This window comes from Streptomyces olindensis, from assembly GCF_040645895.1.
Lineage (GTDB): Bacteria > Actinomycetota > Actinomycetes > Streptomycetales > Streptomycetaceae > Streptomyces > Streptomyces olindensis.
Genome location: NZ_JBEYZD010000012.1, coordinates 113,778 through 161,405 on the forward strand (window position 1 = coordinate 113,778; position 47,628 = coordinate 161,405).

Consider the following 47,628-nt stretch of genomic DNA (forward strand, 5'->3'; position numbering starts at 1 on the left):
CCTCGATCGTGCCGCTGCCCTCGCCGGCCAGGTTCCAGTAGACGTGGCTGGTGAGGTTGACGACGGTGGCCTTGTCCGTGGTGGCCTCGTAGTCGATGCGCCAGTCGCCGTGCTTGGTGAGGGTGTACGTGACCTTCGTCTTCAGGGTGCCCGGGTAGCCCATCTCCCCGTCGACGCTCGTGTAGTACAGGTACAGGCCGACGTCGGAGCCCTTGGTGAACGGCTCGATGTCCCAGACGCGCTTGTCGAAGCCCTTGGCACCGCCGTGCAGGCTCTGCTCGCCGTCGTTGACGGAGAGCTGGTAGTTCTTGCCGTCGAGCGTGAACTTGCCCTGGCCTATGCGGTTGCCGTACCGGCCGATCAGGGCGCCGAAGTACGGGCTCTTGGCGACGTAGTCCTCGATGTTGTCGAAGCCCGCGGAGACGTTGGCGTAGCGGCCGCGACGGTCGGGGATCTCCAGGGACTGGACGATGCCGCCGTAGGAGAGGACCTTCAGGCGGGTGCCGCCGTTCTCCAGCGACCAGCTGTAGATCTTGGTGCCGTCGGCGAGCTTGCCGAAGAGCGTCTTCACCGGCTTCCTGCCTCCCGTGGCGTGCGCCGTGCCGCCGAGCGTGGTGGCGGCCATCCCCGCCGCCGCGGCTCCCGCGATGACCGTGCGTCTGTTCAGTTCCATGTGCGGCTCCACCTCATTGGGAAACTGCTTGTGAAAGGACCGGGCCCCGCCTTCCGGCGGGGCCCGGTCTGTTCTACGAACCGACCTTGCGCTTGTTCCACACGTCGAACCCGACCGCCGCCAGCAGCACCATGCCCTTGATGACCTGCTGCCAGTCGGTGCCGATGCCGACGAGGTTCATACCGTTGTTCAGCACGCCCAGGACCAGGCCACCGATGATCGCGCCGAGGACGGTGCCGACACCGCCGCTCATCGACGCGCCGCCGATGAACGAGGCCGCGATCGCCTCCAGCTCGAAGTTGAGGCCGGCCTTGGGAGAGGCCGCGTTGAAGCGGGCGGCGAAGACCAGACCCGCCAGGGCCGCGAGCATGCCCATGTTCAGGAAGACCAGGAAGGTGACCTTCTTGTCCTTCACACCCGACAGCTTGGCCGCCGGGAGGTTGCCGCCGATCGCGTAGATGTGGCGGCCGATGATCGCGTTGCGCATCACGTAGCCGAAGCCGACGAGCAGCACGCCCAGGATGAGCAGCACGATCGGGGCGCCCTTGTAGCTCGCCAGCAGCATCGTCAGCGTGAGGATGGCGGCGCCGATCGCGACCAGCTTCAGCAGGAACAGCTTGGCGGGCGGGACGTCCAGGTTGAACTCCTGCTGCCGCTTGCGGTCACGGACCTCCTGGAAGATCACGAAGGCGATCATCGCGAAGCCCAGCAGCAGGGTCAGGTTGTGGTAGTTGGTCTTCGGGCCGACCTCCGGCAGGAAGCCGTTGGCGACCTTCTGCAGCCCCTCCGGGAACGGGCCGAGCGTCTGGCCCTCCAGGAAGATCTCCGTCAGACCACGGAAGATCAGCATGCCCGCCAGGGTCACGATGAACGACGGTATGCCGCCGTAGGCGATGAAGAACCCTTGGATGGCACCCGCGGCCGCGCCCACCGCCAGGCACAGCACCACGGCGAGCGGCCATGGCATGTCCTGTTTGACCATGAACACGGCGGCCATCGAGCCGACGAACGCCGTCAGCGAGCCGACCGACAGATCGATGTGGCCCGCGATGATGACCAGCATCATGCCGATCGCGAGGATCAGGATGTAGCTGTTCTGCAGCACCAGGTTGGAGACGTTGCGCGGCAGCAGCAGGTCGCCGTCGGTCCACACGGCGAACAGGACCACGATCAGGCCCAGCGCGATCAGCATGCCGTACTGCCGCATGTTGCGGCGCATGCCGTCCATCACCAGCTGCAACAGTCCGTCGCCGGTGGCCGCCCCTCCCTTGCCGGGCGGCGCGGGGGCCGGCGTCTTGGCGGTCACGTCCGTGCTCATCGGGATACCTCTTTGTCCTTCGTCATCTGACGCATCAGCGATTCCTGGGAGGCCTCGGCCCTCGAGAACTCACCCGTCAGCCGCCCCGCGGCCATCGTGTAGATGCGGTCGCACATGCCGAGCAGCTCGGGCAGCTCGGAGGAGATGAAGACGACCGCCTTGCCCTGGGCGGCCAGCTGGTCGATGACCGTGTAGATCTCGTACTTGGCGCCGACGTCGATACCGCGCGTCGGCTCGTCCAGGATCAGCACGTCCGGACCCGAGAAGATCCACTTGCTGAGGACGACCTTCTGCTGGTTGCCGCCGGACAGCTTGCCCACCGGCTCGAAGACGGTCGGCGCCTTGATGTTCATGGACTTGCGGAAGCCCTCGGCGACCTGCCGCTCCTCGTGCTCGTCGACCACACCGCGCTTGGCGACCTTGCCCAGGGCGCTCAGCGAGATGTTCCGGTTGATGGTGTCGATGAGGTTCAGGCCGTAGTGCTTGCGGTCCTCGGTGACGTACGCGATGCCGTGCTTGACCGCCTCGGGGACGGTCTTGGTACGGATCTCCTTGCCGTCCTTGAGGACGGTGCCGCCCGCGTACCGGCCGTAGGTGCGCCCGAAGACGCTCATCGCGAGTTCGGTGCGGCCGGCGCCCATCAAGCCCGCGATGCCGACGATCTCCCCGCGCCGCACGTGCAGCGACACGTCGTCGCACACCTTGCGCTGCTGGTCGATCGGGTGGTGCACGGTCCAGCCCCGGATCTCCAGGGCCGGGGCGGCGCCCTCCTCGGGCTCGTGCGGCGACCGCTCCGGGAAGCGGTTCTCCAGGTCGCGGCCGACCATGCCGCTGATGATCCGGTCCTCGGTGGTCTCCGGGGCCTTCACGTCGAGGGTCTCGATGGTCTGGCCGTCGCGGAGGATCGTCACCGAGTCGGCGACCTTGCGGATCTCGTTGAGCTTGTGGGAGATGATGATCGAGGTGATGCCCTGCTTCTTCAGCTCCAGGATCAGGTCCAGGAGCTTGCCGCTGTCCTCGTCGTTGAGCGCCGCGGTGGGCTCGTCGAGGATGAGCAGCTTCACCTTCTTCGACAGGGCCTTGGCGATCTCCACGAGCTGCTGCTTGCCCACGCCGATGTCGGCGACGCGGGTGTCCGGGTGGTCGGAGAGACCGACCCGGCGCAGCAGTTCGCTGGCGTGGCGCAGGGTCTCGGTCCAGCTGATGATCCCGCGCGTGGCGTGCTCGTTGCCGAGGAAGATGTTCTCCGCGAGGGAGAGGTACGGCACCAGGGCCAGCTCCTGATGGATGATCACGATGCCGCGCTCTTCGCTGGCCCGGATGTCCTTGAACTGGCAGACCTCTCCCTCGAAGAGGATGTCGCCCTCGTACGTGCCGTGCGGGTGGACGCCGGAGAGGACCTTCATGAGGGTCGACTTGCCGGCGCCGTTCTCCCCGCAGATGGCGTGGACCTCGCCCTGCCGGACGGTCAGCGTGACGTCCGACAGCGCCTTGACGCCGGGAAAGGTCTTGACGATCGAGCGCATTTCCAGGACGGGTCCCGCCATGGTCGTGCCTTCCAATCAGTGGTGAGTCGGGTGGGCGGCGGGACTACTTGACGTCGCTCTCCTTGAGGAAGCCGGAGTCGATGAGCTCCTTCTGGTAGTTGCTCTTGTCGACGGCGACCGGCTCCAGCAGGTAGGCCGGGACGACCTTCGCGCCGTTGTCGTAGGTCTTGGTGTCGTTGACCTCGGGCTTCTTGTCCTTCAGCAGCGCGTCGACCATGTTCGCGGACACCTTGGCGAGCTCGCGGAGGTCCTTGAAGACGCTCATCGACTGCTGGCCGGCGATGATCGACTTCACCGAGGCGACCTCGGCGTCCTGTCCCGTGACGATCGGCAGCGGCTTGGCCTTGGAGCCGTAGTCGTCGGACTTCAGCGCGGACAGGATGCCGATGGAGATGCCGTCGTAGGGGGAGAGGACGGCGTCGACGCGCTCGCGCTTGTAGGCCGACGTCAGGATGTCGTCCATGCGCTTCTGGGCGGTGCCGCCGTCCCAGCGCAGGGTCGTGACCTGGTTGAGCTTGGTCTGGCCGGAGCGGACGACGAGCTGCTTCTTGTCGATGTAGGGCTGCAGGACCTTCATCGCGCCGCCGAAGAAGTAGCGGGTGTTGTTGTCGTCGTTGGAGCCGGCGAACAGCTCGATGTTGAACGGGCCCTTCTTGGAGCCGTCCTTCAGGCCGAGTTTCTCGACGATGTAGGAGCCCTGGAGTTCGCCGACCTTCTCGTTGTCGAAGGAGGCGTAGTAGTCGACGTTCGGCGAGCCGAGGATCAGGCGGTCGTAGGAGATGACCGGGATGTTGGCGTCCTTGGCCTGCTGGAGCACGTTGTTCATCGACTTGTTGTCGATCGCGGCGATGATCAGCGCCTTGACGCCCTGCGTGATCAGGTTCTCGACCTGGGAGACCTGCTGGTCCGGGTCGTCCTCGCCGTAGACCAGCTTGGTCTTGTAGCCCTTGGACTCCAGCTCCCTGACGACGTTGTTGCCGTCGGCGATCCAGCGCTCGGAGGACTTCGTCGGCATCGCGATGCCGATGGTCCCGCCCTTGGCGTCCCCCTCGCTCTCCTTGCTGCCGCCCTCGCTGTTCTGGCCGCAGGCGGACAGGGTCAGGGCGAGGGACGCGGCTCCGGCTATGGCGGCGAGAGCGGCTCTGCGATTACGCATGATCATCATCCTTGATGTGTGTGCAGGGCTCGGTCTGGGAGGCGCGAAGTCGCTCCGGGTGGTCGTGCCGGAAAGACCGAGAAGAGATGTGTCGGATTGTGGTCGGCTGTGTCTTCTTTTGTGAAGGCGAGTAGCCGGAACGTTATGACGAGATTTCGAACCGTTGCAGATCGCCCGGCAGTCGCGAGCCGAGCGGCGCCATGTCGCCGTCCGCCCCGTGGCGCGCCAGGAGATCCAGGGCGAGCCGGCCGCGCCGCACGCGTTCCTTGGCGGTGGCCAGGGTCAGCTCCCGCATGTGGTGCCCGTACGGGTAGATCCCGGGCGCCTTGGAGAGGCCGAACTTCAGATAGAGCGGTGCGCCGCGTCTGATCAACTCGGCGACCTCGTACATCCGGACGTAGCCGCCGAGGTCGTCGGGGGCCTCGATGTACATGTCCATAGGAGCGCCGGACACCCGGCGGATCTCGGTGAGGTGATCGAGCGTCAGATCGCTCGGCACGTTGACCGAGTCGGCGCCGAGGCGCTCGTACACGGCGTACGCCGCCGGGTTGACGGGACCGATGAGCGCGCTCACCTTGAGCGTCGTGTCGGCCGGGATGATGCCGGCCGCGCGGGCCCGGTGCAGCGTCCACAGCACGCCCTCGTCGGCGACGAGCAGGCACTTGACGCCCAACTCCGTGGCTCTGACGGCGTCTTCGACACAGCCGGCGACGGCGTCGTGGCCGCGGGCGCGCAGTCCGGCCCCCCGCGAGTCGGTGCGGGTGGACCCGCCGATGTCCCACGTGCCGCGCGGGCCGGTGAACAGGCAGAGCTCGATGTCGCGTTCGGCCGTCGCCTCCACCATCTCGGTGATCTCGGCGTCGGTCAGCATCCACACGCCGCTGCCCTGGCTGATCCGGTGGATCGGCACGTCCAGCCGCGAGGCCTCCTTCAGGACCACCGCCAGTGCCTCGGGGCCCTCGCAGGAGGGGATCTCGGTGCGCCAGCGGCCGCCGCCGGGGAAGGAGTGCGGGGAGGCGTCGGCGGGGTCGAGGGCGGGCGCGTTCAGGCCGAGTGTGGTGAGCGCCTGCTCACCGGGCCTGCGGGCTGCCGTGGTGGAAGCGTCGGTCACAGGAATGTCCTTCGGTTCGATATTTCGGACGAGGTTCGCGGCTCTGGGTGGGGCAGGGCCCTGTCGGGGGGCAGGGCTGGGTGTACGCCGGTACGGGAGCCGTCAGGTTGCCCCCGTACCGGCGTACGTCTAGGGGCGGAGCAGCACCTTGCCCACCTTCGGATCGCCTGCTCCCACCAGATCGATGGCCTGCGAGAACTCGGCGAGCGGCAGCTCGTGCGTCACCAGCGGCAGCGGGTCGAGCAGACCGGCGGCGAACACCCGCACCGTGTGCGCCCAGGCGTCCGGCGGCGCACCGAAGACGGTGTGCACCTCCAGCTGCCGTACGACGAGGTCGGTCGGGTCGAGACCTTCGGCACCCGGCGCCGGGATCCCGGTCAGGACCAGCCGCCCGCCGCGCCGGAGCAGGGCGGCGGAGATCCGCGCGGCATCCGCGGACCCGGCCGTCTCGATCACCACGTCGAAGTCGTCCGGGAGGTCTTGGTCCTTCGTCCGGAAGTCCGTCGCGCCGTACTGCCGCGACAGCGCCTCACGGTCCCGGCGGGTGCCGACGACCAGCAGCTCGGCCGGCGAGTTCGCCTTGAGGAACTGCACGGCGAACATGCCGAGCGTGCCCGTGCCGACCACGGCGACCCGCTCGCCCGGCTGGGCGTTCCCCTTCAGCGCCGCCGCCGCGATACAGGCGGCGGGCTCCAGCAGGGCCGCGGCGGTGAGGTCGCAGTCGTCCGGGAGGGCGTGCAGCAGACGCGCCGGGAGGGTCAGCGTGGCCGCCATCGCGCCCGGCTGGGTGAACCCGGTCTCCTCGTACCCGGCCGTGCACAGGGTCGTCTCGCCCGCGTGGCAGCGGTCGCAGACCTGGCAGTTGCGGAAGCCCTCACCGACGACCTTGCGGCCGACGAGGGACTCGGGCACACCGGCACCCACCGCCTCCACCGTCCCGGACCACTCGTGGCCCGGGGTGAGCGGGTAACGCACGTACCCCTCGGGGCGGTTGCCCTGGTAGACCTCGCGGTCGCTGCCGCAGATCCCCGAGGCGTGCACGCGCACCAGGGCCTCGCCGGCCTCGGGCCGCCGTGGCTCGTGCGGGACGAGGCGGTGCTCGCCCGGCGCGTCGATCACTACCGCGGTGCTCACGTCGCTCCCCCGAGTTTCGAAGGTTTCGGATGCCGGCTGAGGGTTTCCCGGTGCCGGACGGTCACTGGGAGCCCTTGGGCTTGCGCTGCTCCCAGCCTTCCGCCCACAGGTCGAAGCGGGCCTGCTGCTGCGGGAACTCCGCGGCGGCGTCGACGTCCAGCTCCACGCCGAGACCCGGGGCGTCCGAGAGGTGGAAGCAGCCGTCCTCCGGGTTCACCTGCGGGGCGCCCTTGACGACCTTCTTGATCTCCGCGTCCGCGAAGTCGTTGAAGTGCTCAAGGATCTTGAAGTTCGGGGAGGTGAAGCCGACCTGGAGGGACGCGGCGGTCAGCACCGAGCCGCCCACGTTGTGGGGCGCCACCAGCATGTAGTGGGTCTCGGCGGTCGCGGCGAGCTTCCTGGTCTCCCAGATGCCACCGATATGGCCGACGTCCGGCTGGATGATGTCCACGGCCTGGCTCTCGAACAGCTCGCGGAACTCGATCCGGTCGTGGATGCGCTCGCCCGTGGCGACCGGCATGTCGACCTTCGCCGCGACCTTCTCCAGCGCCTTGAGGTTCTCCGGCGGGACCGGCTCCTCCAGCCACGCCGGCTTGAACGGCGCCAGCTCCTTGGCCAGGCGCACGGCCGTGGCGGGGGAGAAGCGGCCGTGCATCTCCAGCATCAGCTCGGCCTCGGGGCCGATGGCGTCCCGGACGGCCTCGATCAGGGAGACGGCGTACAGGGTCTGCTCGTGGTCCAGCTCGAAGTGGCCGGTGCCGAAGGGGTCGATCTTGAGCGCCCGGTAACCGCGCTCCATGACCCCCTGAGCGGCCTTGTGGTAGGCCTCCGGGGTGCGCTCGGTGGTGTACCAGCCGTTGGCGTACGCCTTCACCTTGTCGGTGACCTTGCCGCCCAGCAGCTGCCAGACGGGGACGCCCAGGGCCTTGCCCTTGATGTCCCAGCAGGCCATCTCGATCACGGCGATGCCGGACATCACGATCTCGCCCGCACGGCCGTAGTCGCCGTACTTCATCCGCTTGACGAGGTCCTCGACAGCGAACGGGTCGGAGCCGAGAATGTGGTTGGCCTCGGCCTCCTTCAGGTAACCGAGAAGGGCGTCGGTGTGTCCCAGCATCCGGGTCTCGCCGACTCCGGTGATCCCCTCGTCGGTGTGCACCTGGACGTACGTCAGGTTGCGCCACGGCGTCCCGACCACGTGTGTGCTGATTCCGGTGATGCGCACGGCGGTAGTCCCTCGCAGGTTCGTCGGCTCAGTTTCCGTCAGTCATTCAGTTCGACGTGTTCGATATTTCGGCACACGTTCGAAATGCTGGCGTGACAGTAAGGACGCGGCGGTGGGGGTGTCAATGGGTCGCGCGCATAACGGTTTCGACAGTTTCGAAACCACGGGCGGGGTGTGTCCCTACAGAACCTTCACAGCTGGATCTAGGAACGTGACCGGCGCGGAACTTAATCTTCCCGCGTCATGGACTACTGCGACCCGTGCCGACGGCACCTGAACGGCGCCCTCGCCTGCCCGGGGTGCGGCACCTCAGCCGAAGCGCTGCGCTGGCGTGAGCCGGAGTACCACGCTGTGCCACACGGGAGCGGGGGCGTGACCGACGGGGCGGGTGGGTTCCACGGGGCGGAGGAGGGCTCCGGCTCTCACGGGGACTACAGCACCGACGAGGATTACGGCACCGACGGGTCCGATGAGCCCGATGAGCCTGACGAGGGCGACGAGGGCGAAAACCGGGAGCACTTGGGGCGTGCCGCGCGGCGGCGTGGGCGGGGGCGCGGGCCGGTCACGGAGGGTCCGGGCCCGGGCGGGGCGAGCCGGCGGGACCGGAAGGCCGCGGCGCACCGCCGGCGCCGACGCCGGACGCTGTTCATCGCGGCCGGGTTCGTGCTGGCCGCGGGCGGGCTGAGCCTCGCCGAACTCGGCATGGACGCGCCGAAGTCGACACCGAAGCCGGCGGCGGCCGGTGGTGAGTCGGCGGACGGGGACGCGTCCGTGGAGGCGGGGGAGCCGGGCCGCTCGTCGGGCGAGGCCGCGCGGGCTGACGGGGCGTCTGGGTCCCCCTCCCCGGGGGCTTCTGACTCGCCGTCGGCTTCGGCGTCCCCGAAGGACGGGAAGTCGAAGTCCCCGACGGAGGAGGAGACTCCGGGCGATGCGGAGTCGGCCACGGCGGGCACGTCCCCGAGCCGGCCGACGTCGGCTCCCACGGCCGCACCTCCGGCACCGGCACCGACTCCGACGCCGGGCCGCACCACACCACCCCCCGAGCCGGAACCGTCCCCGTCGGAAACCTGCAACCGCTTCCTGTGGTGGTGCACGTAGCGCGTGACGCCGGGTTGTGGGTCGGGGCCGCGCCGGGGGGTGTCCGTCCTCGGAACGGCGCGATCGACTTGCGTGCCGACTGACTGTTCGTTGACGCGCCAACCGCTGCGGGCGGACACCCCCCGACACGTCCCCTTGCGTGGTCCGGCGGCTGCGGGTGCGTAGGGGCTGGCGGGCCGCCCGTCCCGCCTAGCTGCGGGCAATCGTGCCGCTAAGGGCGGCACGGGTGGGCGCAGCGGCACCCCGCAACGCCGGGCTGCGGACCCACCCGGCACCAGCACCAACGCCGAGCACCTGAAAACGCCCCCGCCCCGCCCTACCCCAGCATCCCCCGCAACGCATCCCGCAGCGCCAGCCTCTCCCCCTCCGACAGCCCGGCCAACGGCTCCCGCGCGAACCGCAGCGACTCCCGCAGGCTCCGCGCCACCCGCCGCCCCTCCTGCGTCGCCGCCGCCACCTTCACCCGCCGGTCCGCGGGGTCCGGACGCCGCTCCACCAGCCCGCGCGCCTCCAGCCGGTCCACGATCCCGGTCACGTTCGACGGCTCGCACTTCAGCCGCTGCGCGAGCCTCCGCATCGGCAGCGGCTCCAGGCACAGCAGGCTCAGCAGCCGCGCCTGCGCCCCCGTGAGGGCGTGCTCCGCCGCCGCCGACTCGTAGTCCTCGTGGAACCGCGCCACGACCTCTCCGATCAGCTCGACGACCTCGAGCGTCAGGGGATCGGGGCGGCGGTTCGTCCTGCTCTGGGGAGTCGGTGTGGTGGAGACCATGCGATCGAGGGTACCCGGTTATTTGACAACCTGAAATTTTCAGGAGCATGGTTGTTTCAGGTACTGAAACATTCGCAACCACCACGTGAGGACAGGCGCACCATGACCGACACCCCCACCCTCCCCGCCGTCAGCCGCGAATGGCACCTGCTCAGCCGCCCGGTCGGCTGGCCGAAGCCCGAGGACTTCGCCCTGGTCGAGGCGGAGGTGCCGCAGCCCGGTGAGGGGCAGGTCCTCGTCCGGAACAAGTACCTCTCCGTGGACCCGTACATGCGCGGCCGGATGAGTGCCGCCAAGTCCTACGTCGCCCCGTTCGAGCTGGGCAAGGTCATGCAGGGCGGTGCCGTCGGCGAGGTCGTGGCCTCCAACGCGGAGGGGCTGTCCGTCGGGGACCACGTGCTGCACTTCTTCGGGTGGCGGGAGTACGCCGTCGTCGGCGCCAAGAACGCCGTGAAGGTGGACCCGGAGGCCGCGCCGCTGTCGACGTACCTCGGTGTCCTGGGCATGACCGGCCTCACCGCCTACGCGGGCCTGCTGCGCACCGCCGCCTTCAAGGAGGGCGACGCGGTCTTCGTCTCCGGTGCCGCCGGGGCCGTGGGCGGCCAGGTCGGCCAGATCGCCCGGCTGAAGGGTGCCTCGCGGGTCATCGGATCCGCCGGGTCGGAGGAGAAGGTGAAGCTCCTCGTGGAGGAGTACGGCTTCGACGCCGCCTTCAACTACAAGGACGGCCCCGTGAGCGAGCAGCTGCGCGCCGCCGCTCCCGACGGGATCGACGTCTACTTCGACAACGTCGGCGGTGACCACCTGGAGGCGGCCATCGGATCCCTCAACCAGGGCGGCCGGATCGCCGTCTGCGGGATGATCTCCGTCTACAACAACACCGAGCCCGCCCCGGGCCCGAAGAACCTCGCCCGCCTCATCCAGACCCGCGGCCGCATCGAGGGCTTCCTGGTCGGGGACCACTACGACCTCCAGTCGCAGTTCGTGCAGGAGGTCGCCCCCTGGGTCGCCTCCGGCGAGCTGAAGTACCGGGAGACCGTCGTCGAGGGCATCGAGAACAACCTGGAGGCCTTCCTGGGCGTGCTGCGCGGCGACAACACCGGGAAGATGATCGTCAAGCTGTGACGGCTCCCGACACCCTTTGCTGGACTTCCGGCATGCGGTAGTTTCTTTCCGAATCTGTCCCGGCCCGGGCGCGAGCCGCGGCGGACGACCGAAGGAACACAACCGCATGCCGATCCAGCAGTCCGACGTCCTGTACACCGCCGTCGCCACCGCCGAGAACGGGCGCGACGGGCGGGTGGCCACCGATGACGGCCGGCTCGACGTCGTCGTCAACCCGCCCCAGGCGATGGGCGGGAGCGGCGCCGGCACCAACCCCGAGCAGCTGTTCGCCGCCGGGTACAGCGCCTGCTTCCAGGGCGCCCTCGGTGTCGTCGCCCGACAGGAGGGTGCCGACCTCACCGGTTCGACCGTGACCGCGAAGGTCGGCCTCGGGAAGAACGGGGACGGGTTCGGGATCATCGTCGAGATCTCGGCCGACATACCGAAGGTGGACCGGGGCACCGCGCGGTCGCTGATCGAGAAGGCCCACCAGGTGTGCCCGTACTCGAAGGCGACGCGCGGGAACATCACCGTGACGCTCGTCTGACGACAGTCGTTGTCTGCGCGGAGGCCGCATCCTTGGACGTGGGATGCGGCCTCCGTCCGTGCCCGGGGTCAGCGGGCCAGCGCCGCCTTGTGCACCGCCCGCGCCAGGCGGTCGTTCTCCGGGGCCGCGCCGCCGGGGAAGGCGAACCGGCGCCGCGTGTATCCGTACGCGAGGCCGCTCCACGGGTCCGCGAAGGCCTGCGAGCCGCTCGCGCCGCTGTGCCCGATCGTCCCGGCCCCGAGGAACGGGTGCCACGTGTCAGCCGTGGTCTGGAAGCCGAGGCCGAACGACTTGTGGGCCCGGGCCACCAGGTCGTAGCCGACCGAGTGGAACTGGCCGAACTCCGCCACGGTGTCCGGCTTCAGCAGCGGCGCCTGCTCGCCCACCTCGCTGATCGCCGCCGCATACATCCCCGCCAGGCCCCGCGCCGACGCCACCCCGCCCACCGACGCCGGGCCCTTCGCGCGCACCAGCGGCATGTTGGGCAGCGAGGCCAGGTCGGTCGGCTCGGACGCGTGCCCGTTGAAGGCGATCGAGGCGAGGGTGTGCGGGCCCGTCGGGGCGGCGTCGAGGAGGGCCTGCTCGTCGGGGGTCGGGGCCAGCGGCTGGGTGGTGCGGAAGCGCGGCTCCTGGGGCGCGGGCAGACCGAGGAAGAAGTCCAGGCCGTACGGGGCCCTGATCCGCTCCTGGTACACCTCCTGGAGCGTGCGGCCGGTGGCGCGGCGCACGACCTCGCCGGCCAGGGCGCCGCTGACCAGGGCGTGGTAGCCGAACGCCGTGCCGGGCCGCCAGAACGGCCGCTGGTCGGCGAGGCGTTCGGCGAGCTGGCGGTCGTCGGCCAGCTCCGCGAGCGTGAAGCCGCCGTCCGTGCCGACCACCCCGGCCCGGTGCGCGAGCAGCTCGCGCAGGGTCAGGGCGCCCTTGCCCTCGGCCGCGAACTCCGGCCAGTAGTACGTCACCTTGCGGTCCAGTTCCAGCGTGCCGTCCTGGACGAGGAGGGCGACGACCAGGGCGGCGGCGCCCTTGGTGGACGAGAACACGCCGTAGAGGGCGTCCGCGTCGGTCCCCGCCCACAGGTCGACGACCTTGCGGCCGTGCACGTAGGCGCACAGCTGGCCCTCGTAGTCGGGGCGTTCCCCGGCCACGCACGCGGCGAACTCCTCACGTACGTCCTCGAAGCCGTCCGCCACGGTGCCGTGGATCTCCTGCGTCATCCGCTCTCCTCAACTGAACCGCTGTGTGCCACTGTGAACAATGCCCGTGCCACCTGCGGGAATTCCCCCTTCGGATGGTCCCGGAAGAGGGGTTCGGTGCCGAACAGGACCGTGCGCCCGCCGCTCACCACCGAGGCCTGCCCCGCGGCCTCGGCGGGGCCGCCGGTGCCGTCCCGGAGCGGGCGCCAGTGTCCGGAAACCAGCGGGTTCCCGGCCGCGTACGACTGCTCCACGCGCACACCGGGACCGAGACGGGTGAACCAGAGAGGGGCGTAGACGAACCCGTGGGGCGCCGCGTCGCGGGTGAGCGCGCCCGAGTTCACCGTGCGGACGACTCCGTTGGCCGCGTCGTCGCCCGCGACCGGCTCGACGGACAGCCGCCCCGCCGCCGCGTTCAGGGCCGCTCCCGTCGCACCCCGGCCCACCAGGCCGTGGCCGTCGAGGAAGGTGTCCAGGGCGGTGCGGGCGGAGGCCGACAGGGCGGCGCGGTTCAAGCCGGTGGAGACGAACAGCACGTCCGCGGCGGACCAGTCGAAGCCCGCGTTCAGGACCGCCGTCGAGACCGGCGTGACGTCGAAGCCCATCTCCCGCAGCGCGAACAGCTCACCCGGTGTGACGGCGGCGGCGACCCGGACGCGGCGCAGGGGAGTCGTGCCGGTCGCCCGCGTGGCCGTGAAGGCGACGTCGTGGGCGCGGGCGGCGGTGCGCGCGGCGCGCCGGGCCGACGCCGGGACGACCACGCTGCCGTCCGCCGCCCGGCGTACCGGAACCCCCTCGCGGAGGAGGGAGTTGAGCGCGGCGACCTCGCGCGGGTCGGTCAGGCGCAGACGGAGGTCGCCGTACGCGGGCACGTGGGCGACGGGGGCCGCCTCCGTGACCGGGCGCAGGGGCGCGCCCCGCAGGCTGCCCGACGGCACCCGCTCGACCGTGGCGCCCCACAGGCGTCCCAGGCTCCAGCCGGAGATGTCGTACATCTCCGAGACCCGGTCGCTGATGTCCCGGCCGTCGGCCAGCAGCACGTTCGCCATGCCGCGTTTCGGCTGGTGCAGGTCGACGACGTACGAGCCCTCGGGGTAGGTCCGTCCGGCGAGACGGAAGGGGCGGGTGGCGCGGGTGACGCGGACGTCGTTGGCGAGGAGGTGGTCGACCAGGCGGGCGGCGGCCGGCGCCGAGCGCTGGGTGCGTGAGGTGCCGGGCGGGATGACGTAGGCGCGCGGGAAGGTGGTCGTGTAGACGTCCTCCGGGCCGATGCCGGGGACGCCGGGGACCGTCTCGGGCGACACCGGAACCTGCGGGGCACCGGCCGCGCCGCGTCGGAAGACCTCGATCTGGTCGGCGACGAGTCCGGCACGGTGCTCGCGGACGTGGTCCAGGGTGGCGCGGATCGCCGCTCCCGCCACGGCCGTGTTGACCGCCGAGCGGCGGCGCAGCTCCGGGACGGGCAGCTCCTCGTACTCCTCGTTGTTCACCGGCAGCGGGATCTCGACCGTGTGGGCGGCCACCGTGCCGTGGAAGGCCGCGTACTGCGGGGTGAAGATGGGCGGCCAGTCGTCCCAGCCCTCCTCCTGGTCGCGGAACGGGATCTGGGCCGGCTCCACGCCGTCCTTCCCGGGCGTGAAGCCGAGGGCGTTGACGGCCGACTCCATGCCGAGGGCGTTGGCGTAGGAGTTCTTCAGGAAGAGGTCGTACTCGTAGTTCTCGCCGTGCGGGGGAGTGGTCGGCTCGATGAGCGTGCCGTTGACGTAGCCGTGCAGGTCCAGCAGGACGGCCGGCTGCTTGTCCAGCTCGATCCGCCGCATGACGCGCGTCTCGGGCTGGGACGCGGTGACGAAGTCCCGGTTCAGGTCGAAGCCGTTGGCGTTGGCGCGGGTGCCGGCGATACGGCCGTCCGGATTGGCCGTGATGTTGAAGTACAGGCGGCTGTGCGCGAGGAGGTCGCGGGTGCCGGCGTCCTTGGCGGTCGCGAGCCGCTCGACGATCCTCAGGGCGGCGTCCGTGCCCTCCCACTCGTTGCCGTGGATGTTGCTGTTGACGAAGACCGGCGTCTTGTAGTCCCGCCTGATCTCGCGGGACTCGGCGGCCGTCGCGGGGGCGTTCTCGATCAGGTCGCGCATCCGTTCCTGGGCGCGGGCCTCGCGGGCGGTCTCCGGGGCGGTGACGGTGACGAGGTAGAGGCGGTGGCCGCCGGCCGAGCGGCCCGTCACCTCCACGCTCACCCGGTCCCCGAGGCGTTGCAGCGCGTTCAGCTTCGGGGCGATCCCGTGGTACGGGGTGAGGCCCAGCTTCAGGGACTTGTCGCCGGGGTTCACCGGGTCCGGGGAGAGGGTCTGACGGCGGGGGTAGCCGCGGGTGTCCGCGGCGGCGGAGGTCCCTTCGGGAGCGGCCAGGGCCCGCCGGGCGGCGCTCGCCGGAGCCTGGGCCGCCCGGCCGTCCAGGGCGGCGCCCTCGCGGGTGACGGGCTTCGGGTCCGCGCCGGCGGCGCCGGGGGCGAGCAGGAGCGAACCCGCCGTGGCGAGGGTGAGGGTGACGATCAGCGCAGGTCTCGCAGGAACGGTTCTCGTGGTGCGCACGCAGTACCTCCCGAGGGGCTTCCTGAGATCGGTACGGCGAGGTGTACCGGTTCGACTCAACGGCAACAAGGGCGCGTTGGTGTCACCGGTGACCCGGATGGCTCTGCGGAGCACGCCCCGCCTGACCTGGGCGGCCTGTGACAGCGGTGTGACCGGAGCGCGTCAAGAGCGCGACACCGGCCCCGATAGGGTCGTCCCATGCGCGATCTCGGGGTGGGTTTCCGGTACCTGCTGAAGGGCCAGCGATGGGTGGCCCGGCACGGCAGGCAGTACGGCTTCGGGCTGCTCCCGGGCCTGATCACCCTCGTCCTGTACGCGGCGGCGCTCGTCGCGCTGGCCCTGTGGGGCGAGGACGCCGTGGCCTGGGCGACGCCGTTCGCCGACGACTGGTCGAGCCCGTGGCTCGGGCTGTTCCGCGGCTTCCTGACGGCCGTGCTGTTCGCCCTCGCCCTGCTCCTGTCCGTCGTGACGTTCACCGCGGTGACGCTGCTGGTCGGGCAGCCCTTCTACGAGAACCTCTCCGAGAAGGTCGACCGGGACGTGTCCCCGGACGGGCACGCCCCCGAGTCGGGGCTGCCGCTCTGGCGCGAGTTGTGGATCTCCGCCCGGGACAGCCTCCGGATCGTCGTGCGGGCCGCCCTGTGGGGCGTGCTGCTGTTCGCCTGCGGGTTCGTCCCGGTCGTCGGCCAGACGGTCGTCCCGGTGATCGGGTGCTTCGTCACCGGGTTCTTCCTCACCGAGGAACTGACCGCCGTCGCCCTCCAGCGCCGCGGCGTCGAACTGCGCACCCGGCTCGGCCTGCTCCGCTCCCGCAAGACCCTGGTCTGGGGCTTCGGTACGCCGCTGGCCGTGGCCTTCCTGGTGCCGTTCGTCGCGGTGTTCCTGATGCCGGGCGCGGTCGCGGGCGCCACCCTCATGGCGCGTGAACTCCTCGGCGAGGAGACCCGGGAGGACGGCGAGGAGGGCGACCGGGCCGTCACGACTCTTCCGCAGCCACCCTCAGGATCGTCCTGACCTGGGCGATGATGTCCAGCCGGTTCCGCACGAACTCCGGGTCGGTGACCTCGGTGGTGTTCCCGGCGCCGAACTGGAGCACCGGCGTGTGCACGTGCCCGCCCGGCAGGACGTCGTGCAGCCCCAGCCGGTCGCGCAGCAGGGTCGCCCGGTAGGCGATCTCGTTGGAGAGGTAGTCACCGCCGCCGCCCTGGCGGGCGGTGGAACCGGGGGTGGGCCCGCCGGGGCGTACGACGGGCTCGGTGCCGCCCGCCGGGATCTCGGTGACGCTCGTGTTGTCGTAGACGGGGAAACGGCCGGTGTCGGCGGCGACGATCGGCCCGTACGGCAGGGTGGTCGTCGTCCACTGGGGCTGCGAGGCCGGGTCGGTGACCGGGATCGTCTCGGTGCGGCCGATGTTCTCGTTGTCCCCGAAGCCGCCCCGCCAGGCCCCGTTGGTCCGCTCGATGTCGAACCGGCCGACCCGGCCCTGGCTCACGGTGGTGAACAGGTCGATGTCCTCGAGGTGGGGCCGGAGGGCCCGCTCCACCGTCCCGTCCGTGAAGTCCCGCCAGCGCACCGGGAAGACGGCCGTCTCGATCCGGGCCGGGCCGTCCGCCGTCTCGACGACCGTGCCGTCGAGGGCGAGCGCGGTGGCGCCCGACGGGTTGGAGATGCGGATGTCCCGGTCCAGGGTGAACGGGTCGAAACCGGTGAGCAGGATCCGCTTTTGGCCCTTGCCGTGCGGATAGCCGATGGCCGTCTGGCCGCGCGAGGTGCGCTCCAGCTCGTCCAGCAGCGCGGCCCGTTGCCCGTCCGTCAGCCCGAACTGCGGCTCCCAGGTGCGTACTTCCCGGGTCAGGCCCAGCCGCGCCCAGTACAGCGGCCGGTCGTCGTCCCGGCTCAGGTCCCCGCCCGCCGGGCCGCGCCCCTGCGCCCGGTCCACGGCCCGCCGCCACAACTGTGACCCCTCGCGGGTGACGGCCCGGCGGGCCTGCCCGTAGGAGCGGGCCGAATCGAGCGCCCGGGCCAGCCGCGGGGCCACGGCGTCGAAGCCGGAGCGGCGCAGGATCTCCTGTGGGGCGGCCCGGTCGAGCCGCTGCTCCTCGACGGTGGGGGAGGGGGCCGCCTCGGCGGCGCTCGCGGACGGGGGGACGGTGAGGCCGGTCAGCAGCGCGAGGCCGAGGACGCCGAGGCGAACGCGTATGGAGTTCAAGGGGGTTGAGCCCTTCCGTCACGGTGGGGGTGGCGTGGTGCCGGACGGCGGAAGTATCGCGTGAGGGCGGTGGTCCACGCCATGGGGCTCAGGACCCTTCACGCGGGAATCCGCGCCGTCGCCTCCCGGAGCGCGCCGAGGAAGGCCGCGGTGGCGGGCGTCAGGGGCCGCCCCCGCACGGTCGCCGCGTACACCGCCCGGACCGCCGCACCCTCGTCGAGCACCCGCAGCAGCCTGATGTCCGGGCGTGCCGACGCGGCGGCGAGCGCCGGCACCAGCGTCACCCCGAGCCCGGCGGCGACATAGCCCTGCTTGGCGGTCCACTCGCCGACGACGTGGGCGATCCGCGGACGGAAACCCTGGCGCAGGGCCGCGGTCAGCAGAGTGTCCTCGGGGCGGGCGCTGCCGGAGATCCAGTCGGCGTCGGCGAACCTGCCGAGCGGCACCGGGCCGTCCTGCCCGGCGAGGGGGTGGTCCGCCGCCACGGCGACGTACAGCGGCTCGTCGAGGAGGTGGTGGAGCGCGTACGACTCCAGCGGCGCGCGGCCGGTCGTCGACACCACCGCGAGGTCCAGGTGACCGGCCGTCAGCCGGTCCAGCAGAGCCGGGGTGAAGCCCTCCTCGCGACAGACGCGGACCCCGGGCCGGCGGGCGCGGAACAGGGCCAGGGCGTGCGGCACCAGGGCCGCGTCGGCGGTGGCGAAGGCGCCGAACCGGAGCCGTCCGCCGGCCGCCTCGCGCAGGGCGCCGAGTTCGCGCCGGGCGTCGTGCAGCGCGGCGACGACCGTCTCGGCGTGCGGCACCAGGAGCCGTCCGGCCTCCGTCAGCCGGACCCCGCGCGGCAGCCGGTCGAAGAGCGGCCCGCCGCCCAACGCGGCCTCCAGTGCGGCGACTTGCCGGGACACCGCGGACTGCGTCCAGCCGAGCGCCCGGGCGGCCACCGTGAACGAGCCGTGCCGGGCGACCTCCAGGAACACCCGAAGCCAGACGGTGGACAGGTCGGGCACCTCGTCATGCGGGGTCGGCATGGGTGCCATGCTAGACATTCGCTTGTCGCATCGCGGAGTGCCGCCTAGCTTCGACGGCATGCAGATCAGCCTGGACAACCCCGCCTCCGCGCCCCAGCCCCTCAGCCCGTACTACTCCCAGGTCGCCCGTCTCGAACAGGCCGACGGCAGCGCCCTGTTGTTCGTCTCCGGGCAGATCGCCGAGGGCGCCACCCTCGCCGAGCAGACCGAGGGCGTCTTCGAGACCCTCACCGCGCTGCTGGCGGCCCACGGCGCCACCCTGGCCGACGTGGTCAACATCCGCACCTACCTGACCGACATCTCACGGTTGGAGGAGTACGGCACCGTACGGCGGCGGTTCCTCACCGGCACCCCGCCGACCAGCATGACCTTCGAGGCGTCCCGCCTCTTCCGCCCCGAGGCCCTGATCGAGGTCGAGGTCGTGGCCGCCGTACCGGCCCGCTAGCCGTCGCCCGGTTCCGGGCTCTCGCCCAGCAGGGTCAGGAAGTCGCGGAACGCGGACGCCATGTCCACCGACTCCGGGTCCAGCAGCCACTGGTACTGCAGGCCGTCCAGGACCGCCACCAGCAGGGGCGCGGCCCGCTCGGGCGTGAGGCCGCTCGGCAGGCGGTCGCCGTACTCGGCGCGCAGCACCCCGGCCATGCCGGCGCGCACCCGGACGTAGCGCTCCGTGAAGTACGCCCGGGCCGGATGCTCCTCCGTGACGCTCTCGCCGAGCAGCGCCGAGAACGTCTGGACGATGGCCGGCCGCATCGCGTTGTACTCCACCAGCGAGGCCAGCAGGTCCAGGCGCAGCCGCCCGGCGGGCAGGGCGTCCCAGCGGTCCCGCTCCTGGAGCACCGCGACCAGCAGTGCCTCCTTCGTCGGGAAGTGGTGCAGCAGCCCCTGCTGGGTCAGCCCGACCCGCTCGGCGACCGCGGCCAGGCTCGCTCCCCGGTAACCGCGCTCGGCGATCACCTCCAGAGCGGCCCGCACGATCTCCGCACGCCGTTCCTCGCTCCTCGTCCTGGCCCTCATGGCGTCACGGTACGACATGCCGAACGATGCGATATCACGAGCAGATAACGAAACCTACCGCTTCACAGGCAGCCGGTGCACGATGGTGACATTCAGTGGCTTTCGACGTGGAGGTGCCGACGTGGCGGAGACAGCGGAGGAACGGCGCGAGGCGGCCGTCGAGGCGGCCCTCGGCAAGCTCGACCTGGACGCCAAGGCGCGGCTGCTGGCCGGCCAGGACATGTGGAGCCTGCCCGCGCTGCCGGAGGCGGGCCTGCCGTCCCTGGTCATGTCCGACGGCCCGATCGGCGTCCGCGGAGTGCACTGGAGCGCCGACGACCCGTCCGTCGCCCTGCCCTCACCGACCGCCCTCGCCGCCACCTGGGACCCCGCCCTCGCGCACCGGGCCGGGGTGCTGCTCGCCCAGGAGGCCCGCCGCAAGGGCGTCCACGTCCTGCTCGCCCCCACGGTCAACCTGCACCGCTCCCCGCTCGGCGGCCGCCACTTCGAGGCCTACAGCGAGGACCCGTACCTGACCGGGCGGATCGGCGCCGAGTACGTCCGCGGCGTCCAGTCCGGCGGCGTCGGCACCACCGTCAAGCACTTCGTCGCCAACGACGCCGAGACCGACCGCTTCACGGTGAACAACGTCGTCGGCGAACGCGCCCTGCGCGAGCTGTACCTGGCGCCCTTCGAGCACATCGTCGAGAACGCCCACCCGTGGGGCATCATGACCGCCTACAACACGGTCAACGGCACGACCATGACCGAACACCACCACCTGGTCAACGAAGTGCTGCGCGGCGAATGGGGCTTCGACGGCGTCAACGTCTCCGACTGGCTGGCCGCGCGCTCCACCACCGGCGCCCTCGCCGGCGGCCTGGACATCGCGATGCCCGGACCGCGCACCGTGTACGGCGAGGCCCTCGCCCGGGCCGTACGGGACGGCGAGGCCGACGAGGCCCAGGTCGACGAGGCGGTCCGCCGCGTCCTGCGCCTCGCCGCCCGGGTCGGCATCCTGGAGGGCGCCGACCCGGTCGTCACCGACCTGCCCGAGCCCGTCGACGGCACGGCCCTCGCCCGCGAGATCGCCCGCCGCTCCTTCGTCCTCGTCCGCAACGAGAACGGCGTGCTGCCGCTGCGGCCCGGCCGGGTCGCGCTGATCGGCTCCGCCGCCCGCGACGCCCGCGTCCTCGGCGGCGGCTCCGCCACCGTCTTCCCCGCCCGGACCGTCTCCCCGCTCGACGGCCTCACCGCCGCCCTCCCCGAGGGCAGCCTCAGCTACGCCGTCGGAGCCGACCCGAGCACCGAACTCGCCATCGCCGACCGGGGATTCGAGCTGCACGCCGTCTGCCGGGACGCCGCCGGCCAGGTCATCGGCACCCGCAGCGCGCCCAACGGCCAGATCCAGTGGGTGGGCTCCGACCTCCCGGACGGCGTCACGCACGAAGCCCTCCACACCGTCGAACTCACCGGCACCTTCACCCCGCGCGAGAGCGGCCCGCACACCTTCGGCATCAAGGGCATGGGCGCCTTCACCCTCACCATCGGCGGCACCACGTACTACGACGACGTCCAGCGCCCCGCCAAGGACGACCCCTTCGTCAGCTTCTTCGGCGCGCCCGAGCCCCGCGCCGAGGTGGAGCTCACCGCGGGCGAACCGGTCGACGTCCGCCTCGCCCACGCCGTCCACTTCCCCGACGACGCCGCCCTGAAGGCCGTCGCCTTCTGCCTCGCCCACCAGGAACCCCGGCGCGACCCCGACGAACTGATCGCCGAGGCCGCCGCCGCGGCCCGCGCCGCCGACACGGCCGTCGTCGTGGTCGCGACCACCGAACGCGTCGAGTCGGAGGGCTTCGACCGCACGGACCTGCGCCTGCCCGGCCGCCAGGACGACCTGGTCCGGGCCGTCGCCGCCGCCAACCCGAACACCGTCGTGGTCGTCAACTCCGGCTCCCCGGTGGAACTGCCGTGGCGCGACGACGTCGCCGCCGTGCTCCTCACCTGGTTCCCCGGCCAGGAGGGCGGCGCGGCCCTCGCGGACGTGCTCACCGGCGCCCACGAACCCGGCGGCCGGCTGCCCACCACCTGGGGCTCCCTGGCCGACGCCCCGATCACCCGGGTCGTCCCGGAGAACGGCGAACTCCCCTACGACGAGAACGTCTTCATCGGCTACCGCGCCTGGGAGAAGCACGGCCGCACCCCCGCCTACCCCTTCGGCCACGGCCTCGGCTACACCGACTGGACCTACGAGTCGGTCGAGGTGGCAGGGACCGCCGAAGGGGCCACCGTGACGGTCCGCCTCCGCAACACCGGCGACCGTCCGGGCCGCGAGGTCGTCCAGCTCTACCTCGCCCCGGGCGAGCCCGGCCCCACCCGCCCGGCCCGCGGGCTGGCCGGCTTCGCGGGCGTCGAGGCCGCACCCGGCGAGAGCGTCGAGGCGACCGTCGAACTGCCGCGCCGCGCCTTCGAGATCTGGGACGAAGCGACCGGCTCGTGGTCGTTTGTGAAGGGTTCGTACGAGATCCAGGTCGGGCGCTCGATCACGGACCGCAGGATCACCGCGACGATTAACGTCTGAGACGGGACGAGTTCCCCACCGAGCAGCCCCGGTCCGGGACCTGACCTCCGGACCGGGGCTCATGGCCTCCCGGCGGGCCTATCGCGCGCCGAACCCGTACACCGTCTCCGAGCGGAACACCTCGCCCGGCCGCAGCACGGTCGTCGGGAACTCCGGCCGGTTCGGGGAGTCCGGGAAGTGCTGCGTCTCCAGCGCGACGCCGTCACCGGGCGCGAAGGGCTCGCTCAGGTGGTCGGCGGTGTACAGCTGGAGGCCGGGCTCGGTCGTCGCCACCGTCAGCACCCGCCCGGACGCCGGGTGGTGCAGCTCGGCGACCTCCACCGGACGGTCCGTCACACCCTTGTCGAGCACGAAGTTGTGGTCGTAGCCGGACCCGATCTTGCGGGGCTCGCGGAAGTCGAAGCGCGTGCCCGTCACGTCGTCCAGGGCGCCCGTCGGGATCAGGTCCGCGTCGACCGGCGTGTACCGGGAGGCCGCGAGGCGCAGTTCGTGCCCGCCCGCGCCACCCGCACCGCCCAGGTCGAAGTAGCTGTGGTTCGTCAGGTTCACCACGGTCGGCGCGTCCGTCACCGCCTCGTACGCGATCCGCAGCGCCCCGCTCTCCAGCAGCGTGTACGTCGCCGTGACCGCGAGCCGCCCCGGGAACCCCTCCTCGCCGTGCGGACTGACCCGCGTCAGCCGCACCCCGTGCTCGACCGGGGCCGCGTCCCACACCCGCTTGTCGAACCCGCGGGCTCCGCCGTGCAGCGCGTTCGGCCCGTTGTTCGTTTCGAGCGCGTAGGTCCGCCCGTCCAGCGGGAACCGGCCCCCGGCGATCCGGTTGGCGTACCGCCCGACCAGGGCGCCGAGGTACGGCTCCGGATGGGCGAGATAGCCGTCCAGATCCGGGAACCCCAGCACCACGTCCCCGGCCCGCCCCTCCCGGTCCGGCACCTCCACGGACTGCACGATCCCGCCGTACGTCAGCACCCGCACCCGTACGCCCGCCCGCTCCAGGGTCCAGCGGTGCACCGGAGTCCCGTCGGAAAGTGTGCCGAAGAGTTCGTTCATGTGCGGAACTCTAGGTCAGGGGTTCCTCGCCGTGACCGTGCGGTACGCGATCTCCGCCAACCGGGCCTGTCCGTTCACGCTCGGGTGGAAGTAGTCCCAGCGGCTCAACTGGGCCGTGCCGAAGCGGTAGTCGTACACCGCGCCGCCGTCGTAGCGGCACCGCTCGTCCTGGGCGCAGACCTCCTTCAGGACCTTGTTGTAGTCCTCCACCCGCTTCCGCACCGTGTCCCGCCGCAGCGTCGCCGCCGTGTCCTGGGCGTTCGCGTCGCCCAGCATCGACGGGCAGATGCCCAGCTGCCACACCTGCCTCGCCATCGGGCTGGTGCGGCCCTCGGACCACAGCCGCTTCAGGTCCGGCACGCTCGCCACGAACACCTGCGCCTTGGGCAGGGCCTTGCGCAGAGAGCGCAGCGAGTCCTCGAAGTCGGCGCGGAAGGCGGAGACCGGGGTCATCGCCGAGGGGGTGGACCGGCAGGCGTCGTTCGCCCCGACCAGCACCGTCACCAACTGCGGCTTCCGCCGCACCGCCCGGGCCATCTGACCGGGCAGGTCGGCCATCCGCGCCCCCGACACCGCGTAGTTCCAGCTCCGCTCGGCGGCCCCGGCCCGGCCCAGCAGCCGCACCGCCAGCGAGTCGACCTCGGGGCTGGTGCCGGTCGCCCAGGACGCCTCCGGGCAGTCCGACAGCACGTCACAGGCGTCGAAGGCACGCGTGATGGAATCGCCGACGGCGGCGACGGAACTCGGGCTGCGGTCCCACAGGGGCGTGGGACTGGGGGACGGCTTGGCCGCGTCGGACGGGGCGGGGGAGTCGCCCCCCACGGCGTCACACCCGGCCACACCCACCACCGCGGCCACGACCAGGGCAAGCACGACCCGCGTGCGGTGGTTTCGCTTCCGCATCCCTGGTCCATCCCCTCGCCGCACCGTGCCTGTCTCCCCAACCAATAACAACGCACGAGGGTTCCCGACCGATCAGGTGCAACGGCTCACACCCGTACAAGCGTCCCCCTGGGTGAATGGCGGGAGTTTCCCGGCACCGGGACCGACCGTACGTCACACTCCTTGCGCCCCCGCACGGTAGCCTCGCCATCAACGTGACCCGCCCGGTCACCGCCGTTCCGCCCGTTTCCAAGATGGTCACGCTCAGCCCGGAGGTTCCGGTGACGACACGTGGAGTTCTGTACGTGCACTCCGCGCCGCGCGCGCTGTGCCCGCACGTCGAGTGGGCCGTCGCCGGGGTGCTCGGCACGCGCGTCAGCCTGGACTGGATCCGGCAGCCCGCCGCCCCCGGCACCTGGCGCTCGGAGTTCTCCTGGCAGGGCCAGGCGGGCACGGCGTCCAAGCTCGCCTCCGCGCTGCGCGGCTGGCACCTCCTGCGCTTCGAGGTCACCGCGGAACCCTGCCCCACCGCCGAGGGCGAACGCTACAGCTGCACCCCCGACCTGGGCATCTTCCACGCCGTCACCGGCATCCACGGCGACATCCTCATCCCCGAGGACCGCCTGCGCGCGGCCCTGCAGCGCAGCCGCCAGGGCGAGACCGACCTGGAAGCAGAGCTGAACAAACTCCTCGGCAAGCCCTGGGACGACGAGTTGGAACCCTTCCGCTACGCAGGCGAAGGCGCCCCGGTCCGCTGGCTGCACCAGGTGGTCTGATCTCTGTTTCGCGCATGCGGAAGGGCCCCCACCCGTAGGTGGGGGCCCTTTCCGTCGAACGCGTGGGAGCGGCGTCTCACACGGTCCGGAACGCCAGCACCACGTTGTGCCCACCGAACCCGAACGAGTCGTTCAGCGCGGCGATACGCCCGTCGACGGGCAGCTTCCGAGCCTCACCCCGGACGACATCGGCGTTCGCCTCGGCCTCCGGGTCCAGGTTCTCCACATTGATCGTCGGCGGAGCCACCCGGTGGTACAGCGCGAGCACCGTCGCCACCGTCTCGACACCACCCGCACCACCGAGCAGATGCCCGGTCATCGACTTCGTCGCGGACACCGCGATGTGGTCGGTGTCGTCACCGAACACCTTCCGCAGCGCCTTCAGCTCGGCGATGTCACCGGCCGGCGTCGACGTCGCGTGCGCGTTGACGTGCACGATCTCCGCCGGGTCCAGGTCGGTCCGCTCCAGCAGGTTCTGCAGGGCGTGCGAGATGCCCCGCCCCTCCGGCTCCGGCTGCACGATGTCGTGCGCGTCGGCGGAGATGCCCTGCCCGACCGCCTCGGCGTACACCCGGGCCCCGCGCTTCGCGGCGTGCTCGGCGGACTCCAGGACGACGACACCGGCGCCCTCACCGAGGACGAAGCCGTCACGGGCGACGTCGTAGGGGCGCGACGCGCCCTGCGGGTCGTCGTTGTTCTTGGACATCGCCATCATGTTGCCGAACGCGGCGATGGGCAGCGGGTGGATCGCCGCCTCCGTGCCACCCGCGACGACGACGTCGGCGCGGCCGGTGCGGATCATCTCGATGGCGTAGCCGATGGCCTCGGCGCCCGACGCGCAGGCGGAGACCGGCGTGTGCACGCCCGCCCGGGCGCCCACGGCCAACCCCACGTTGGCCGAGGGGCCGTTGGGCATCAGCATGGGAACGGTGTGCGGGGAGACGCGGCGGACGCCCTTCTCCTTCAGCACGTCGTACTGGTCGAGCAGCGTGGTCACGCCACCGATGCCGGAGGCGATGACCGCGCCGAGCCGGTCGGGGTCGACGTTCGGGTCCTCGCCGGCCTTCGCCTCGAAACCGGCGTCGGCCCAGGCCTCCTTGGCCGCGACCAGCGCGAACTGCGCGGAGCGGTCCAGTCGGCGGGCCTGCGGCCGGGGGATGACCTCGGTCGGCTCCACGGCGACGGGGGCCGCGATCTTGACGGCCTGGTCGGCCGCCCAGTCCTGCTCCAGGGGCTTGACGCCGGAACGTCCGGCGACCAGGCCCTCCCAGGTAGAGGCTGCGTCGCCACCCAGCGGTGTGGTTGCGCCGATACCGGTGACGACCACGGTGCGATTGGTCGAGCTCACGGGAATTCTTTCTCCAACGGATCCGAGGATTAAGCGGCGCCACCGCCGGGTGGCGGGGCAGTCAGCCCTAGGGCCTGATCGGTCGATCAGCCCTGGTGCTTGAGGATGTAGTCGGTCGCGTCGCCGACCGTCTTGAGGTTCTTGACGTCCTCGTCGGGGATCTTGACGTCGAAGCGCTCTTCGGCGGCGACGACGACCTCGACCATGGACAGCGAGTCGACGTCCAGGTCGTCGGTGAAGGACTTGTCCAGCTGGACGTCCTCAACCGGGATGCCGGCGATCTCGTTCACGATCTCGGCGAGACCGGCGACGATCTCTTCCTGAGTGGCGGCCATGTTGGCGCTCCTTCGTAGATATCCAGAGGGTGTGGCAGGTGGTTCTTCCCGTCCCGGACCGCATGATCCGGCACGGAGTGCCTAGGGGAGGGTAACGACAGTCGCGGCGTAGACGAGACCCGCCCCGAAGCCGATGACGAGCGCGGTGTCGCCGCTCTTCGCCTCGCCGGTCGCCAGGAGCCGCTCCATCGCGAGCGGGATCGAGGCGGCCGAGGTGTTGCCGGTGGTGCGGATGTCACGCGCGACCGTGACGTGCTCCGGCAGTTTCAGGGTCTTCACCATCGAGTCGATGATCCGCACGTTGGCCTGGTGCGGGATGAAGACGTCCAGGTCGTCCGCGGTGATCCCGGCCGCGTCCAGCGCCTGCTGGGCCACCTTCGCCATCTCGAACACGGCCCAGCGGAACACCGCCTGGCCTTCCTGGGTGATCGCGGGGAACTTCTCGACCGTCCCGTCGCGGTAGTCCGTCCACGGCACGGTCTGCTTGATGGTGTCGGACTTGTCGCCCTCGGAGCCCCACACGGTCGGGCCGATCGCGGGCTCCTGGGACGGGCCGACCACGACCGCGCCGGCACCGTCGCCGAACAGGAAGGCCGTCGCCCGGTCCTCCAGGTCGGTCAGGTCGCTCAGCCGCTCGACGCCGATCACCAGGACGTACTCCGCCGAGCCCTCGACGATCATGCCCTTGGCGAGGGTCAGGCCGTAGCCGAAGCCCGCGCAGCCCGCCGAGATGTCGAAGGCGGCGGCCTTGTCGGTGCCCAGCTTGTCCGCGATCTCGGTGGCGACCGCCGGCGTCTGCTTGAAGTGCGAGACGGTCGAGACGATCACGCCGCCGATCTGCTCGACGGAGATGCCCGCGTCCGCGATGGCCTTGCCGGACGCCTCCACCGACATCGCGGCGACGGTCTCCTCGTCGGAGGCCCAGTGCCGCGTCTCGATGCCGGAGCGCGAGCGGATCCACTCGTCGGACGACTCGATCGTCTCCAGGATCACCTCGTTCGGCACGACCCGGGTCGGCCGGTAGCCGCCGACGCCGAGGATCCGCGCGTACGGGGCGCCCTTGCTGGGCTTGATCTTCGCCATGCTCTCGGGCTCCTTCTCAGACACCGTGCTCGGCGATGAGCTCGCGAGCCGCGTCGAGGTCGGCGGGGGACTTCAGGGCCAGCGTCTTCACACCGGGCAGGGCCCGCTTGGCGAGGCCGGTGAGGGTGCCGCCGGGGCACACCTCGATCAGGGCCGTGACCCCGAGCTCCTTGAACGTCTCCATGCACAGGTCCCAGCGGACCGGGTTGGCGACCTGGCCGACCAGGCGCTCCAGCACCTCGCCGCCGGCGGCGACGGCCTGCCCGTCCTTGTTCGAGACGTAAGGGACCTTCGGGTCAGCGGTGCCCCGGGCGTCGGCGGCGGCCTTCGCCAGCGTCTCGACCGCGGGGGCCATGTGGTGCGTGTGGAACGCGCCGGCGACCTTCAGCGCGACGACCTTGCGCACGCCCTCGGGCTTGTCCGCCTCCAGCGCGGCGAGCTGCTCCTTGGTGCCGGCCGCGACGATCTGGCCCGCGCCGTTGATGTTCGCCGGGGTCAGGCCCAGCTGCTCCAGGTGAGGAACCGTCACGGCGGGGTCGCCGCCCAGCAGCGCGGCCATGCCCGTCTCGGTGACGGCGGCGGCCTCGGCCATCGCCAGACCGCGGGTGCGGACCAGGCGCAGGGCCTCCTCGTGCGGGAGCACCCCGGCGAGCGAGGCGGCGGTGAACTCGCCGACGCTGTGACCGGCGAGGGCACCGACCTTCCGCGGGAGGTCGGCCGGGTCCTCGAACAGCAGGGACGCGGACGCCAGTCCGGCCGCGACCAGCAGCGGCTGCGCCACCGCGGTGTCGCGGATCTCCTCCGCGTCGGCCTCGGTGCCGTAACGGATCAGGTCGATCCCCGCGGCGTCGGACCATGCCTCCAGGGCACCGCGGACACCGGGGAAGTCGAGCCATTCAGTCAGGAAGCCGGGCGTCTGGGCGCCCTGGCCGGGAGCGACGAGTACGAGCACTCTCACACTCTCTCTTGGGGACGGGCACGGCCGCCCGTGGGGACAGGGACGAAGAACACGAGGGGGTTTTGTCGAGCCCCGACAAAACCTTAGGGCTGGAGATCTCCATCGACCAGACGCCCCAGGATCAGCGCGATCCGCAGCGTGAAGGCAGAGCGTACATCGGAGGGTGACCATCCGGTGACGTCAGTCACACGTCGAAGCCGGTAGCGGACGGTGTTGGGATGCACGAACAGCATCCGGGCGGCGCCTTCGAGGCTGCTCGCCTGTTCGAGATAGACGCTGAGGGTCTCCAGGAGCGCGGCCCCGGCCTCCTCCAGCGGTCTGTAGATCTCCTCCACCAGCTGCTCACGGGCCGAGGGGTCACCGGCGATCGCCCGCTCCGGAAGCAGGTCGTCCGCCAGGACCGGGCGCGGGGCGTCCTGCCAGGCGGAACACGCCTTCAGCCCCGCCGCGGCGGCCTGCGCGGACCGGGTCGCGGCCAGCAGATCGGGTACCACCGGACCCGCCACGACCGGCCCCGCGGCATACGGGCCGATCAGCGACTTGGCCACGGCCAGCGGGTTGTCGCTGCCGCCCGCGATGACGACCAGCCGGTCGCCGAGCACCCCGGTCAGCACCTGGAGCTTGGCGTGCCGGGCGGCGCGCCGGATGGCCTCGACGGTCAGCTCGCTGTCCCCGTCGGGCGCCGTCCCGAGCACCACGCACACGTGCTCGGGCGAGTTCCAGCCGAGGGCGGCGGCGCGCGACACGGCACCCTCGTCGGCCTCGCCGCTGAGCACCGCGTTCACGACCAGCGACTCCAGCCGGGCGTCCCAGGCGCCGCGTGCCTCGGCGGCCTGCGCGTACACCTGGGCGGTGGCGAAGGCGATCTCCCGGGCGTACACCAGCAGCGCCTCGCGCAGCACGCTCTCGTCGCCGGGGGCCGCGACCTCGTCGATCGCGGACTCCATGACCTCGATGGTGGTGCGCACCATCTCCACGGTCTGCCGCAGCGTGATCGCCCGGGTCAGCTCGCGGGGAGCGGTGCCGAACACGTCGGTGGAGATGGCCTGCGGGGCGTCCGGGTGCCGGAACCACTCGGTGAACGCGGCGATGCCCGCCTGCGCGACCAGACCGATCCAGGAACGGTTCTCCGGGGGCATGGCCCGGTACCAGGGCAGCGTCTCGTCCATCCGCGCGATGGCCTGCGCGGCGAGCGATCCGGACGACTTCTCCAGCCGCTTCAGCGTCGCGGCATGCGGGTGGACGGCACGGGCTGCGGCTGCGTTCTTGCTGGTTTCGGGTTCGGGCACGGGGACAAGACTGCCTTATCCGGACGGGAAGGTGCGCCGCCGGGTCTACGGTGGACCTCGTGATGGACATTCGGCGCGCTGACGAGCGCTACCAGGGCGGGGACCCGGCGGCCGGAATCGAGAGCCGGCACGCCTTCTCCTTCGGGTCCCACTACGACCCGGACAACCTCCGCTTCGGCGCCGTGCTCGCGTGCAACGAGGAGCGGCTGGCCCCGGGGGCCGGGTTCGACGAGCATCCGCACAGCCACACCGAGATCGTGACGTGGGTGGTGGAGGGCGAGCTGACGCACCGGGACTCCACCGGGCACGAGTCGGTCGTCCGCCACGGCGACGTGCAGCGCCTCAGCTCGGCGGGCGGGGTGCGCCACGTGGAACGCAACGACGGCCCCGGGCCCCTGACGTTCATCCAGATGTGGCTGGCCCCGCTGCGGCCCGGCGGCGACCCGTTCTACGAGGTCGTCCACGGCATCGCCGACTCCACGCCGTACGCCGTCCCGGAGGCCGGCGCGATGCTGCACGTGCGGCGGCTGGGCGCGGGGGAGCGGACGGCGGTGCCGGACGCGGCGTACGCGTACGTGCACGTGGTGCGCGGTGACGTACGCCTGGACGGCGCGGAGCTGGGCGCCGGCGACGCGGCCCGGATCACCGATGCCAAGGGCCTGGAGGCGGAGGCCGTGACGGCGGCCGAACTCCTCGTCTGGGAGATGGCCTAGAGCCCGCGCCGCCGCCAGAGCCCCGCGCCGCCTCTAGAGTTCCGCGAGCACGGCGTCCGTGAAGGGTGGCCACGCCTCGATCGCCCACGCCCCGAACGCCCGGTCCGTCAGCGCCACGCACGCCGCCCCCGCGTCGGGGTCGATCCACAGGAACGTACCGGACTGCCCGAAATGTCCGAACGTGCGGGGCGAGGACGAAGCGCCCGTCCAGTGCGGCGACTTGGAGTCGCGGATCTCGAAGCCGAGCCCCCAGTCGTTCGGGTTCTGGTGGCCGTACCCCGGCAGAACGCCCTTCGTGCCCGGGTAGTGCACGCTCATCGCCTCGGCGACCGTTCGGGGATCCAGCAGCCGCGGCGCCTGCACCTCGGCGGCGAACCGCAGCAGGTCCTCGACCGTGGACACCCCGTCCTTGGCCGGGGAGCCCTCCAGGGTCGTCGAGGTCATGCCCAGCGGCTCCAGCACGGCCTGCCGCAGGTACTCGGCGAACGGGATGTCGGTCGCCTTCTCGACGTGGTCGCCGAGCTGCTCGAAGCCGGCGTTGGAGTACAGCCGCCGTTCCCCGGGCGGGGCCGTGACCTTGTGCTCGTCGAAGGCGAGGCCCGAGGTGTGCGCGAGCAGGTGCCGGACCGTCGCCCCGTCCGGACCGGCGGGCTCGTCGAACTCGATCGCCCCCTCCTCGTACGCGACGAGCACCGCGTACGCGGCCAGCGGCTTGGTCACCGACGCGAGCGGGAACCGCTGCCCGGCCGGGCCGTGGGTGCCCAGGACGGTGCCGTCCGCCCGTACGACACCCGCCGCGGCGGTGGGAACCGGCCAGTTCTCGATCAACGCGAGGCTCTTGAGCGACATGCGTTCGAGCCTATGCGCTCAGAGCGTCAGCTCCAGCAAGGGGTTGGGCTTGGGCCGGAATCCGAGGGAGACGTACAGCGGCTCGGCCTCCGGCGAGGCGGTGAGCTGCACCCGCCGGGCACCGCGCTCCCGGAACCATTCCAGCAGCGTGGTCGTGCAGGCCCGCGCGTAGCCCCGGCGCCGGGCGTCCGGGTCGGTGGCGACACTGAAGACGAACCCCACCATGCCCTGCGGGTCGCCCGGCTTCCCGATGCGGTAGTCGATCGTCCCGGCGACCAGCGAGGCCAGCGCCCCCGGCCGCTCCGGGTGGTCGACGACGAACGCCACGAAGTCCCCCTCCGGCTCGCCCAGTCTGCTTCTCAGGGTCGGGAGGGAATCCCCGTGCCAGGCGATGGAGGGGTCGGTGGCGAACACCGAGTCGATCATGACCTGGCGCAGGCGCAGGACTTCCTCGGCGTCCTCGGGCAGGGCGCGGCGTACAACACTCATGACTCCGTACGCTAACCAGCCGGATCAAGGAACGTCCTGCCGATTTCTTACCTCCCGCGCTTGCTTGGAGTGCACTCCAAGGTTCTAGCGTGGGGGCCATGACGGTGATGGAGACCACGGGGACCAGGACCGACACCTGCGCCGGCCCGCCGCAGCAGAACCGGCGCCCGGACGGCGAGGACCGCTACACGATCAGCGAGGTCGTCGCCCTGACCGGCCTGACGGCACACACGCTGCGCTGGTACGAGCGCATCGGTCTGATGCCGCACATCGACCGGTCCCACACCGGCCAGCGCCGCTACACCAACCGCGACCTCGACTGGCTCGACCTCGTCGGCAAGCTCCGCCTGACGGGCATGCCGGTCGCCGACATGGTGCGGTACGCGGAACTGGTGCGCGAGGGCGACCACACCTACGGCGAGCGCTTCGAGCTGCTGAAGACGACCCGCGAGGACGTCCTGGCCAGGATCGACGAACTCCGGGGCACGCTCGCCGTGCTCGACCGGAAGATCAGTTTCTACGCGGACGCCGGGCGTGCCCTGGCGTCGGAGAGGTCCCGATGACGGACGGCAGGATCACGACGGCGAAGCTCGGCGACAACGGCCCCGAGGTGGGTGTCCAGGGTCTCGGCTGCATGGGCATGAGCTTCGCCTACGGCCCCTCGGACGCGGACGCCTCCCGGGCCACCCTGGAACGGGCGCTCGAACTGGGCGTCACCTTCTACGACACGGCCGACGCGTACGGCGCCGGCGAGAACGAGCGGTTCCTGTCACCGTTCTTCAAGGCCCACCGCGACGAGGTCGTCATCGCGACCAAGTTCGCGCTGTCGATCCCCGCGGACGACCCCACCCGCCGGGTCATCCGCAACGACCCGCCCTACATCCGCCAGGCCGTCGAGGCCAGCCTGAAGCGCCTGGACGTCGACGCCATCGACCTCTACTACATGCACCGGCGCGATGTGAACGTGCCGATCGAGGAGAGCGTCGGCACCATGGCCGACCTGGTCCGCGAGGGCAAGGTCAAGCACCTCGGCCTGAGCGAGGTCACGGCCGAGGAACTGCGCGCCGCGCACGCCGTGCACCCCATCGCCGCGGTGCAGTCGGAGTGGTCGCTGTTCAGCCGCGACATCGAGAGGCACGTCGTCCCCGCGGCCCGCGACCTGGGCGTGGCGCTCGTCCCGTACTCGCCGCTCGGCCGGGGCTTCCTCACGGGCTCGTTCGCCAGCGCGGAGGAGCTGTCGTCCGACGACTTCCGCCGCCAGCAGCCCCGCTTCACGGGCGACAACGCGACGGCCAACGCGACCCTGCTGGAACTGATCCGCACGGTGGCCAAGGCCCACGACGCCTCCCTCGGCCAGATCGCCCTGGCCTGGGTCCAGCAGCAGGCCACGATCCGCGACCTCCCGGTCATCCCGATCCCCGGCACGCGCAAGCCGTCCAGGGTCGAGGAGAACACGGCGGCGACCACGATCGTCCTGACGGACGAGCAACTGGACCTGCTGGACGGCATCGCGGCCCAGGTGGCGGGCAACCGCTACGCGGACATGGCGTTCACTTCAGCCGGCAGGGAGTAGAGGAACGCCCTCAGGGGCGCGGGGCTGTGCCGATGTGCGGCTCCGCCGCGTGTGCGCGATCAGCCACGCACAAACCCGCGCCCGCCCACGGCGAGATCCAGGCAGACGCTAAAGCTCCGCCAACAACTCCGCCTTCTTGACCGAGAACTCCTCATCGGTCACCAACCCGGCCTGATGCAGCTCCCCGAGGTGCCGGATCCGCTCGGCGATGTCCGCGGGGTCACGGCGCGGCGCAGCCGCGGGAACGGCCGCAACCGGACTGGACGTCCGCACCGCGGACAGGACCGCCGCCGCGAACGGCAGTGACTCGTGCACGGGCCCGTACCCCAGCCCGAACACCACCGCCGCGGGATCCTGGTCGGCCTGCACGGCGGCCGTCCCCACCTCCCGCCGCAGCAGCCGCAGATGCCCCTCGAAGACCTCCGGCGACCGCCACTCCACCCCGTTGAGCTCCCCGACGGAGAAGTTCTGGTCCCCGGCCTTCCACTTCGCCGACGACGCCCCCGTCCAGAACCACCGGAAGCTCACGGTCCGCCCGTCGAAGGTGGCCTTCCCGTCGTACGCCTTGAACGACAGCGGCCCCTTCGGCGGCTCCACGAGGAAACGGTCCGCCGGCCCCGACTCCGTCAGCAGCCCGCGCAGCTCGTCGGCGTAGTACTCCGCGAGCACCTCCCGCTCGGCGGGCAGCACCAGCCGGTAGGGGTCGCCGCTCTCCTTCAGCTGCCCGGCGGCCGCCTCCATCAGCGGGTCCGCGCCGGGGCGTGGTTCGACGCGCAGCACGACCGTGCCGCGCTTCCCGCGCGTCAGGGTCACACCGGCGATCGCCTCCAGGGGCACACGGCGTTCCCCGAGCGCCTGGAAGAGCTTGGGTGTTCGAATCCCCCGTTCGTAACGGATGAGCACGGAGTCGGACTCGAACTCCCAGGCGGCATGAAATCCGGCCAGTACGTCACCCATGCGGCTCATCGTATGCGGCACGCGCCCCTCCGTCCCCCTCCCGAGCAGACCGCAGTTTCTTCGCCTCTACGCGCGTCAGGCCGCCGCCGTGCCGGACAAACCGGTACGGCAGACGCCGTCTTCGTGCGCGCAGTGCACCGAGCGGTATGCGCCAACGCCGATCTCTGCGAAATTCATCAGACTTGCCGTGCCCGGCTCGAAGTAGCCGGCGTGCCCCTTCGCGCCCTGCGCGGACAGCACCCGCGCCCCGAACCCGGCGGACACCGGATCCGCCCCGTGGCCCAGCCCGCCGACCTCCAGGTACGGCACGTCCTGGATCCAGTCGTCGGCGTCCCGCATCGCCCACACCTGGGCGCTGGTGTGCAGCTGGGCGGCCCGCTCCACGCGCATGCCGGGGCTGCCGGCCACCGCGATGTCGGAGACCCGGCCGGGCAGCGAGTGCGCGGCGACCCCGCACACCACCGAGCCGTAGCTGTGGCAGAACAGCGACACCGGCGCGCCGCCGGGCAGCGCCCGCACCAGCGCGTTCAGCCGTACGGCGCCCTCCTCGGCGCGCATCGCCGTCGCCGAGTCGATGCCGAGTCCGCTGGGCGCCGTGTAGTCGGCCCAGGCGATCACGGCCGTCCGGGTCGACGGGCTCGCCTCCCGCTCCGCCGCGTACAGGGACTCGGCCATGCCCACGGGCGCCGAGTACTTGCGGTGGGTGCGCTGGAAGGTGAGCAGGTCGGTGTCGACGCCCGGGACGACGACCGAGACGCGGTCCGCCGTGTCCAGGTCGCCGAAGACCTCCGCCACCCGGCCCGAGCCGTCGGGATCGAAGGCGAGGATGTGGCGCCCCTTCTCCATCAGGTCCTCGAAGCGGTGCAGCCTGCGGCCGGCCTCGTGCTGTCCGGCCGGGGTGAGGCGCTGGTCGTGCATCCGCTCCCGCTCGACCTCACGCGCCTCGGCGAGCGCGATGCGGTTGGCGCGGTAGCGCAGCTCGACCGGGGCGCCGTTCATGTTGCCGACGGCGAGCGGGTACTTGTGGACCAGGCCCGCGCGGTCCCGCTCGGTGAGCGAGGCGAAGAAGCGGGCCAGCTTCGTCGGCTCGGACTGCGGGTCCGGCAGCCGGTGGCCGGCGATCCGGCCGTCCTCCCAGGCGGAGAGCGAGGCCTGGAGCGGCGTGTCGCCCCGCTGGTTGCGCAGGGCCGTCCAGCCGGTGGTCGCCAGCATCACGAACACGACGGCCAGAGCGAGCAGTGCGCGCCAGACGTTCAGCTGCGGGGTGGTGTCGAAGGAAGTCACTGAAAGGACACACTAGGAGAACGAAGGGGTCTCGCGTTAACCAAGTGACCGGGATCACGTTTCGGTGAATGTGCTAGGGGGACTGCCCCGCACGCCAGTTCCCCGCCAGCGCGGGGCCCACCTGATCGAGGTAGGCGGTGGTGAGTTCACGCAATCCCTCAAGGGTGAGCTCGTCCCCCGCGGACCACAACCGCTCGGTGACACGGATCACCCCGCCGAAGAGGGCGACGGCGATCCGCGGCCGCGGATCCGCGTCCACGTCGAGCCCCTCGCGCTCGGCGATGATGCCCGCGAGCTGCTCCTCCAGTTCCGCCGCCCGCCGCAGATGGGCGGCGAGCAGCGCGGGCGTCGACTCGATCACCCGGTAGACGCGCAGGTGCAGCTCGATCGGCACGATCTCCTCGACGGCCTCGTTGATCGCGTCCCAGCTCTCCAGGACGGCCCGGCGCAGGGCCTCCAGCGGAGCCTCGTGGGGCGGGCGGGCCCGTACGGCGTCGACGACGAGCGCCTCCGCGAGTCGCGGCACGAAGAACGCCGTCTCCTCCTTGCCGGCGAAGTACCGGAAGAAGGTGCGCTGCGAGACGTCGACGGCGGCGGCGATGTCGTCGACGGTCGTCTCCTCGTACCCGCGCGTGACGAACAGCTCCAGGGCGGCTCGCAGCAGCGCGTCCCGGGTGCGCCGCTTCTTGCGTTCGCGCAGGTTCAATTCGTGCCTCTCGTCGGAACTGTTCTCCCAGTTCAGGCTATACGGGGATGTCGTGTCAGTTACCGACTAGTGAATTGGTTTGTCAATTGTCAGTGGCTGTCATTAGCCTCGAGCGCATGACTAGTCAGACCACCATCGACACGACGGGGTCGGGGGGCATACCGGCGGAGCCGTCGGACGCGACGCCGGGCAAGGGGCTGCGAGGGCACCCCTGGCTCACCCTCATCACCGTCGCTGTGGGGGTCATGATGGTGGCCCTCGACGGCACCATCGTGGCCATTGCCAACCCGGCCATCCAGAAGGACCTCGGCGCCACCTTCGCCGAAGTCCAGTGGATCACCAACGGATACTTCCTCGCCCTCGCGGTCTCCCTGATCACCGCGGGCAAACTCGGCGACCGCTTCGGCCACCGGCAGACCTTCCTCATCGGCGTCGTCGGCTTCGCCGCCGCCTCGGGCGCGATCGGCCTGTCCGACAGCATCGCGTTCGTCGTCGTCTTCCGCGTCCTGCAGGGCCTGTTCGGCGCGCTGCTGATGCCGGCCGCGCTCGGCCTGCTGCGGGCCACCTTCCCGGCCGAGAAGCTCAACATGGCCATCGGCATCTGGGGCATGGTCATCGGCGCCTCCACCGCCGGCGGCCCGATCCTCGGCGGCGTGCTCGTCGAGCACGTCAACTGGCAGTCGGTGTTCTTCATCAACGTGCCGGTCGGTGTCCTCGCCGTCGTCCTCGGCGTCTGGATCCTCCTCGACCACCGCGCCGAGAACGCCCCGCGCTCCTTCGACCTGCTGGGCATCGCCCTGCTGTCGACCTCCGTGTTCTGCCTGGTGTGGGCGCTCATCAAGGCCCCGCCGTCCGAGTGGGGCTGGGGCGACGCCAAGACGCTCGGCTTCCTCGGCGCCTCCGTGCTGGGCTTCGCGCTCTTCGCCTTCTGGGAGACGAAGGTCAGGGAGCCGCTCATCCCGCTCGCCCTGTTCCGTTCCGTGGCGCTGTCCGCGGGTGTCGTGCTGATGGTCCTGATGGCCATCGCGTTCATGGGCGGCCTGTTCTTCGTGACGTTCTACCTGCAGAACGTGCACGGCATGAGCCCCATCGACGCGGGTCTGCACCTGCTGCCGCTCACCGGCATGATGATCGTCGGCTCGCCGCTCGCCGGCGCGATGATCACCAAGTTCGGTCCCCGGGTCCCGCTCGCGGGCGGCATGGCGCTCACCGCGATCGCCATGTACGGGATGTCGACACTGGAGACGGACACCGGCAGCGGCGTCATGTCGCTCTGGTTCGCCCTCCTCGGTCTCGGCCTGGCACCGGTCATGGTCGGTGCGACCGAGGTCATCGTCGGCAACGCGCCCATGGAGCTGTCGGGTGTCGCGGGTGGTCTGCAGCAGGCCGCCATGCAGATCGGCGGCAGCCTCGGCACGGCCGTGCTGGGCGCCGTGATGGCGTCCAAGGTCAACAGCGACCTCGCGGGCAACTGGGCGAAGGCCGGGCTGCCGCCGCTGACGCCGGAGCAGGAGCACCAGGCGTCCGAGGCGGTCCAGGTCGGCGTCCCGCCGGTGGCACCGGGCACGCCCGACGCGATCGCCGCGAAGATCACGGGCGTCGCGCACGACACCTTCATCTCCGGCATGAGCGCGGCGTCGCTCGTCGCCGCGGGGGTCGCCGTGGTGGCCGTGCTGGTGGCGTTCCTGACGAAGCGCGGCGAGAACGCGGGCGCGGGCGCGGGCGCCGCGCACATCTGACGGGCATTCGCCTATCAGGGTGAACAGCCCCGTCGAACTCTCCCCTCCGACGGCCTCCGCAGGTCACAGTGGGTCAAGTCCTCCGCAGGGCATGGAGGACGGATGCTGCGGCGCGCTGCCGGAGGGGGGCAGCGCGCAAGCAGCGGGATTAGAGCCCGGCAGCGGGGTACTCGCCACCCCGTACCCGAACCGAACCCCAACCGACTGAGGGTTTACGGGAGTTGATGATGGCGAGCTTCGGACACGGTACGCGCAGGCACCCCCGCTCACGTGGCCGGACGTGGTCACGGACCGGGCCGGATCGCGCGACGCTCGGAGTCATCGGAGTCATCTGCGCGGTCGCCGGATTCTTCGTGCTGGGGATCATCCTCGGCCCCGTGGCGATCGTCTGCGGCTGGCTCGCCATGGGCCGCACGTGGGCGGGCTCCCGCCCCGTCACGGCCGTGGTCGCCTTGGTCCTGGGCGCCATCGACACGCTTCTCGCGGTCATCTGGCTGTCCGGAGCGGCCACGCCGGGCATGGGCATGTTCTGACCCGGCTGGTGTGAGGGAAGGGCCCCGGCGACCGCGCCGGGGCCCTCCTTCCCGTCACTTCACCGACGACTCCGTCACTTCACCGACGTCCCCTTCAGCGCCGCCAGTTCGTCCCGCAGCGCCCGCACCTCGTCCGTCAGTTCCCGTATCGCCTCCGTCTGGCGCCGCTCCTCCACGTCGTCCTTGTCGAACCGGGCGATGAACCACGCCGCGATGTTCGCCGTCACCACACCGAGCAGGGCGATCCCGGACAGCATCAGCCCCACCGCCAGCATCCGCCCCAGCCCGGTGGTCGGCGCGTGATCCCCGTACCCGACGGTCGTCATCGTCGTGAAGGACCACCACACCGCGTCACCCAGCGTCCGGATGTTCCCGTCCGGTGAGTCCCGCTCCACCGACAGCACCGCCAGCGACCCGAACATCAGCAGCCCGACCACCGCGCCGCCGACATACGTCGTGAGCCTTATCTGCGAGGCCATCCGCGCCCGCTGCCCGACGAGCAGCAGCGTCGACACCAGCCGCAGCAGCCTCATCGGCTGGAGCAGCGGCAGCAGCACCGCCCCCAGGTCGAGCCAGTGCGTCCGCACGAACACCAGGCGCTGCTCGGCGAGCGCGAGCCGTATGGCGTAGTCGAGGGCGAACGCGCCCCAGACCACCCACTCCACCGCCGTGCACACGTCCACCACGCCGGCGCTCGCGTCGGGCCGGACGATCGGCACGGCGTAGGCGACGGCGAAAGCCAGGGCCAGGCCGAAGAGCGGGCGCTGTGTGTGCTGTTCCCAACGGAGTTGGGCCGACTGCTGCTGCATGGCCGAATCGTAGAAAACGTGAAGGGGTGGTGTGCCCACGGTGTGTCCGTGAGGCGCACCACCCCTTGACAGGGTCTCGCGCGTTATGCGTCGCCGCCCGCGGCCCCCGGGTCGGCCGCCGACACGTCGAGCAGCTGGTACCGGTCGATGGCCTGCTTGAGCACCGACCGGTCGACCTTGCCCTCACGGGCCAGCTCGGTGAGGACCGCGACCACGATCGACTGCGCGTCGATGTGGAAGAAGCGCCGCGCCGCGCCCCGGGTGTCGGCGAAGCCGAAGCCGTCCGCGCCGAGCGACTGGTACGTCTGCGGCACCCAGCGCGCGATCTGGTCCGGGACCGCGCGCATCCAGTCGGACACGGCCACCACGGGCCCCTGCGCGTCCGCGAGCTTCCGCGTCACGTACGGCACCCGCTGCTCCTCCTCCGGGCGCAGCAGGTTGTGCTCCTCGCAGTCCACGGCCTCGCGCCGCAGCTCGTTCCAGGAGGTCGCCGACCAGACGTCCGCCTTGACGTTCCAGTCGTCGGCCAGGATCTTCTGCGCCTCGATCGCCCAGGGCAGCGCCACGCCGGACGCCAGGATCTGCGCCGGGGTCTGGCCGGCCGTGCCCGCGCTGAAGCGGTAGAGGCCCTTGAGGATGCCCTCGACGTCCACGTTCTCCGGCTCGGCCGGGTGCTGGATGGGCTCGTTGTAGACGGTCAGGTAGTAGAAGACGTCCTCGCCGTGCGGGTGCTCGGGCGAGCTGCCGTACATCCTCCTGAGGCCGTCCTTCACGATGTGCGCGATCTCGAAGCCGAACGCCGGGTCGTACGCCACGCAGCCCGGGTTCGTCGAGGCCAGCAGCTGCGAGTGGCCGTCCGCGTGCTGCAGGCCCTCACCGGTCAGGGTCGTACGGCCGGCGGTCGCGCCCAGGACGAAACCGCGCGCCAGCTGGTCGGCCATCTGCCAGAACTGGTCGCCGGTGCGCTGGAAGCCGAACATCGAGTAGAAGACGTAGACCGGGATCAGCGGCTCGCCGTGCGTGGCGTAGGCCGAGCCGGCGGCGATCAGCGAGGCCGTGCAGCCCGCCTCCGAGATGCCGTCGTGCAGCATCTGGCCGTTCGGCGACTCCTTGTACGCGAGCAGCAGGTCGCGGTCGACCGACTCGTACTGCTGGCCCAGCGGGTTGTAGATCTTCGCGCTCGGGAAGAACGAGTCCATGCCGAACGTGCGGTACTCGTCGGGTGCGATCAGCACGAACCGCTTGCCGATCTCCTTGTCCCGCATGAGGTCCTTGAGGAGCCGGACGAACGCCATCGTCGTCGCGATGGACTGCTGGCCCGAGCCCTTCTTCACGGTCGCGTACGTCTTGTCCTCGGGCAGCGGCAGCGGCTCGGAGCGGACGACACGCGTCGGGACGTAACCGCCGAGGCCCCTGCGGCGGTCGTGCATGTACTGGATCTCCTCCGAGTCCCGGCCCGGGTGGTAGTACGGCGGGACGCCGGACTCCAGCTCCTTGTCGGAGATCGGCAGGTGCAGCCGGTCGCGGAAGCGCTTGAGGTCGTCGACCGTCAGCTTCTTCATCTGGTGCGTGGCGTTGCGGCCCTCGAAGTTCGGGCCCAGCGTCCAGCCCTTGATCGTCTTGGCCAGGATGACCGTCGGCTGGCCCTTGTGCTCCACGGCCGCCTTGTACGCCGCGAAGATCTTCCGGTGGTCGTGACCGCCGCGCCCCAGGTGCAGGATCTGGTCGTCGGTCATGCCCTCGACCATCGCGCGCAGCCGGTGGTCGTCGCCGAAGAAGTGGTCGCGGATGTACGCGCCGGTCTCCGTGGCGTACGTCTGGAACTGGCCGTCCGGCGTGGTGTTCATCTTGTTGACCAGCACGCCGTCGCGGTCCTGGGCGAGCAGCGGGTCCCAGGTGCGGTCCCAGACCAGCTTGATCACGTTCCAACCGGCGCCGCGGAAGATCGACTCCAGCTCCTGGATGATCTTCCCGTTGCCGCGCACCGGGCCGTCGAGCCGCTGGAGGTTGCAGTTGACGACGAACGTGAGGTTGTCCAGGCCCTCGCGGGCGGCGATGGACAGCTGGCCCAGCGACTCCGGCTCGTCCATCTCGCCGTCGCCGAGGAACGCCCACACGTGCGACTTGGAGGTGTCGGCGATCCCGCGCGCCTCCATGTAGCGGTTCATGCGTGCCTGGTAGATCGCGCCGATCGGGCCGAGGCCCATCGACACCGTCGGGAACTCCCAGAAGTCCGGCATCGACCGCGGATGCGGGTACGACGACAGCGCGTACGGCGCCTTGGACTTCTCCTGGCGGAAGCCGTCCAGGTGCTGCTCGCTGAGCCGGTCCAGCAGGAAGGCACGGGCGTAGATGCCCGGCGAGGCGTGGCCCTGGAAGAAGACCTGGTCGCCGCCGTCGCCCTCGTCCTTGCCGCGGAAGAAGTGGTTGAAGCCCACGTCGTAGAGGGAGGCGGAGGACGCGAACGTGGCGATGTGGCCGCCGACGCCGATGCCCGGGCGCTGGGCGCGGGAGACCATCACGGCCGCGTTCCAGCGGGTCGCGTTGAGGATCTTGCGCTCGATCTCCTCGTTGCCCGGGAAGAACGGCTCGCTCTTGGTGGGGATGGTGTTGACGTAGTCCGTGCTGCGCATCTCCGGCACGGCCACGCGCTTCTCGCGGGCCCGCTCGATCAGCCGCAGCATCAGGTAGCGGGCGCGTTCCCGGCCGCGCTCGTCGACGGCGGCGTCGAGGGAGTCGAGCCACTCCTGCGTCTCTTCGGGGTCGAAGTCAGGAACCTGACTCGGAAGGCCGCCAATGATGATCGGATTGCGATCGGATGCGGAAGCCACGCTGTTCCTTACCTGTCAGAGGGCCGTGCGAGGGCCGCTGTTTCGCTGTCGTAGCCGGGCGTCGTCGCTGGGGGCCGCGCCGCTCCCCATGGTCCACCTCGGGGCCGGGAAACGTCATCTCTACCGAGCGGTAACCCGAGTGTGAGATCGACTCCGTGTCGGCTCCGTGACGTATGGGGCGAATACCTTCGAGTCTCGTACCCGCAGACGATTCCCAAACGCCCAAACAGGGCAGAAAGGTGTGGTGTGCGTCACCTCGGACCATGATGGTGTGCCTGGAGTTGCGGTGACACGGCCAGGATCGTCACCGTTTCGGCGGTCTGAACGGCCGGGTACTTGCGCGATCCGCCCCGCCCGTGTGGACTACGGCCAATGCTTCGCGCACGCGCGTGGCTGAGTTATTCCCAAGACATGATCAGGAGGCAACCCGTGAGCGCGACCGCGGACCACGCGGAGGAGCGGACGAACCCTGCCGCCAGGCTGGGGTTCCAGCCCGGGCAGGTGGTCCAGGAGATCGGCTACGACGACGACGTGGATCAGGAGCTCCGCGAGGCCATCGAGGGCGTCATCGAGAGCGACCTGGTGGACGAGGACTACGACGACGTGGCCGACGCCGTTGTGCTGTGGTTCCGTGACGACGACGGCGACCTGACGGATGCGCTGGTGGATGCCACCACGTACATCGAAGAGGGCGGCGCGATCCTGCTCCTGACGCCGAAGACCGGCCGTTCGGGGTATGTCGAGCCGAGCGACATCTCGGAAGCCGCCACGACGGCGGGTCTGACGGCGTCCAAGAGCGTCAGCGTCGGCAAGGACTGGAGCGGCAGCCGGCTGGCGACGCCGAAGGCGGCGAAGTCCAAGCGTTAGTCGTACGGGCGGGGCGGGCCGGCACCGTCGGCCCGCCCACCGGACCGTTTCGGTCCCTGCGTAGGGTGGTCCCACCCGAAAAGCCCCAGGAAGGGACACCCACGACGATGGCGATCCAGGTCGGCGAGAAGGCCCCCGACTTCGAGCTCAAGGACAACCACGGCCGGCCCGTGCGGCTGTCCGACTTCCGCGGTTCCAAGAACGTCGTCCTGCTCTTCTACCCCTTCGCCTTCACCGGCGTGTGCACCGGCGAGCTGTGCGAGCTGCGCGACAACCTGCCGCAGTTCTCCGACCGCGACACCCAGCTGCTCGCCGTCTCCAACGACTCCATCCACACCCTGCGCGTCTTCGCCGAGCAGGAGGGCCTCGAATACCCCCTGCTGTCCGACTTCTGGCCGCACGGCAACGTCTCGCGGGCCTACGGCGTCTTCGACGAGGACAAGGGCTGCGCCGTGCGCGGCACCTTCGTCATCGACAAGGAGGGCGTCGTGCGGTGGACCGTCGTCAACGGCCTGCCGGACGCGCGTGACCTCAACGACTACGTGAAGGCGCTCGACTCCCTGTGACGCCGGTCGGGCGGCATGCGCCCGACACCCGCTGAATTCGGGACTTCAGGGCCTGGGTGAGGCGGGAACCCGTCACTAGGATCGACTCGTTGATCCGACATCCGAGCACAACGGGGCATCCCGCCCCTGGACACCAATGGAGGACTCGTGGGAGTCAGCCTCAGCAAGGGCGGCAACGTATCGCTGACCAAGGAGGCGCCGGGCCTGACCGCGGTCATCGTCGGTCTGGGGTGGGACGTCCGCACCACGACCGGCACCGACTTCGACCTGGACGCCAGCGCGCTGCTGCTGAACAACTCCGGCAAGGTCGCCAGCGACCAGCACTTCATCTTCTTCAACAACCTCAAGAGCCCGGACGGCTCCGTCGAGCACACCGGTGACAACCTCACCGGTGAGGGCGAGGGCGACGACGAGCAGATCAAGGTCGACCTCGCCGGCGTCCCGGCCGACGTCGAGAAGATCGTCTTCCCGGTCTCGATCTACGACGCCGAGACCCGCCAGCAGTCCTTCGGCCAGGTGCGCAACGCGTTCATCCGCGTCGTGAACCAGGCCGGCGGCGCCGAGATCGCCCGGTACGACCTGAGCGAGGACGCCTCCACCGAGACCGCCATGGTCTTCGGTGAGCTCTACCGGCACGGCGCGGAGTGGAAGTTCCGCGCCATCGGCCAGGGCTACGCCTCGGGCCTGCGCGGCATCGCGCAGGACTTCGGCGTGAACGTCTGAGCCGCCCGCAGGGCCCTGGCGACAGGGCCCGTAGGCCTTCCTGTCCGGCGCCGCACGGTTTACGTGCGGCGCCGGACGCGCAAGACCACCTCAGTAAGACCACCCGGGGAGGGACATCAGCATGGGCGTCACACTTGCCAAAGGGGGCAACGTCTCCCTGTCCAAGGCCGCACCCAACCTCACGCAGGTGATGGTCGGGCTCGGCTGGGACGCGCGCTCCACCACCGGAGCGCCCTTCGACCTCGACGCCAGCGCGCTGATGTGCAGCGGCGGCCGCGTGCTCGGGGACGAGTGGTTCGTCTTCTACAACCAGCTCAAGAGCCCGGACGGCTCGGTCGAGCACACCGGTGACAACCTCACGGGCGAGGGCGACGGCGACGACGAGTCGCTGCTGATCGACCTCTCCAAGGTGCCGCCCCACTGCGACAAGATCGTCTTTCCCGTCTCCATCCACATGGCCGACGAGCGCGGCCAGACCTTCGGCCAGGTCAGCAACGCCTTCATCCGCGTGGTGAACCAGGCGGACGGCCAGGAACTCGCCCGCTACGACCTCAGCGAGGACGCCTCCACGGAGACCGCGATGATCTTCGGCGAGGTCTATCGCTACCAGGGCGAATGGAAGTTCAGGGCCGTCGGGCAGGGGTACGCGTCGGGTCTGCGCGGCATCGCCATGGACTTCGGAGTCAACGTCTCATAACGCGATATGAGCAAAATGCAGGGCCTCGTGGGGTGCGGAAGGGGTCCGACTAGACTTCGGCTTCAAAGTTTCGTAAAGCCGGGTACGGCGCGGGGGAGCCCCGTACACACACGATTGGGTAGCCAGTGGTTCTGAAAACCTTCGGGTGGTCGTTCGCGGTCACCGCGCTCGGCCTGGTCGCAGCGGTGCTCTATGGAGGGTGGGCCGCCTTCGGGCTCGTAGCGATCCTGTCCGTCCTCGAGATCTCGCTGTCCTTCGACAACGCGGTGGTCAACGCCGGGATCCTGAAGAAGATGAATGCCTTCTGGCAGAAGATCTTCCTCACGATCGGCATTCTCATCGCCGTCTTCGGCATGCGACTGGTCTTCCCCGTCGTGATCGTCGCGCTCAGTGCCCAGCTGGGCCCGATCGAGGCCGTCGACCTCGCGCTCACCGACAAGGACCAGTACCAGCAGTACGTCACCGACGCCCACCCGTCGATCGCCGCCTTCGGCGGCATGTTCCTGCTGATGATCTTCCTGGACTTCATCTTCGAGGACCGGGACATCAAGTGGCTCGGCTGGCTGGAGCGCCCGCTGGCCAAGCTCGGCAAGGTCGACATGCTGTCGGTCTGCATCGCCCTGATCGTCCTGCTGATCTCCGCGCTCACCTTCGGCGCCAACGCCCACCAGCACGGCGGCACCCACGCCGACAAGGCGGAGACCGTCCTGCTCTCCGGTGTCGCCGGCCTGATCACGTACATGATCGTCGGCGGCCTCTCCGGCTACTTCGAGGACAAGCTCGAAGAGGAGGAGGAGCGCGAGCACGAGGCCGAGGAGAAGGCCGCGCGCGAGGGCAAGCCCAAGTCGGCGGTCCTGCTGGCCGGCAAGGCCGCGTTCTTCATGTTCCTCTACCTCGAGGTCCTGGACGCGTCCTTCTCCTTCGACGGCGTGATCGGCGCCTTCGCCATCACCAACGACATCGTCCTGATGGCCCTCGGCCTCGGCATCGGCGCCATGTACGTCCGGTCGCTGACCGTCTACCTGGTTCGCGAGGGCACCCTCGACGACTACGTCTACCTGGAGCACGGCGCGCACTACGCCATCGGCGCGCTCGCCATGGTCCTCCTCGTCACCATCCAGTACGAGATCAACGAGTTCATCACCGGCTCCATCGGCGTCCTCCTGATCGGCGCCTCGTTCTGGTCCTCCGTCCGCCGCAACCGCGCCATCGCGGCGGCCGAGGGAGAAGCCGGCTCGGACGAGAAGACTGAAATCTCGTCCGGGGTGTGACACCCCTCCGGGAGAGGAACGCTCTGTGCGGGGCGGCCACCGAGGACTCCTCGGGGCCGCCCCGTCGGTCGTCAAGGACCGTGGGCACGGCGATGACCCGCGGTCCGCAAGAGAACCTGGGGGCGGAATGGGCCTGTTCGACGGATTCCGGCGCGGCGATGTGCAGTTCGACTCGGGCAACGCGAACACCAACGCGATCGAGCTGACCAAGCGGCGCGCGCAGATATCCCTCACCAAGCAGGACGCGGCCAACGGCCACCTGCGGGTCAACCTGAGCTGGCGCATGCGCACGTCCGACATCGGCGGCTCGCAGCGCGAGAGCCTGCTGCGGCACCCCTTCAGGGCGCTCAAGCCGCCGGAGGTCATCGGCCACAGCCAGAGCGTCGTCAACGTCGACCTCGACCTGGGCTGCCTGTACGAACTCCAGGACGGCACCAAGGGCGTCGTCCAGCCCCTCGGCGGCTACTTCGGCGACGTCAACGCCCCGCCGTACGTCAAGCTCAGCGGCGACGACCGCTTCGGCTCCGGGTCCGGCGAGACGATGTACATCAACCTGGACCACCGCGACAGCATCAAGCGGCTCCTGGTCTTCGTCTACATCTACGACCAGACACCCGCCTTCGACCGGGCCCACGCCATCGTCACGCTCTACCCGAGCAACGGCCCGCGCATCGAGATCCACCTCGACGAACGCCAGCCGCAGGCCCGCTCCTGCGCCGTCGTCATGATCGAGAAGGTCAAGAACGAGATCATCGTGCGCCGCGAGGCGAAGTTCGTCTACGGCTTCCAGGCGGAGCTGGACCGGCTGTACGGGTGGGGGCTGCAGTGGGGCCGGGGCTACAAGACGAAGGTCTAGGGCCTGTTGTTTGGATCAGGTCGCAGGGAACCGACGGCACCTCATCAGCGCCGGTGAGCGGGGCCTGGTGCGTGCAGCTGCAAGGCGGAGGAGGGCGGCGATGCGGAGCATCGGCAACCGACGACAACGCGGCAGATGCGCGTGCCAGGCCCCGCGTCTGCGAT

Annotated in this window: 45 protein-coding genes (1 of these 45 cut by a window edge); 18 read left to right on the forward strand and 27 right to left on the reverse strand. The window is 70.7% G+C overall.

What is annotated here, in order from left to right; genetic code table 11:
* From ABZ948_RS10275 to ABZ948_RS10305, 7 genes are all read right to left on the reverse strand, one after another.
* Nucleotides 1–673 carry the 5' portion of an aldose epimerase family protein gene (locus ABZ948_RS10275; RefSeq protein ID WP_359758480.1) on the reverse strand. The gene continues 476 nt to the left of window position 1, outside the view, so only the first 673 of its 1,149 coding nucleotides appear in the window; the start codon lies at nt 671–673; its stop codon lies beyond the left edge, outside the window.
* Nucleotides 674–746: 73 nt separating this feature from the next.
* The gene (gene mmsB, locus ABZ948_RS10280) at nt 747–1,991 is read right to left on the reverse strand and encodes a multiple monosaccharide ABC transporter permease (RefSeq protein ID WP_031111930.1); all 1,245 of its coding nucleotides are present in this window, start codon (nt 1,989–1,991) and stop codon (nt 747–749) included.
* Nucleotides 1,988–3,538, reverse strand: a complete 1,551-nt coding sequence (mmsA, locus tag ABZ948_RS10285; protein WP_359758481.1) for a multiple monosaccharide ABC transporter ATP-binding protein — start codon at nt 3,536–3,538, stop codon at nt 1,988–1,990. The genes mmsB and mmsA overlap by 4 nt, the downstream gene beginning before the upstream one ends.
* Before the next feature lie 43 nt (nt 3,539–3,581).
* Nucleotides 3,582–4,694, reverse strand: a complete 1,113-nt coding sequence (gene chvE, locus ABZ948_RS10290; protein WP_359758482.1) for a multiple monosaccharide ABC transporter substrate-binding protein — start codon at nt 4,692–4,694, stop codon at nt 3,582–3,584.
* A 142-nt stretch (nt 4,695–4,836) separates the two neighbouring features.
* On the reverse strand, nt 4,837–5,805 hold the full coding sequence (locus ABZ948_RS10295; protein ID WP_355717347.1) for a glycosyltransferase family protein: 969 nt from the start codon (nt 5,803–5,805) through the stop codon (nt 4,837–4,839).
* A 129-nt stretch (nt 5,806–5,934) separates the two neighbouring features.
* Nucleotides 5,935–6,939, reverse strand: coding sequence for a zinc-dependent alcohol dehydrogenase (locus ABZ948_RS10300; protein WP_359758483.1), 1,005 nt, complete (start codon nt 6,937–6,939; stop codon nt 5,935–5,937).
* Nucleotides 6,940–7,000: 61 nt separating this feature from the next.
* Nucleotides 7,001–8,164 (reverse strand): mandelate racemase/muconate lactonizing enzyme family protein, encoded by a 1,164-nt coding sequence (locus ABZ948_RS10305; RefSeq protein WP_359758484.1) that lies wholly within the window; start codon nt 8,162–8,164, stop codon nt 7,001–7,003.
* Nucleotides 8,165–8,407: 243 nt separating this feature from the next.
* Here ABZ948_RS10305 and ABZ948_RS40915 point away from each other — a divergent pair, with 243 nt between their 5' ends.
* Entirely contained in the window at nt 8,408–9,262 is an 855-nt protein-coding gene (locus ABZ948_RS40915) for an SCO2400 family protein (protein ID WP_435857476.1), read from the forward strand.
* Nucleotides 9,263–9,578: 316 nt separating this feature from the next.
* Here the strand turns inward: ABZ948_RS40915 and ABZ948_RS10310 are convergent, their stop codons facing one another.
* Nucleotides 9,579–10,031, reverse strand: a complete 453-nt coding sequence (locus ABZ948_RS10310) for a MarR family winged helix-turn-helix transcriptional regulator (protein WP_359758485.1) — start codon at nt 10,029–10,031, stop codon at nt 9,579–9,581.
* A gap of 102 nt (nt 10,032–10,133) precedes the next feature.
* Between ABZ948_RS10310 and ABZ948_RS10315 the strand changes: the two genes are divergently transcribed.
* Both ABZ948_RS10315 and ABZ948_RS10320 read left to right on the forward strand, forming a co-directional pair.
* On the forward strand, nt 10,134–11,156 hold the full coding sequence (locus ABZ948_RS10315; RefSeq protein ID WP_359758486.1) for an NADP-dependent oxidoreductase: 1,023 nt from the start codon (nt 10,134–10,136) through the stop codon (nt 11,154–11,156).
* A 106-nt stretch (nt 11,157–11,262) separates the two neighbouring features.
* Complete coding sequence (locus tag ABZ948_RS10320; RefSeq protein WP_359758487.1) at nt 11,263–11,682, forward strand: organic hydroperoxide resistance protein; 420 nt, start codon at nt 11,263–11,265, stop codon at nt 11,680–11,682.
* 68 nt (nt 11,683–11,750) lie between these two features.
* On the opposite strand, the gene ABZ948_RS10325 is transcribed toward ABZ948_RS10320, so the two are convergent.
* Both ABZ948_RS10325 and ABZ948_RS10330 read right to left on the reverse strand, forming a co-directional pair.
* A complete protein-coding gene (locus ABZ948_RS10325; protein ID WP_359758488.1) occupies nt 11,751–12,896 on the reverse strand; it encodes a serine hydrolase domain-containing protein in 1,146 nt (381 codons plus the stop codon).
* The gene (locus tag ABZ948_RS10330) at nt 12,893–15,466 is read right to left on the reverse strand and encodes a M14 family zinc carboxypeptidase (protein WP_359758489.1); all 2,574 of its coding nucleotides are present in this window, start codon (nt 15,464–15,466) and stop codon (nt 12,893–12,895) included. The genes ABZ948_RS10325 and ABZ948_RS10330 overlap by 4 nt, the downstream gene beginning before the upstream one ends.
* A gap of 198 nt (nt 15,467–15,664) precedes the next feature.
* On the opposite strand from ABZ948_RS10330, the gene ABZ948_RS10335 reads away from it, so the two are divergent.
* Nucleotides 15,665–16,480: an EI24 domain-containing protein gene (locus tag ABZ948_RS10335; RefSeq protein WP_359758490.1), complete on the forward strand. Its 816-nt coding sequence runs from the start codon at nt 15,665–15,667 to the stop codon at nt 16,478–16,480.
* On the opposite strand, the gene ABZ948_RS10340 is transcribed toward ABZ948_RS10335, so the two are convergent.
* Nucleotides 16,443–17,675 carry a pyroglutamyl-peptidase I gene (locus ABZ948_RS10340; protein WP_359758491.1) on the reverse strand — a complete coding sequence of 411 codons (1,233 nt, stop codon included), beginning with the start codon at nt 17,673–17,675 and terminating at the stop codon, nt 16,443–16,445. The genes ABZ948_RS10335 and ABZ948_RS10340 overlap by 38 nt on opposite strands.
* Nucleotides 17,676–17,773: 98 nt before the next feature.
* Nucleotides 17,774–18,712 carry a LysR family transcriptional regulator gene (locus tag ABZ948_RS10345; RefSeq protein WP_389620671.1) on the reverse strand — a complete coding sequence of 313 codons (939 nt, stop codon included), beginning with the start codon at nt 18,710–18,712 and terminating at the stop codon, nt 17,774–17,776.
* Between the two features lie 49 nt (nt 18,713–18,761).
* Here ABZ948_RS10345 and ABZ948_RS10350 point away from each other — a divergent pair, with 49 nt between their 5' ends.
* Complete coding sequence (locus ABZ948_RS10350) at nt 18,762–19,148, forward strand: RidA family protein (protein WP_359758493.1); 387 nt, start codon at nt 18,762–18,764, stop codon at nt 19,146–19,148.
* On the opposite strand, the gene ABZ948_RS10355 is transcribed toward ABZ948_RS10350, so the two are convergent.
* Complete coding sequence (locus ABZ948_RS10355; protein ID WP_359758494.1) at nt 19,145–19,738, reverse strand: TetR/AcrR family transcriptional regulator; 594 nt, start codon at nt 19,736–19,738, stop codon at nt 19,145–19,147. The two genes, ABZ948_RS10350 and ABZ948_RS10355, sit on opposite strands and share 4 nt — an antisense overlap.
* Before the next feature lie 64 nt (nt 19,739–19,802).
* Between ABZ948_RS10355 and ABZ948_RS10360 the strand changes: the two genes are divergently transcribed.
* A complete protein-coding gene (locus ABZ948_RS10360) occupies nt 19,803–22,280 on the forward strand; it encodes a beta-glucosidase H (RefSeq protein WP_359758495.1) in 2,478 nt (825 codons plus the stop codon).
* Nucleotides 22,281–22,358: 78 nt separating this feature from the next.
* Here the strand turns inward: ABZ948_RS10360 and ABZ948_RS10365 are convergent, their stop codons facing one another.
* Nucleotides 22,359–23,330, reverse strand: a complete 972-nt coding sequence (locus ABZ948_RS10365) for an aldose epimerase family protein (RefSeq protein WP_359758496.1) — start codon at nt 23,328–23,330, stop codon at nt 22,359–22,361.
* A gap of 15 nt (nt 23,331–23,345) precedes the next feature.
* The gene (locus tag ABZ948_RS10370; protein ID WP_359758497.1) at nt 23,346–24,233 is read right to left on the reverse strand and encodes an SGNH/GDSL hydrolase family protein; all 888 of its coding nucleotides are present in this window, start codon (nt 24,231–24,233) and stop codon (nt 23,346–23,348) included.
* 260 nt (nt 24,234–24,493) lie between these two features.
* Between ABZ948_RS10370 and ABZ948_RS10375 the strand changes: the two genes are divergently transcribed.
* Complete coding sequence (locus ABZ948_RS10375; protein ID WP_031111976.1) at nt 24,494–24,988, forward strand: DUF3145 domain-containing protein; 495 nt, start codon at nt 24,494–24,496, stop codon at nt 24,986–24,988.
* A 76-nt stretch (nt 24,989–25,064) separates the two neighbouring features.
* Here ABZ948_RS10375 and fabF read toward each other — a convergent pair whose 3' ends face one another.
* From fabF to fasR, 5 genes are all read right to left on the reverse strand, one after another.
* Nucleotides 25,065–26,336, reverse strand: coding sequence for a beta-ketoacyl-ACP synthase II (gene fabF / locus ABZ948_RS10380; RefSeq protein ID WP_359758498.1), 1,272 nt, complete (start codon nt 26,334–26,336; stop codon nt 25,065–25,067).
* Between the two features lie 86 nt (nt 26,337–26,422).
* Nucleotides 26,423–26,671: an acyl carrier protein gene (locus tag ABZ948_RS10385; RefSeq protein ID WP_003989952.1), complete on the reverse strand. Its 249-nt coding sequence runs from the start codon at nt 26,669–26,671 to the stop codon at nt 26,423–26,425.
* Nucleotides 26,672–26,752: 81 nt separating this feature from the next.
* Nucleotides 26,753–27,754, reverse strand: a complete 1,002-nt coding sequence (locus ABZ948_RS10390; protein WP_359758499.1) for a ketoacyl-ACP synthase III — start codon at nt 27,752–27,754, stop codon at nt 26,753–26,755.
* 16 nt (nt 27,755–27,770) lie between these two features.
* Complete coding sequence (locus ABZ948_RS10395; protein ID WP_359758500.1) at nt 27,771–28,706, reverse strand: ACP S-malonyltransferase; 936 nt, start codon at nt 28,704–28,706, stop codon at nt 27,771–27,773.
* An 89-nt stretch (nt 28,707–28,795) separates the two neighbouring features.
* Complete coding sequence (gene fasR, locus ABZ948_RS10400; protein ID WP_359758501.1) at nt 28,796–30,001, reverse strand: fatty acid biosynthesis transcriptional regulator FasR; 1,206 nt, start codon at nt 29,999–30,001, stop codon at nt 28,796–28,798.
* A 62-nt stretch (nt 30,002–30,063) separates the two neighbouring features.
* Between fasR and ABZ948_RS10405 the strand changes: the two genes are divergently transcribed.
* Nucleotides 30,064–30,714, forward strand: a complete 651-nt coding sequence (locus tag ABZ948_RS10405) for a pirin family protein (RefSeq protein WP_359758517.1) — start codon at nt 30,064–30,066, stop codon at nt 30,712–30,714.
* Nucleotides 30,715–30,747: 33 nt separating this feature from the next.
* On the opposite strand, the gene ABZ948_RS10410 is transcribed toward ABZ948_RS10405, so the two are convergent.
* Nucleotides 30,748–31,563: a serine hydrolase domain-containing protein gene (locus ABZ948_RS10410; RefSeq protein WP_359758502.1), complete on the reverse strand. Its 816-nt coding sequence runs from the start codon at nt 31,561–31,563 to the stop codon at nt 30,748–30,750.
* 18 nt (nt 31,564–31,581) lie between these two features.
* The gene (locus tag ABZ948_RS10415; RefSeq protein ID WP_359758503.1) at nt 31,582–32,052 is read right to left on the reverse strand and encodes a GNAT family N-acetyltransferase; all 471 of its coding nucleotides are present in this window, start codon (nt 32,050–32,052) and stop codon (nt 31,582–31,584) included.
* 98 nt (nt 32,053–32,150) lie between these two features.
* Here ABZ948_RS10415 and ABZ948_RS10420 point away from each other — a divergent pair, with 98 nt between their 5' ends.
* Nucleotides 32,151–32,615, forward strand: coding sequence for a MerR family transcriptional regulator (locus tag ABZ948_RS10420; protein WP_020271715.1), 465 nt, complete (start codon nt 32,151–32,153; stop codon nt 32,613–32,615).
* Entirely contained in the window at nt 32,612–33,625 is a 1,014-nt protein-coding gene (locus tag ABZ948_RS10425; protein ID WP_359758504.1) for an aldo/keto reductase, read from the forward strand. The genes ABZ948_RS10420 and ABZ948_RS10425 overlap by 4 nt, the downstream gene beginning before the upstream one ends.
* A gap of 108 nt (nt 33,626–33,733) precedes the next feature.
* Here the strand turns inward: ABZ948_RS10425 and ABZ948_RS10430 are convergent, their stop codons facing one another.
* The 3 genes from ABZ948_RS10430 to ABZ948_RS10440 form a co-directional block, all read right to left on the reverse strand.
* A complete protein-coding gene (locus tag ABZ948_RS10430; RefSeq protein WP_359758518.1) occupies nt 33,734–34,591 on the reverse strand; it encodes a DUF4429 domain-containing protein in 858 nt (285 codons plus the stop codon).
* Between the two features lie 66 nt (nt 34,592–34,657).
* Complete coding sequence (locus ABZ948_RS10435) at nt 34,658–35,866, reverse strand: alpha/beta hydrolase (RefSeq protein ID WP_359758505.1); 1,209 nt, start codon at nt 35,864–35,866, stop codon at nt 34,658–34,660.
* A gap of 73 nt (nt 35,867–35,939) precedes the next feature.
* Nucleotides 35,940–36,572, reverse strand: coding sequence for a TetR family transcriptional regulator (locus ABZ948_RS10440; RefSeq protein WP_359758506.1), 633 nt, complete (start codon nt 36,570–36,572; stop codon nt 35,940–35,942).
* A 116-nt stretch (nt 36,573–36,688) separates the two neighbouring features.
* Between ABZ948_RS10440 and ABZ948_RS10445 the strand changes: the two genes are divergently transcribed.
* Complete coding sequence (locus tag ABZ948_RS10445; protein ID WP_359758507.1) at nt 36,689–38,311, forward strand: MFS transporter; 1,623 nt, start codon at nt 36,689–36,691, stop codon at nt 38,309–38,311.
* A 224-nt stretch (nt 38,312–38,535) separates the two neighbouring features.
* A complete protein-coding gene (locus ABZ948_RS10450; RefSeq protein ID WP_359758508.1) occupies nt 38,536–38,844 on the forward strand; it encodes a small hydrophobic protein in 309 nt (102 codons plus the stop codon).
* A gap of 74 nt (nt 38,845–38,918) precedes the next feature.
* On the opposite strand, the gene ABZ948_RS10455 is transcribed toward ABZ948_RS10450, so the two are convergent.
* Both ABZ948_RS10455 and aceE read right to left on the reverse strand, forming a co-directional pair.
* Nucleotides 38,919–39,653 carry a potassium channel family protein gene (locus tag ABZ948_RS10455; protein WP_359758509.1) on the reverse strand — a complete coding sequence of 245 codons (735 nt, stop codon included), beginning with the start codon at nt 39,651–39,653 and terminating at the stop codon, nt 38,919–38,921.
* A gap of 83 nt (nt 39,654–39,736) precedes the next feature.
* The gene (aceE, locus tag ABZ948_RS10460) at nt 39,737–42,484 is read right to left on the reverse strand and encodes a pyruvate dehydrogenase (acetyl-transferring), homodimeric type (protein ID WP_359758510.1); all 2,748 of its coding nucleotides are present in this window, start codon (nt 42,482–42,484) and stop codon (nt 39,737–39,739) included.
* A 429-nt stretch (nt 42,485–42,913) separates the two neighbouring features.
* On the opposite strand from aceE, the gene ABZ948_RS10465 reads away from it, so the two are divergent.
* The 6 genes from ABZ948_RS10465 (at nt 42,914) to ABZ948_RS10490 (ending at nt 47,464) form a co-directional block, all read left to right on the forward strand.
* Nucleotides 42,914–43,351, forward strand: coding sequence for a DUF3052 domain-containing protein (locus tag ABZ948_RS10465; protein ID WP_167530103.1), 438 nt, complete (start codon nt 42,914–42,916; stop codon nt 43,349–43,351).
* A gap of 107 nt (nt 43,352–43,458) precedes the next feature.
* On the forward strand, nt 43,459–43,917 hold the full coding sequence (locus tag ABZ948_RS10470; RefSeq protein WP_359758511.1) for a peroxiredoxin: 459 nt from the start codon (nt 43,459–43,461) through the stop codon (nt 43,915–43,917).
* Nucleotides 43,918–44,064: 147 nt separating this feature from the next.
* Nucleotides 44,065–44,640 (forward strand): calcium homeostasis/redox stress adaptation protein, encoded by a 576-nt coding sequence (locus ABZ948_RS10475; protein ID WP_031112007.1) that lies wholly within the window; start codon nt 44,065–44,067, stop codon nt 44,638–44,640.
* A 121-nt stretch (nt 44,641–44,761) separates the two neighbouring features.
* On the forward strand, nt 44,762–45,337 hold the full coding sequence (locus ABZ948_RS10480; RefSeq protein ID WP_359758512.1) for a TerD family protein: 576 nt from the start codon (nt 44,762–44,764) through the stop codon (nt 45,335–45,337).
* A gap of 125 nt (nt 45,338–45,462) precedes the next feature.
* Entirely contained in the window at nt 45,463–46,608 is a 1,146-nt protein-coding gene (locus tag ABZ948_RS10485) for a DUF475 domain-containing protein (protein WP_359758513.1), read from the forward strand.
* A gap of 127 nt (nt 46,609–46,735) precedes the next feature.
* The gene (locus ABZ948_RS10490) at nt 46,736–47,464 is read left to right on the forward strand and encodes a TerD family protein (protein WP_359758514.1); all 729 of its coding nucleotides are present in this window, start codon (nt 46,736–46,738) and stop codon (nt 47,462–47,464) included.
* Nucleotides 47,465–47,628 lie beyond the last annotated feature (164 nt).

What these genes read in the sequence shown, in the direction of transcription:
- mmsB (WP_031111930.1), bottom strand. Translation starts at nt 1,991, where the DNA reads ATGAGCACGGACGTGACCGCCAAGACGCCGGCCCCCGCGCCGCCCGGC.
- mmsA (WP_359758481.1), bottom strand. Translation starts at nt 3,538, where the DNA reads ATGGCGGGACCCGTCCTGGAAATGCGCTCGATCGTCAAGACCTTTCCC.
- chvE (WP_359758482.1), bottom strand. Translation starts at nt 4,694, where the DNA reads ATGCGTAATCGCAGAGCCGCTCTCGCCGCCATAGCCGGAGCCGCGTCC.
- ABZ948_RS40915 (WP_435857476.1), top strand. Translation starts at nt 8,408, where the DNA reads ATGGACTACTGCGACCCGTGCCGACGGCACCTGAACGGCGCCCTCGCC.
- ABZ948_RS10310 (WP_359758485.1), bottom strand. Translation starts at nt 10,031, where the DNA reads ATGGTCTCCACCACACCGACTCCCCAGAGCAGGACGAACCGCCGCCCC.
- ABZ948_RS10315 (WP_359758486.1), top strand. Translation starts at nt 10,134, where the DNA reads ATGACCGACACCCCCACCCTCCCCGCCGTCAGCCGCGAATGGCACCTG.
- ABZ948_RS10320 (WP_359758487.1), top strand. Translation starts at nt 11,263, where the DNA reads ATGCCGATCCAGCAGTCCGACGTCCTGTACACCGCCGTCGCCACCGCC.
- ABZ948_RS10325 (WP_359758488.1), bottom strand. Translation starts at nt 12,896, where the DNA reads ATGACGCAGGAGATCCACGGCACCGTGGCGGACGGCTTCGAGGACGTA.
- ABZ948_RS10335 (WP_359758490.1), top strand. Translation starts at nt 15,665, where the DNA reads ATGCGCGATCTCGGGGTGGGTTTCCGGTACCTGCTGAAGGGCCAGCGA.
- ABZ948_RS10345 (WP_389620671.1), bottom strand. Translation starts at nt 18,712, where the DNA reads ATGGCACCCATGCCGACCCCGCATGACGAGGTGCCCGACCTGTCCACC.
- ABZ948_RS10350 (WP_359758493.1), top strand. Translation starts at nt 18,762, where the DNA reads ATGCAGATCAGCCTGGACAACCCCGCCTCCGCGCCCCAGCCCCTCAGC.
- ABZ948_RS10355 (WP_359758494.1), bottom strand. Translation starts at nt 19,738, where the DNA reads ATGTCGTACCGTGACGCCATGAGGGCCAGGACGAGGAGCGAGGAACGG.
- ABZ948_RS10360 (WP_359758495.1), top strand. Translation starts at nt 19,803, where the DNA reads ATGGTGACATTCAGTGGCTTTCGACGTGGAGGTGCCGACGTGGCGGAG.
- ABZ948_RS10365 (WP_359758496.1), bottom strand. Translation starts at nt 23,330, where the DNA reads ATGAACGAACTCTTCGGCACACTTTCCGACGGGACTCCGGTGCACCGC.
- ABZ948_RS10370 (WP_359758497.1), bottom strand. Translation starts at nt 24,233, where the DNA reads ATGCGGAAGCGAAACCACCGCACGCGGGTCGTGCTTGCCCTGGTCGTG.
- ABZ948_RS10385 (WP_003989952.1), bottom strand. Translation starts at nt 26,671, where the DNA reads ATGGCCGCCACTCAGGAAGAGATCGTCGCCGGTCTCGCCGAGATCGTG.
- ABZ948_RS10390 (WP_359758499.1), bottom strand. Translation starts at nt 27,754, where the DNA reads ATGGCGAAGATCAAGCCCAGCAAGGGCGCCCCGTACGCGCGGATCCTC.
- ABZ948_RS10405 (WP_359758517.1), top strand. Translation starts at nt 30,064, where the DNA reads ATGGACATTCGGCGCGCTGACGAGCGCTACCAGGGCGGGGACCCGGCG.
- ABZ948_RS10410 (WP_359758502.1), bottom strand. Translation starts at nt 31,563, where the DNA reads ATGTCGCTCAAGAGCCTCGCGTTGATCGAGAACTGGCCGGTTCCCACC.
- ABZ948_RS10415 (WP_359758503.1), bottom strand. Translation starts at nt 32,052, where the DNA reads ATGAGTGTTGTACGCCGCGCCCTGCCCGAGGACGCCGAGGAAGTCCTG.
- ABZ948_RS10420 (WP_020271715.1), top strand. Translation starts at nt 32,151, where the DNA reads ATGACGGTGATGGAGACCACGGGGACCAGGACCGACACCTGCGCCGGC.
- ABZ948_RS10425 (WP_359758504.1), top strand. Translation starts at nt 32,612, where the DNA reads ATGACGGACGGCAGGATCACGACGGCGAAGCTCGGCGACAACGGCCCC.
- ABZ948_RS10430 (WP_359758518.1), bottom strand. Translation starts at nt 34,591, where the DNA reads ATGAGCCGCATGGGTGACGTACTGGCCGGATTTCATGCCGCCTGGGAG.
- ABZ948_RS10445 (WP_359758507.1), top strand. Translation starts at nt 36,689, where the DNA reads ATGACTAGTCAGACCACCATCGACACGACGGGGTCGGGGGGCATACCG.
- ABZ948_RS10450 (WP_359758508.1), top strand. Translation starts at nt 38,536, where the DNA reads ATGATGGCGAGCTTCGGACACGGTACGCGCAGGCACCCCCGCTCACGT.
- ABZ948_RS10455 (WP_359758509.1), bottom strand. Translation starts at nt 39,653, where the DNA reads ATGCAGCAGCAGTCGGCCCAACTCCGTTGGGAACAGCACACACAGCGC.
- ABZ948_RS10470 (WP_359758511.1), top strand. Translation starts at nt 43,459, where the DNA reads ATGGCGATCCAGGTCGGCGAGAAGGCCCCCGACTTCGAGCTCAAGGAC.
- ABZ948_RS10480 (WP_359758512.1), top strand. Translation starts at nt 44,762, where the DNA reads ATGGGCGTCACACTTGCCAAAGGGGGCAACGTCTCCCTGTCCAAGGCC.
- ABZ948_RS10490 (WP_359758514.1), top strand. Translation starts at nt 46,736, where the DNA reads ATGGGCCTGTTCGACGGATTCCGGCGCGGCGATGTGCAGTTCGACTCG.